Source organism: Streptomyces sp. NPDC087845, assembly GCF_044742755.1.
Classification (GTDB): domain Bacteria; phylum Actinomycetota; class Actinomycetes; order Streptomycetales; family Streptomycetaceae; genus Streptomyces.
Window position 1 is genome coordinate 609,886 of record NZ_JBIUVC010000003.1, and the last position, 49,725, is coordinate 659,610.

40 protein-coding genes and 2 pseudogenes (1 of these 42 only partly in view) are annotated in these 49,725 nt (G+C 69.6%); 24 read left to right on the forward strand and 18 right to left on the reverse strand.

Annotated features, from left to right (window positions below):
* Both ACIOMQ_RS11755 and ACIOMQ_RS11760 read left to right on the forward strand, forming a co-directional pair.
* Nucleotides 1–260 carry the final stretch of a cytochrome P450 gene (locus ACIOMQ_RS11755; protein WP_402188786.1) on the forward strand. Its footprint begins 946 nt before the window's first position, so only the last 260 of its 1,206 coding nucleotides appear in the window; the start codon falls outside the window, past its left edge; its stop codon occupies nt 258–260.
* Between the two features lie 11 nt (nt 261–271).
* Nucleotides 272–496 carry a ferredoxin gene (locus ACIOMQ_RS11760; RefSeq protein WP_402188788.1) on the forward strand — a complete coding sequence of 75 codons (225 nt, stop codon included), beginning with the start codon at nt 272–274 and terminating at the stop codon, nt 494–496.
* A gap of 73 nt (nt 497–569) precedes the next feature.
* Here ACIOMQ_RS11760 and ACIOMQ_RS11765 read toward each other — a convergent pair whose 3' ends face one another.
* Nucleotides 570–1,160, reverse strand: a complete 591-nt coding sequence (locus tag ACIOMQ_RS11765) for a TetR/AcrR family transcriptional regulator (RefSeq protein ID WP_389803079.1) — start codon at nt 1,158–1,160, stop codon at nt 570–572.
* A 139-nt stretch (nt 1,161–1,299) separates the two neighbouring features.
* On the opposite strand from ACIOMQ_RS11765, the gene ACIOMQ_RS11770 reads away from it, so the two are divergent.
* Nucleotides 1,300–2,778: an MFS transporter gene (locus ACIOMQ_RS11770; RefSeq protein ID WP_401986431.1), complete on the forward strand. Its 1,479-nt coding sequence runs from the start codon at nt 1,300–1,302 to the stop codon at nt 2,776–2,778.
* Nucleotides 2,779–2,890: 112 nt separating this feature from the next.
* Here the strand turns inward: ACIOMQ_RS11770 and ACIOMQ_RS11775 are convergent, their stop codons facing one another.
* Nucleotides 2,891–3,127, reverse strand: coding sequence for a hypothetical protein (locus tag ACIOMQ_RS11775; RefSeq protein ID WP_402188790.1), 237 nt, complete (start codon nt 3,125–3,127; stop codon nt 2,891–2,893).
* 45 nt (nt 3,128–3,172) lie between these two features.
* On the opposite strand from ACIOMQ_RS11775, the gene ACIOMQ_RS11780 reads away from it, so the two are divergent.
* Complete coding sequence (locus ACIOMQ_RS11780; protein ID WP_402188793.1) at nt 3,173–3,451, forward strand: class II aldolase/adducin family protein; 279 nt, start codon at nt 3,173–3,175, stop codon at nt 3,449–3,451.
* A 232-nt stretch (nt 3,452–3,683) separates the two neighbouring features.
* On the opposite strand, the gene ACIOMQ_RS11785 is transcribed toward ACIOMQ_RS11780, so the two are convergent.
* Entirely contained in the window at nt 3,684–4,991 is a 1,308-nt protein-coding gene (locus tag ACIOMQ_RS11785; RefSeq protein ID WP_362202248.1) for an LCP family protein, read from the reverse strand.
* 342 nt (nt 4,992–5,333) lie between these two features.
* Nucleotides 5,334–5,633: a Sec-independent protein translocase subunit TatA gene (gene tatA, locus ACIOMQ_RS11790; RefSeq protein ID WP_362202251.1), complete on the reverse strand. Its 300-nt coding sequence runs from the start codon at nt 5,631–5,633 to the stop codon at nt 5,334–5,336.
* Between the two features lie 151 nt (nt 5,634–5,784).
* Between tatA and ACIOMQ_RS11795 the strand changes: the two genes are divergently transcribed.
* The gene (locus ACIOMQ_RS11795; RefSeq protein WP_362202033.1) at nt 5,785–7,302 is read left to right on the forward strand and encodes an LCP family protein; all 1,518 of its coding nucleotides are present in this window, start codon (nt 5,785–5,787) and stop codon (nt 7,300–7,302) included.
* A 73-nt stretch (nt 7,303–7,375) separates the two neighbouring features.
* On the opposite strand, the gene ACIOMQ_RS11800 is transcribed toward ACIOMQ_RS11795, so the two are convergent.
* Complete coding sequence (locus ACIOMQ_RS11800) at nt 7,376–8,281, reverse strand: lysophospholipid acyltransferase family protein (RefSeq protein ID WP_402188795.1); 906 nt, start codon at nt 8,279–8,281, stop codon at nt 7,376–7,378.
* Complete coding sequence (locus ACIOMQ_RS11805) at nt 8,278–8,532, reverse strand: hypothetical protein (RefSeq protein ID WP_362202039.1); 255 nt, start codon at nt 8,530–8,532, stop codon at nt 8,278–8,280. Before ACIOMQ_RS11805 ends, ACIOMQ_RS11800 begins: the two co-directional genes overlap by 4 nt.
* Before the next feature lie 1,098 nt (nt 8,533–9,630).
* Here ACIOMQ_RS11805 and ACIOMQ_RS11810 point away from each other — a divergent pair.
* A complete protein-coding gene (locus ACIOMQ_RS11810) occupies nt 9,631–10,323 on the forward strand; it encodes a hypothetical protein (RefSeq protein ID WP_402188797.1) in 693 nt (230 codons plus the stop codon).
* A 44-nt stretch (nt 10,324–10,367) separates the two neighbouring features.
* On the opposite strand, the pseudogene ACIOMQ_RS11815 reads toward ACIOMQ_RS11810, so the two are convergent.
* Both ACIOMQ_RS11815 and ACIOMQ_RS11820 read right to left on the reverse strand, forming a co-directional pair.
* Nucleotides 10,368–10,610 (reverse strand): annotated as a pseudogene (locus ACIOMQ_RS11815) (hypothetical protein); the annotation flags it as partial.
* A gap of 181 nt (nt 10,611–10,791) precedes the next feature.
* Nucleotides 10,792–11,580: an HAD family hydrolase gene (locus ACIOMQ_RS11820; RefSeq protein ID WP_362202045.1), complete on the reverse strand. Its 789-nt coding sequence runs from the start codon at nt 11,578–11,580 to the stop codon at nt 10,792–10,794.
* Between the two features lie 175 nt (nt 11,581–11,755).
* On the opposite strand from ACIOMQ_RS11820, the gene ACIOMQ_RS11825 reads away from it, so the two are divergent.
* On the forward strand, nt 11,756–12,151 hold the full coding sequence (locus ACIOMQ_RS11825; RefSeq protein ID WP_401263589.1) for a molybdopterin-binding protein: 396 nt from the start codon (nt 11,756–11,758) through the stop codon (nt 12,149–12,151).
* 267 nt (nt 12,152–12,418) lie between these two features.
* Here ACIOMQ_RS11825 and ACIOMQ_RS11830 read toward each other — a convergent pair whose 3' ends face one another.
* The 4 genes from ACIOMQ_RS11830 to ACIOMQ_RS11845 form a co-directional block, all read right to left on the reverse strand.
* Nucleotides 12,419–12,862, reverse strand: coding sequence for an HAD-IA family hydrolase (locus ACIOMQ_RS11830; protein WP_402188855.1), 444 nt, complete (start codon nt 12,860–12,862; stop codon nt 12,419–12,421).
* Between the two features lie 12 nt (nt 12,863–12,874).
* Nucleotides 12,875–13,054 (reverse strand): hypothetical protein, encoded by a 180-nt coding sequence (locus tag ACIOMQ_RS11835; RefSeq protein ID WP_402188799.1) that lies wholly within the window; start codon nt 13,052–13,054, stop codon nt 12,875–12,877.
* A 33-nt stretch (nt 13,055–13,087) separates the two neighbouring features.
* Nucleotides 13,088–13,831 carry an LLM class flavin-dependent oxidoreductase gene (locus ACIOMQ_RS11840; RefSeq protein ID WP_401263587.1) on the reverse strand — a complete coding sequence of 248 codons (744 nt, stop codon included), beginning with the start codon at nt 13,829–13,831 and terminating at the stop codon, nt 13,088–13,090.
* Nucleotides 13,832–13,902: 71 nt separating this feature from the next.
* The gene (locus tag ACIOMQ_RS11845) at nt 13,903–14,373 is read right to left on the reverse strand and encodes a molybdopterin-dependent oxidoreductase (RefSeq protein WP_362202056.1); all 471 of its coding nucleotides are present in this window, start codon (nt 14,371–14,373) and stop codon (nt 13,903–13,905) included.
* 138 nt (nt 14,374–14,511) lie between these two features.
* Here ACIOMQ_RS11845 and ACIOMQ_RS11850 point away from each other — a divergent pair, with 138 nt between their 5' ends.
* The 16 genes and pseudogenes from ACIOMQ_RS11850 (at nt 14,512) to ACIOMQ_RS11925 (ending at nt 39,257) form a co-directional block, all read left to right on the forward strand.
* A complete protein-coding gene (locus tag ACIOMQ_RS11850; protein ID WP_401936190.1) occupies nt 14,512–14,898 on the forward strand; it encodes a molybdopterin-binding protein in 387 nt (128 codons plus the stop codon).
* 35 nt (nt 14,899–14,933) lie between these two features.
* On the forward strand, nt 14,934–15,755 hold the full coding sequence (modA, locus tag ACIOMQ_RS11855) for a molybdate ABC transporter substrate-binding protein (protein WP_402188801.1): 822 nt from the start codon (nt 14,934–14,936) through the stop codon (nt 15,753–15,755).
* Complete coding sequence (gene modB / locus ACIOMQ_RS11860) at nt 15,752–16,612, forward strand: molybdate ABC transporter permease subunit (protein WP_401758073.1); 861 nt, start codon at nt 15,752–15,754, stop codon at nt 16,610–16,612. Before modA ends, modB begins: the two co-directional genes overlap by 4 nt.
* Complete coding sequence (locus tag ACIOMQ_RS11865; RefSeq protein ID WP_362202069.1) at nt 16,609–17,685, forward strand: ABC transporter ATP-binding protein; 1,077 nt, start codon at nt 16,609–16,611, stop codon at nt 17,683–17,685. The genes modB and ACIOMQ_RS11865 overlap by 4 nt, the downstream gene beginning before the upstream one ends.
* A gap of 297 nt (nt 17,686–17,982) precedes the next feature.
* Nucleotides 17,983–18,807, forward strand: a complete 825-nt coding sequence (locus ACIOMQ_RS11870; protein ID WP_362202072.1) for a hypothetical protein — start codon at nt 17,983–17,985, stop codon at nt 18,805–18,807.
* Complete coding sequence (locus ACIOMQ_RS11875) at nt 18,804–21,899, forward strand: hypothetical protein (RefSeq protein ID WP_402188804.1); 3,096 nt, start codon at nt 18,804–18,806, stop codon at nt 21,897–21,899. Before ACIOMQ_RS11870 ends, ACIOMQ_RS11875 begins: the two co-directional genes overlap by 4 nt.
* On the forward strand, nt 21,892–26,715 hold the full coding sequence (locus ACIOMQ_RS11880) for a hypothetical protein (protein WP_402188807.1): 4,824 nt from the start codon (nt 21,892–21,894) through the stop codon (nt 26,713–26,715). Before ACIOMQ_RS11875 ends, ACIOMQ_RS11880 begins: the two co-directional genes overlap by 8 nt.
* A 185-nt stretch (nt 26,716–26,900) precedes the next feature.
* A pseudogene (locus tag ACIOMQ_RS11885) lies at nt 26,901–27,083 on the forward strand (CbrC family protein); the annotation flags it as partial.
* Nucleotides 27,084–27,290: 207 nt separating this feature from the next.
* Entirely contained in the window at nt 27,291–28,706 is a 1,416-nt protein-coding gene (locus ACIOMQ_RS11890) for a serine hydrolase domain-containing protein (RefSeq protein ID WP_402188809.1), read from the forward strand.
* Entirely contained in the window at nt 28,703–29,740 is a 1,038-nt protein-coding gene (locus tag ACIOMQ_RS11895; RefSeq protein ID WP_402188811.1) for a dipeptidase, read from the forward strand. The genes ACIOMQ_RS11890 and ACIOMQ_RS11895 overlap by 4 nt, the downstream gene beginning before the upstream one ends.
* Nucleotides 29,741–29,860: 120 nt before the next feature.
* Nucleotides 29,861–31,978, forward strand: a complete 2,118-nt coding sequence (locus tag ACIOMQ_RS11900; RefSeq protein WP_362202087.1) for an ABC transporter ATP-binding protein — start codon at nt 29,861–29,863, stop codon at nt 31,976–31,978.
* 67 nt (nt 31,979–32,045) lie between these two features.
* Nucleotides 32,046–32,996 carry an ABC transporter permease gene (locus ACIOMQ_RS11905; RefSeq protein WP_362202090.1) on the forward strand — a complete coding sequence of 317 codons (951 nt, stop codon included), beginning with the start codon at nt 32,046–32,048 and terminating at the stop codon, nt 32,994–32,996.
* The gene (locus ACIOMQ_RS11910; protein ID WP_401263580.1) at nt 32,993–33,928 is read left to right on the forward strand and encodes an ABC transporter permease; all 936 of its coding nucleotides are present in this window, start codon (nt 32,993–32,995) and stop codon (nt 33,926–33,928) included. Before ACIOMQ_RS11905 ends, ACIOMQ_RS11910 begins: the two co-directional genes overlap by 4 nt.
* A gap of 62 nt (nt 33,929–33,990) precedes the next feature.
* A complete protein-coding gene (locus tag ACIOMQ_RS11915; protein ID WP_402188813.1) occupies nt 33,991–35,853 on the forward strand; it encodes an ABC transporter substrate-binding protein in 1,863 nt (620 codons plus the stop codon).
* 30 nt (nt 35,854–35,883) lie between these two features.
* A complete protein-coding gene (locus tag ACIOMQ_RS11920; RefSeq protein ID WP_401263578.1) occupies nt 35,884–37,170 on the forward strand; it encodes an erythromycin esterase family protein in 1,287 nt (428 codons plus the stop codon).
* Nucleotides 37,167–39,257 carry a prolyl oligopeptidase family serine peptidase gene (locus tag ACIOMQ_RS11925; RefSeq protein ID WP_362202102.1) on the forward strand — a complete coding sequence of 697 codons (2,091 nt, stop codon included), beginning with the start codon at nt 37,167–37,169 and terminating at the stop codon, nt 39,255–39,257. Before ACIOMQ_RS11920 ends, ACIOMQ_RS11925 begins: the two co-directional genes overlap by 4 nt.
* 22 nt (nt 39,258–39,279) lie before the next feature.
* Here the strand turns inward: ACIOMQ_RS11925 and ACIOMQ_RS11930 are convergent, their stop codons facing one another.
* The 4 genes from ACIOMQ_RS11930 to ACIOMQ_RS11945 form a co-directional block, all read right to left on the reverse strand.
* Nucleotides 39,280–40,950 carry a helix-turn-helix domain-containing protein gene (locus tag ACIOMQ_RS11930; RefSeq protein WP_362202105.1) on the reverse strand — a complete coding sequence of 557 codons (1,671 nt, stop codon included), beginning with the start codon at nt 40,948–40,950 and terminating at the stop codon, nt 39,280–39,282.
* A 106-nt stretch (nt 40,951–41,056) separates the two neighbouring features.
* Nucleotides 41,057–42,163, reverse strand: a complete 1,107-nt coding sequence (menC, locus tag ACIOMQ_RS11935; protein ID WP_362202108.1) for an o-succinylbenzoate synthase — start codon at nt 42,161–42,163, stop codon at nt 41,057–41,059.
* The gene (locus ACIOMQ_RS11940; protein WP_401263577.1) at nt 42,160–43,116 is read right to left on the reverse strand and encodes a GNAT family N-acetyltransferase; all 957 of its coding nucleotides are present in this window, start codon (nt 43,114–43,116) and stop codon (nt 42,160–42,162) included. The genes menC and ACIOMQ_RS11940 overlap by 4 nt, the downstream gene beginning before the upstream one ends.
* A gap of 13 nt (nt 43,117–43,129) precedes the next feature.
* Entirely contained in the window at nt 43,130–44,326 is a 1,197-nt protein-coding gene (locus ACIOMQ_RS11945; protein ID WP_401986683.1) for a M20 family metallopeptidase, read from the reverse strand.
* Between the two features lie 1,068 nt (nt 44,327–45,394).
* Here ACIOMQ_RS11945 and ACIOMQ_RS11950 point away from each other — a divergent pair.
* Complete coding sequence (locus ACIOMQ_RS11950; protein ID WP_401936168.1) at nt 45,395–45,520, forward strand: hypothetical protein; 126 nt, start codon at nt 45,395–45,397, stop codon at nt 45,518–45,520.
* Nucleotides 45,521–45,639: 119 nt separating this feature from the next.
* Here ACIOMQ_RS11950 and ACIOMQ_RS11955 read toward each other — a convergent pair whose 3' ends face one another.
* Together ACIOMQ_RS11955 and ACIOMQ_RS11960 are read right to left on the reverse strand one after the other, a co-directional pair.
* Complete coding sequence (locus tag ACIOMQ_RS11955) at nt 45,640–45,843, reverse strand: hypothetical protein (protein WP_401936165.1); 204 nt, start codon at nt 45,841–45,843, stop codon at nt 45,640–45,642.
* 618 nt (nt 45,844–46,461) lie between these two features.
* On the reverse strand, nt 46,462–49,725 hold a 3,264-nt coding region (locus tag ACIOMQ_RS11960; protein WP_402188816.1), incomplete at its 5' end, for an RHS repeat-associated core domain-containing protein.

Sequence of the window (49,725 nt, forward strand, 5' to 3'; positions counted from 1 at the left end):
CCGGGAATCGTGACGCCTCGGTCTTCGCGGACGCCGACTCCCTCCGCTTCGACCGGAAGACCAATCCACATCTGGCATTCGGGCATGGTGTGCACCACTGCCTGGGTGCCCCGCTCGCCAGGATGGAGCTGCACGTGGCGATCAAAGCGGTCCTCGACCGATTCCCCGGGCTACGGCTGGCCGTCGACCCCCGCGAAGTGCGTTGGAAGTCCGGCTCGTTGGCGCACGGGGTGGCGGAGCTGCCGGTGATCTGGGAATGAGCGGGTCCGGCGTGGCGAAGTGGCGTATCGAGGTGGACGACGAACTCTGCTTCGGTTCCGGGGTGTGCACCGGATGCGCTCCCCAGGTGTTCGATCTGGTCGACGGGGTCTCCACCCCGGTCGCCCCCGTGGTGGAGGCCGGTCCCGAGGTGCTGATCGCGGCCGAGTCGTGCCCGGTCGAGGCCATCAGGGTGACCGACACGGCCACGGGCGAGGTGCTCGCGCCGACCGATTGACGGCGGCGACGGCGACGGCCCGGCGTGTGTTCCGTGCGGAACGGGGCACACGCCGGGCCCCGTTCGCCGGCCCTCAGGCGCGGGAGAGCAGCCCCTTCATGGCGATGCCGAGCAGCCGCTCGATCTGCTCCGCGGGTGCGGGCGACTGCTCGGTCGCCCAGGCGATGGCGTTGACGAGCTTGAGCGCGGACGTGATGTCGTACTCCGCGGCGATCTCTCCGGACTGCTGCGCCCGGACGAACAGTCCGTGGCCGGCCTCGGTGATCCGCGTGTGGCGCGCGGCGCTCAGCGACGGCCCGTCGTCGATTTCGATGGCCAGCTGCTCCGCCGCGAGTCCGCGGTACGTCCGGGAGTGCTCGATGACCGCGCGGAGCCATTCCTCCAGCGCTCCACCGGGCGAGGGGCTGTCGAGCAGCGCCTTCGCCTGCTCGCACAGCGCGTCCACCCGGTCCCGGAAGACCGCGTCCAGCAGCGCCTCCCTGGTCGGGAAGTGCCGGTAGAGCGTCGCCGACCCCACCCCGGCACGCTTGGCGATGTCGTCGAACGGGGCATCCGCGCCGTTCTCGGCGAATGCCTCCCCCGCGGCTTCGAGCAGACGGAAGTAATTCCTGCGCGCATCGGCCCGCAGAGGCTTGGCCGGTCCAGTGGTGGCCGTGCGTCCCATGGGCTCTCCTTGATAAACGGACTGTGTCCCCGTATCGTACCGCCCATAAGCGGGGGCACTCCCCGTTTCTTTCGGGCGGGGCATCGCGGCGCGGTGCCCGCACACGATCGCAGCTCTTGCTGAGGGGTTGGCGTACGACATGTCCACATCCGAAACGACCCCGGTCGACACGGGGCAGACACGATCCGGGGCCCTGCCCGGCCAGGGGCTCGGGATCACCCTGGCCGTGATCGTCACCTGCCAGCTCATGGTCGCCATCGACGGCACCGTGATGAACGTGGCTCTGCCGTCGTTGCGGGAGAGCCTGAACTTCTCGGCGACGAGCCTCTCGTGGGTTCCGACCGCCTACACCCTGGCTTTCGGTGGACTGCTGCTGCTCGGCGGCCGGGCGGGCGACGTCCTCGGCCGACGGCGGGTGTTCGTCGCCGGTGTCCTGGTCTTCACCCTGGCCTCCCTGCTGGGCGGCCTCGCGCCCACGGCGGGCTGGCTCATCGCGGCCCGCGTCCTCCAGGGCGCCGGCGCGGCCATGTGCGCCCCCAGCACACTCGCCCTCCTCACCACGAACTTCACCGAGGGCGCCCAGCGCAACCGCGCGCTCGGCGTGTTCTCCACGGTCGCGGGGCTCGGGCTGGCCATCGGCCTCATCCTCGGGGGCGTGCTGACCGAGTGGGCCTCATGGCGCTGGGCCCTCCTCATCAACGTCCCCTTCGGCATCGCCATCGCCGTGCTGGCTCCGAAGTACGTCAAGGAGCCGCCCCGGCAGTCCGGCCGGTTCGACACGAGCGGCACCCTGCTGTCGGCCGCCGGGATGGGGCTCCTCGTCTACGGCCTGATCCGGGTCGCCGAGGTCGGCTGGGGCAGCACCCTCGCGGTGTCCCTCGCCGCCGCCGGTGTCGTCCTGCTCGCGGTCTTCGTCCTCGTCGAGCGGGGCGCCCAGCAGCCGATCATGCCGCTGCGCCTGTTCGCCGACCGCACCCGGGCCAGCGCCTACCTCAACATGCTGCTTCTCGTGGCGACGATGACCAGCATGTTCTTCTTCCTGGTCCAGTTCATGGGAGACATCCTGGACTTCAGCCCCATGATTTCCGGGGTCGCCTTCCTGCCGATGGCGGGCGCCCTGTTCGTCTCGGGCCGGACCGCCCCCAAGCTGCTGCCGAAGTTCGGCGCCAAGAAGGTCATGATCGGCGGCGCGGTCGCCATCGTCGCCGGAGTCGCCTGGCTGGCCACCATCTCGGCCGACACCTCGTACGCCGCCGGAGTCCTGGGCCCGCTGATCCTGTTCGGCACCGGCATCGGCTTCAGCTTCATGCCCCTGAACATGACCATCCTCGGTGGCGTACCGCCGCGTGACGTGGGCGCCGCTTCGGGCCTGCTCCAGGCGATGCAGCAGGTCGGCGGCTCGGTGGGCCTGGCGGTGCTGGTGACCGTCTTCGGCTCGGTGAGCCGCGACTCCGCCGAGAAGCCGCGGGGCGTCGGCCGGAGCCTGGAGGCCCACGCGCACATCGCCGAGGCCGACGGCATGTCGAGCGCCTTCGCCGCCGGAACGGTCTTCGCCGTGCTGGCTCTGCTCGTCGCGGCCTTCGCCATCCGTATCCCCAAGCCGAAGGCCGCCGCCTGACCGCCCGGCACCACCGCACATGAAGACCGCCCCGCACCACCGCACATGAAAGAGGCAGACCCGAGTGGGGTCTGCCTCTTCCGCGTACCGGCTGCCGTTGCGGAGCGGCCCGCTACGAGTGCGTGCCCGTGGCGCCAGGGCCGGATCCGGTCTCCCCCGCGAGCGGCGCCTCTGCCGCGGGTACGGTCACGGCGGACAGCAGCGGGGCGAGGTAGCGGCGCCCTAGCTGCCCGGGCGGCAGTCGGTCCGGTTCCACGTAGCTCTGGGCGAGTTCGCCCTCCCGGACGGCGATGAGCACCCGGGCGAGCTCCTCGGCGTCCACGGTGAGGGCGAGGCCCGCGCCGCGCACGCATTCGGTCAGGGCGCGGGCGATCTGCGTGCGCAGCCGCGCGTCGTGGCCGCCGCGCCTTCCCGTTCCCTGCGTGGCAAGGCCTTCTCCAGTTCCCTGCATGGCAAGGCCTTCTCCGGCCTCGGCATCCGGCTCGATCCGATCACCCAGGACGCCTGCGCGTTCTTCGAGGACCACGGCCTGTACAGCGACTACCGGGGCGTGGTCGACGAGGTCGAGGAGGGCAAGCGGATCGGTGAGGCCCTGGGCGGGAACAAGGCCGTCAGCCTGCAGAACCACGGTCTGCTGACCGTCGGCCGCTCGGTCGCCGAGGCCGTGTGGTGATTCATCACCATGGAACGCTCCTGCCAGGCCCAGCTGCTGGCGATGGCGGCCGGTACGCCGAAGCTCATCGACCGGCCCGGACCGCGCACCCATGGGTTCGGCAGCAGAGCAGCGGCGTCCTTTCGCGGGGCCGAATGCGGCGGCCGTCCGCCCGCGAGGTATCCGTCATTCGCCGTTCTGCTGCGCGCCGCGGGAGCATGGCGCTGCTCGCACGCCCGGGCTGCCCGTCGGTTCAGCGCACGCCGTCGAAATTCTCGCCGACGGTCAGCGTCACGACCCCCGGAGCGGCCGCGGGGTCCTGGGTCGCTCGCACTTCCGGCAGCCGGGAGGCCAGTGCCTTCGCCTGCTGGTCGAGTCCCTGCGGGAAAGCGACCGACGTCTTTCCCTTGCCGCTGGGGGCGTTGCCCGTGCCGACGACGGTGTATCCCGCCGTGCGCAGCGCTTCCGCGGCCTTCGCGGCCTCCCCCGGCTTCCCCGTCCCGTTGAGTACGCGCACACGGATCGTGGAGGCGTAGACGGGGTTCTTGCTGCGGGCCTCCAGTGCCTTCTTGTCAACTTCCTTGTCCGCGGCCAACGAAGTGAAGAGGTCCGCCGCCTGGGGGTACTGCCACACCACGTTGGCCTTGTCGGTGGGCACGTCCGCCTCACGCCCGTAGTTCGGCACGGTCAGGAAGGCCAGCCGGTCGCTCGGGATGCCCTTGAGTTCGGAGGCGAGCCCGGTGAGCGGGTTGATCCCCGCCAGTTTCTTGTCCGTGGTGAGTGATTTGGTCGCCGAGTCGAGGAAGCCGTACAGGGCGGTCGGGCTGGTCAGTTTCTTCTGGGCCTTGGCCGCCAGGGCCTCCATGAATTCCTGCTGCCGGCCTATCCGGCCGAGGTCGGAGCCGTCTCCCACGCTGTAGCGGGTCCTGACGTACCCGAGGGCCTTCTCGTCCCTGACGGTCTGACATCCCGCTTCCATGTCGAGATGGGCCTTCTTGTCGTGGATCGCCGTCTCCGGACAGACTTCTATGCCGTCCAGAGCGTTCACCATGCCCTTGAAACCCTGGAAATCGATCGACATGAAGTGATCGATGCGCAGGCCGGTGTTCTTCTCGACGGTTCGGATGGTGCAGGCCGCGGCCCCGGCGACCTCACCGCTCGTTCCGCCGATGGCGAAGGCCTCGTTGATCTTGAAGTGGTGCGGTGTGGACCTGGTGCCGTTGCCCCGGTCGCAGGCCGGTATGCCGACCCATGAATCGCGCGGGAGGGATACGACGGTGGCCCACTCCCGGTTGGCTGCCACATGCATCACCATCAGGGTGTCCGACTGCATCGTGGTCAGGCCCTTGCCGTATTTGCCGTTGTCGCCGGCGCGCGAGTCCGAGCCCACCACCAGGATGTTCTTGGAACCGGGACTCATATTGGCAGGCCGGTCGCCACCGAGCTTGTCGTCGATGTCGGCGGAGTGGATGTTCCCGTCGAGGCTCTGATAGATCCAGGCGCCGGCGCCGCCGGCCGCCAGGAGCAGCACGGCCAGCGCTGCTCCGCCGCGGACGAACAGCTTGCCCCGTCTCGTGAGCCGCCCCCCTGGCTTCTCTCCGGCCCTGCCCCTCGCGCCGCCTCGCGGCTTCCTGCGTTCCTTGCTCACGCCGACCCTCCGCACCCGGCCCTTCGACCGCGCGCCCGCCCACTCCTTCGTGCCCCGCACCTTGCGGTGGACGAACCCTACCTACCCGAAGAGAACAAGGGCTCGGGCGATGCAGACGCCGCGGTCGGCGGCGATGCGGCGGGACCGGACGCGCACCCCGGCCGTTCGCGCGGAACTCCCGGTCGACGAGGAGCTGTTCGTCACCGCCGCCCTCGTCCGTGACGTCCCCCCGAAGTGCCGCACGACCCCGGCACGTCAGCGGGGCTCGGCGCCGTAGTCCGCCACCGGGCGGCCCGACGCGGCGTCACCCGGGGCCGACCGGATGATCCGGGGTGCCGTCCGCTCGGGGTCATCGGGCTCGGAAGCGGCCGGAGCGGCGGCAGAGGCCGGCTGGGACTCGCCCTCCTCCTTCATGGCCTTGGTCTCGCTCTTCAGGATGCGGAGCGATTTACCCAGTGCCCGTGCGGTGTCCGGCAGCTTCTTCGATCCGAACAGCAGGACGATCACGAGCCCCAAGATCAGCAGATGCCAAGGCTCCAGCGCGTTGCGGAACACTCCGCCCACCCACCCTTCCTTCTTTTCGATGGACCACGCCGGGCGCCGTCCACACAGAAACACTTGCTACATTGCGCAACTGTACAACCGTCATGGTGGGGGCGGTCCCGATCACCTCCTTCCCCGTGACCGGAACCGATGGGGTGAGCGAATGACAGGCAGCCGCCAGGTATCCCGGCGCCGCGCACGTGCCGCGGCCGGGCGCGACCGACGGCGCAGGCGAAGCCGGACCCGGACCGGCCTCACCCTCGGGGTTTCGCTGCTCGTCCTGCTCACGGCCGGAGCGGGCTGGCTCTACGCGCGGCTCAACGGGAACATCAGCACGTTCAGCGCGGACGGAGTGTCCGGCGACCGGCCGCCCGCCTCCACCAACGGCTCGAACGTGCTGGTGATCGGCTCGGACGGGAGAACCGGCGGCAACAGCGAGCTGGGCGGCGGCGACAAGAACGACATCGGCCGCTCCGACACCGCGTTCCTGCTGCACACCTACGCCGATCAGCGGCACGCCGTCGCCGTCTCGATCCCCCGCGACACCCTGGTCGACATCCCGCCCTGCAAACTGCCCGACGGCAGTTGGTCCAGGCCGCGGACCGATGCCATGTTCAACGCGGCCTATTCGGTGGGCGAGACCGCCCGGGGCAACCCCGCCTGCACCCAGAACACCGTCGAGAAGCTGACCGGGCTGCGCGTCGACCACACCGTCGTCATCGACTTCAAGGGCTTCGCGGCGATGACCGAGGCCGTCGGCGGCGTCCAGGTCTGCCTCCCCCAGGACGTCTACCAGGGAGATCTCAACCCCCATCGCCCCACCCGCGGCGAGCGGATCTTCGCCAAGGGCCCGCAGACCGTCTCCGGCCAACGGGCGCTCGACTACGTACGCATCCGGCACGGCATCGGCGACGGCTCCGACATAGGCCGGATACAACGCCAACAAGCCTTTGTCGCCAGCCTGTTGAAACAGGTGAAGAGCGACGGACTCACACCTACCAGACTGCTGCCGCTCGCGGACGCGGCCACCAGGTCGATGACCGTCGATCCCGGACTCGGCTCCGCCGGCAAACTGGTCTCCTTCGCGATGTCGATGAAGGACATCGACCTGCACAACACCAAGTTCGTGACCCTGCCCTGGAGATATCAGGGTGCGCGCGTGGCGATCGTCCATCCCGACGCCGACGCCCTGTGGGCGGCGCTGCGGGCCGACCGCACCCTCGACGGGCAGGACGCCGGCGCACGGCACGGCACGGCGGCCCCCTCCACGTCGTCCTCGTCGTCGCCGAGCGCCGCCGGGCAGGTCTCCGGCGCCGGTGTCTCCGTGGCCGTGTACAACGGCACCACCGTCACCGGCCTCGCCGCCCGTGCCGCCCGGACGCTCGGCGAGCACGGCTTCACCGTCACCCGCACCGCGACGGCGACGGACCGGCCCCTGGCCGGGACCGTGATCGAGTACGGCCCCGGCCAGAAGGACGGGGCCGAGAAGGCCGCCCGGCTCTTCCCCGGCGCGCAGCTCACCGCGACGGCCGCGACGGGCATCGAGGTCGTCGTCGGCACGACGTACGCGGCCGAACCGGAGACCACCGCCTCGCCTCCACCGGCTGCCGTCCCCTCGCAGGTGGCCGACGGCGCCCGCTCCGCCGACGACAACCCCTGCTCCAACCTCTCGTACGGATGACGTACGGCGCTGAACGATCCCGGCGGCGTCTCCGCGCTGAACGGTCCCGGCGGCGCCTCGGCAGTGAGAGGAGTCAGGCATGGGCGGGCGCCCTGGATCCCGACACGGCCCGTTGGGCCTCGGCCGCCAGTGAGCGCCGGTCGCCGCCGGTCAGCGGACGGTGCGTGGTGACCCGGGCCGACAGCTCCCCGGCACCGACAACCCGGCGCAGGGACGTGGCGAACCCCTCGTCCCCGAGGAAGCCCGCGACCGTGCTGGGCACTCCGTGCTGGAAGTAGTCGATCGTCACCGGACGGACCGGGGCACCCGCGTCGACGGCCGCCTGGAAGGTCGCACGCCGGAACGTACCGCCGGGAACGGAACACCAGGTGGTCCCCTGCGGGAACACCATCACGGACTGCCCGGTGCGCAGCGTCCGCGCCAGTTCGGCAACGGTGTACGGCAGCTCACGCAGGCCCTCCCGGTCGATGAAGCGCGTACCGATGCGCCGGGCCAGCGTCCCTATGACGGGCCATGTGCCGACCTCGCGCTTGGCGAGCAGGGTCACGGGCTCGACCGCCAGCAGGACGATCACATCGAGCCAGGAGATGTGGTTGGCCACGACCAGGGTCCCGGTCGGCCCGGGTACGGTCAGCGGCCGACGGCCCTGCTCCGGACCCACGTCCTCCCCCGAACCCAGGTCCGGGCCCTGCTCCGGACCCGCGTCCAGCCCCGGACTCCCGTCCGGCTTCGGGCTCCCGTCCTGCTCCAGGTCCAAGCCCAGATCCAGGTCCAGCCGTATCCCGAGGGCGGTGAGAATGGCGCGGGCCTCGGCGCGCAGGGTCCGGGGGTCGGCCAGCCGGTCTCCCCTCGCCACGCTGTGAAGGAGCGTGCGGGCGACGGACGCGTATCGGCGGATCGTCTCGGGCAGCGGCACACCGGCTGCCGGGGTCTTCGCGCAGGCCGGTGTGCAGACCGGCTCCACCGTCCAGGGGTTCACCGTGTCGCCCCGACGAAGTGGCGGCGGTCGCGGCCGTTCAACAGGTCCGTCGCCGGCAGGACGAAGAGGGCGGCGACGCCGGCCTCGATCAGCGGGGAGCGCGTCCCGGAGAGCAGGCGCACGTCGTACTCGCGGTCCGAGCGGGGCCGTTCGGGACGCGTCGACGGCAGGAATCCGTGGATATCGATGATGACGACGTGGTGCGTCGTGGCGTAGGTGCTGGTGACCGCTGCCGTGGTCGTCGAGAGCATGAGGTGCCGTTCTCCCTTCGGTGGGCGGACTGCGCCGGTCTGCTCACACAGCCCGATTCGCTTGTTCGGCGGAGAGGTTGCCCCCTCACGGGTCACGGGGAAGGGGCGGGCGGAACACGGACGCCGGTGTCGGGCACGGTGTTTTCCTTTCGTCGCCGATCGGAGTAACCGGAGCAGTCGGAGTATTGGCGCGCCGGGTGAATACCGCGCGAATCGAGGTGGAAGACCGGCCCTCGGGTGGCCGCCGTCGGGCCCGGCCGTACGACAGCGTCGACGGGGTGCGGGAGTTCGGCGGCGTCTCGCCGGCAGCGCGGTCATGCCCGGTTCGACGCGCTGCGACTTGGACGTGGTGGTGTCGGCGGGCGCCAGGGTGCCACCTCTCCGCGCCGAGGGGCCGGCAACTCAATCGCGGCACGGAGACGGCCGGAACGGTACGCCGCCGACCGGGGCTGCACGGAGCTGTCGGAGCCGATCCGACCGGGGCTGTACGGAGCCGAGCCGACCGGAGCTGTACGGAGGCCGGGGACGCGGTGTTCGCCGGTGGACACCACCGGCATCGCCCCCGCCGCTCCAACCCCCCGCCTGCCCGAGGTCGCGCGGCCCGCACCGGCGAACGGTCCCCGGCGCGGTGGGCGGGTGGCCCGCCGTGCCGCAGCACGGTGGTCCCGGCCGATCGGTACAGCCCGTCGGACCCGGGTTCCGGGGTGCTCCTCGTCGGTGACGTGCTCACCCCCACGTCGTCTCCGGCGTGTCGTCGCCGGAGCCCTCCCACAGGGCGATATGGGTCACGAAAAGTCCACGCGGCACCGCACCAGGTGCCGCCTATCCGGGTCCAGTCAATGAACGACACACCGCTTCCGGAGTGAACGGACATCCAAGGGTCACCCCAACAGGCGAACGCCTGATCAATTCGGCCACATACAACGACATTGATGATCCGTCAGAACGCACCCGAATGGCATACGAGTGACAGCCGCTCCGGTCGAGGTCGCTGCATCAGCTGTTCGATATGCCCCGAAATGACAGTTGTGGAGACCCTACGTACGTTCAATCACGGGTCTGCTCCTCAGCCGACCCCTCTGAGACAGGAGAAGCGACATGACCAAACGTGCCACCGTTCTCACAGCCACCGTCGCGGCCGCCGCGGCCCTGGCTGCCACCAGCAGCACCTTCACCTCGGCCGCCACCACCGAGCCGCCCGAGGCTGCCCCGGTCGTCCAGCGGGCCGCCGCCGCCCCTGCCCCCGCACCCGCCGCGGTCCCCAAGGACAAGGGTGACTCCGGAAGGAGCAACGAAGGCCGGGGTAACGGCGAAGGCCGAGGCAACAACGAAGGCCAAGGCAACGGCGAAGGCCGAGGCAACAACGAAGGCCGAGGCAATCAGGGCCGGGGCGACGAAGGCCGAGGCGGCGACGAGGGCCGAGGCGGCGACGAAGGCCGGGGCGACCGGGGCCGTGGCGACGACGACCGGGGCCGGGGCTACGGGGGACGGGACTACGACGAGGGCAGGATCCACATCAACGAGCGCACATACTCCGCCACCCCCAGCGGCTGCATCACCGTGGCCAGTGGCCTCGGCTCCACCAGCTTCAACATCTTCAACGACAGCCGACGGACCGTCGAGGTCTTCAGCGGAGCCACCTGCGACAACGGCGCCCCCATCGCCAGCGTCGGCCCCCGCGGCGCCACACAGGGCGTGTTCCCGAACCGCGTCGAAGGAGGCGTGTTCGTGAGCAACGGAGTAGGGGGCAGCTTCCGAGTGATCGAGAACGACTTCTACGACGAGTGGTGACCGGAGCGCCCGCGCGACGTGACGTGGTGCCCCGGCCCGCCGGAATCGGGCCCGGGGCACCCGCCCGTGTACGCATGGCGGCCGTCGGGAGCGAGGGCGATCCCCATGCCTCCCCCGCGGCACTCGCCGTACGTGGGTTCTCCGATGCCCTCCGTCTCGTACGGGATGCGCGCGGTCCTCGTCCGCCTGTCCGTGTCCACGACGGCAACGCCCTCGGCGGTGGCGACCCGGGCCCGTCCATCGCCGCCGACGACGAGCCCGTACGGGGCGGTGCCCACCTCGACCGTGTCGAAGGCGCCCCGGCCCGGGTGCGAGAGACGGTCACTTCGTGGTTGGCCGTACGCAACGGCACGGCCGGCACCGTCGGCGAACCGGGCATGCCCTGAGGCCCGCGGTCACATCGCCCGGAGAGTGGGCCCGGTCACCCGGTGAGACCGGTGCGCCGCTTCAGGGTGTCGTCGCCCGGATTCAGGGGGTCGTTGCCCGGACGTCGGCCCGGGCCGCCTCGGCCAACAGGGAAATCTCGGCCGCGACTGCCTCCGGGTCGGCCGCGATGGTGACCTGGGCAACGTCGTCCAGACCCGGGTGCGAGCCGACGCGCACGGCCCGCTCCGCGTTCCGCAGGAGATCGAAGTCGTTGATGTCGTTGCCGAATGCGACGTACTCGCCGGTCCCCATCCACGTCAGGGCTTCCCACTTCGTCGTCGAACCCGGCGCGAAGTCGATGATCGCCTCGTCGAGGTGGTGGTTGACCGTCAGCCCCAGCCGGCGGCCCACTTCGGCGAGTTCCGCCATGTCCGACGCTCCGACGACAAGGAACTTCACGACCTGGGGAAGCTCGGCGAGGTCCACCATTCTCGCGAGGTTGCCCTGATCGACACGGCCCCGGATCGGGTGGTCCACGGGTCCGGTGTAGGCGTAGTCCCAGGGCCCGTCCGCGAGGTAGGTCGCTTCGTACTGCCCGACCGCTTCCATCAGTGCGTCGAATCCGGCGGGATCGAATGCGGCACGGGCCCGAACCTGGCTGTCGACCGAGACGAGGCTCCCGTTCCCGCCGATCAGTGCGGCGGACGGGAAGGCTCCGTCGAGTACCGGCAAGAGGTCCCGGACAGGCCGGGCAGATGCGAAGACCACGTCGTAGCCGACGCGCTCGCACGCGCCGATCGCCGCGAGAATCCGGTCATCGATCGTCCGTCCGTCGAAGCAGAGCGTGCCGTCGATGTCGAAAACCAAGGTGCGGGCGCGAAGTTTGAACATCATCGGATTCTATCCGGCCGGCCGGCGGCGGTGAGGGGAGCCCGGTGACTACGCGGGGCACCTCTGATCGCCCGGACGGCTCCGGCCCCGCGCTCCGCCTCCGGGCGCCGGAACCTGCTCGACCGGACCGGTGCGGTGGGCCTGCGTGTCCGTGGATGGGCCTATCTTGGCGCGTATGCAGTTCTACACAATCGGCCAGGCCGCCCGGCTCCTCGGTGTGAGCCCCGACACCGCACGGCGCTGGGCCGACGCCGGCCGAGTGGCCACCCATCGGGACGAGGGCGGGCGGCGGCTCATCGAGGGGAAGGACCTTGCCGTCTTCTCCGTGGAGCTGGCCAAGACCGGTGGCGGCGAGGAGGACACTTCGTACACCTCGGTTCGCAATGCCTTCCCCGGGATCGTCACCGCGGTGAAGCTCGGTGATGTCGCTGCCCAGGTGGAGATCCAGGCCGGCCCGCACCGGCTGGTGTCACTGCTGACGCGGGAGGCCGTGGAGGAGCTGGGGCTGGAGGTGGGAATGGAGGCCACCGCCCGGGTGAAGTCGACGAATGTGCACATCGACCGCGTCTGATCGAGGAACGGTGGCCTCCCCGCCGGTCAGCCGCTGACCGAGCTCGGCCCCGACCGGGTCGTCCTGGCCGGACCTCGTCGGGCGAACGGAATTCCCGACCCGGCCCACTGGGCCCGAGTTCTGGAACCGGGGTCGGTGTCTCGTCCCCTGCTGTGACGAGACGGGGGCAGGGCGAGGGGATGGTCGGATGCCCTTTCTGTTTTCCTGACCATCCGCCGGACGGCCCGCTTCATGAAAGCGCGAGGCCAAAAGGCCAACGGCGCAAGATCACGAAGTACGACTGCTGGCCGGCAGCCAGGTGTCGACGGTTGCCGCGGGCTCGTCGAGTCCAGTGAAGACCTGGCCGTTCATGCCCATGGCTTGCGCTGCGCGTACGTTCTCATCACGGTCGTCGACGAAGAGGAAGTCGGCGGGGGCGGCCCGCATAGCGACGACGCAGTGGCAGAACGCCGCCGGGTCCGGCTTCGCCGCGTTGATCTTTCCGGAGAACGCGACGTGGTCCAGGTCGCGCAGCCAGGGCTGCGCGGCGCGGAAGGCGTCCGCGTGGTCAGAGGGAAGGTTGGACAGCAGGGCGACCTCGGCGACGTCACGCAGGGACCGCACGTAGGCGACCATACGGCCGTCGACGCGTGACCAGCTGTCGATGGCAGCGAGCCGCAGCTCCTCGACCGTGTCGGCGTCGGCGTCGGCGGTGTGGGAGAGCCACCGCAGTACGGCCGCCCATTACTCGGACGCGGACCACTGCCCGGCATCGTAGGGCCGGCGGCAGGCCCAGTAAGCCTCGGCGAAGGCGTCTGCGGGTGCGTTGCACCGGGCGGCCATCTCCGCCAGGGCGCCGGGGCGTTGGTGGCGGGCGATGACCCCGAAGAGGTCGAACAGCACGATGCGTCGGTCGGTGGACATGGTGGGTCTTCCTCCGGGTCCAAGGGTTTGGGTTCAGTGGCGGGGGGCCAGGGCGCGGGCGAGCGAGTCGAGGGCGGCCAGGGCGTCGGGGCCGGTGGGAGTGAGGACGACGCTGGTGGCGCCTGCCGCGTGGCGGGCGTTGATTGCTGCGCGTGCCCGGTCGGGGGTGCCGGCGATGCTCAGCTCGCGGATCCAGGCGGCCGGCATGGTCCGGGCGGACTGCTGGGCGTCGGCGCAGGCGGCGTGGTGTGCGCGCAGCTCGGTGGCGAAGGGAAGGGGGTCGATGTGCGCGGCCCAGTCCGGTTCGCCGATGGCGCTGAGGCCCTCGCGGACGCGGTTGAGGGCGGCGTCCTCGTCGTCGTCGACGGCTGCGGCGTCGTAGGTGACGATTTCGAGGCCGCCGGCGTCCGAAGCGTTGCCCATGTGTCGCGGTGAGGAGGCAATGCAGGCAGGGCCGGCGGGCTCGGCCAGGAGGAGTCCGTCGGCCACCTCGCCCGCGGCCGCCTGCGATTTGGGGCCGCGGACGCCGAGGATGACCGGCGGGACGATGTCGGGGGTCTCGGTGAGGACGACGCCTTCGCAGCGCACGTACCGGCCGTCCGTCGGGCCGGGCTCGCCGCACATGAGCAGGCGAAGCGCGGTCGTGTATTCCTTGAGCAGGGTCAGGGGGCTGGCGGGCCGGGCCTCGGCTTGGCGCGTCCAGTCAGGCATGCCGTGGCCGATGCCGGCGATCAGTCGGCCGGGGTAGAGGGGCTTTGCCGGGTGTGTGCTGGACAATCAGGACGCCCGCCGGTTCCGCCCGGCTCGCGGGCCGCCCTTCGCCGCTGCCGTACGGGTATGGCCCGGTGTCACGCCCACGAGGTGTAACCGCCGTCCACGCGAATCGCGTTGATGCCGCTGACATGCCGGGCCCCGCAGCGGTCCTGGGGCAGGACGAGTTGGGCGCCGGCGCGGTCGAGGAACGTGCCGTCGATCGTGGCGGCGAGCAGTACGGGCGCATGGCCGAAGTCGGGGTCGATCTCCGCCCAGGACAGCAGGGCGTGGTGGCCGTCCGCACCGGACACCGCGATCAGGAAACGCAGGCGGTCCTTGCGGCGTGCGGGGTCGAAGGCGGGACCGGCCGCCGACAGGACGTCGTGCAGGAGCGGTCCGGTGAAGCGGTGGTGCTGGATGCCGCTGGTGGCGCACTCGAAGCTGACGTCGGCCTCGCACTGCGGCCAGGCGAGCAGGTCGGGCACCGTCAGGCGGGCCGGACGGATCAGATCGCCGGTGAGGGCGAGTCCCGCCACCGTGTCCGCCACTGCGGGGGACCGAGTCACGGACCACCACCTCCCGGATGTCCGTACCCGGATACCTATCCTGTGCAAACGCACATGCAAACCAGACAGATCAGTGATCCGGCTCATGCGAAGCGACAGAAGACTTTCCCCTTGCATCTGCGGCAGTATGATCTGCGCATGCACACCTACCGGATCGGAGACGCGGCCGCCTTGCTCGGCGTCAGTTCCGACACCGTGAGGCGTCTGGTCGACGGCGGGAAACTCACCGCCGAACGCGACGAGATGGGCCGCCGGATCATCCCCGGGCCGGCCCTCGCGGCCTACGCACGGCAGTTGCACCGTACGGAGCGGGATTCCACCGGTTCCTCGGCCCGCAACCGCTTCTCCGGCATCGTCACCGATGTGATCCTCGGAGACGTGTCGGCGCAGGTGGAGATCCAGGCCGGGCCGTTCCGGGTGGTGGCGATGGTCAGCCGCGAGTCGGCTGAGGAACTGAAGCTGGAGCCCGGTGTTCCGGCGGTTGCCGTGATCAAGTCGACCAACGTGGTCGTCGACAGACCGTAGATGTGTCCGTCAGGACCAGAAGGAGTGGACCCGTGATGACCCGTACCGCGCGCCGGACCCGCCGGACCCTGCAGGTGGCCGGTGCAGGCACCGCCGCGCTGCTGGCCCTGAGCGCCTGCTCTTCCTCCGACTCGGGTTCCCCCGCGAAGTCCGACTTCCCATCCTCCTCGTCGCCGAAGCTGTCCGGCACAGTGACCGTCTTCGCCGCCGCGTCCCTCAAGGAGAGCTTCACGACCCTGGGCAAGGAGTTCGAGAAGCAACACCCGGGCACGAAGGTGACGTTCAGCTTCGGCGGCAGCGACTCTCTCGCCGCGAGCATCACCGGCGGCGCGCCCGCCGACGTGTTCGCCGCGGCCAGCCCCAAGACGATGAAGATCGTCACCGACGCGGGCGACGCCTCCGGCACGCCCGCCACCTTCGTCCGCAACCAGTTGGAGATCGCCACCCTGCCGGGCAACCCCGACAAGATCTCCTCCCTCAAGGACCTCACCAGGTCGAGCCTGAAGGTCGTGCTCTGCGCCAAGGAGGTGCCGTGCGGCGCCGCCGCCCAGAAGGCCCTCGACGCCAGCAGTCTCAAGCTCACCCCGGTGTCGTACGAGCAGGACGTCAAGAGCGCCCTCACCAAGGTCGAGCTGAAGGAGGCCGACGCGGCGGTCGTGTACAAGACCGACGTGAAGGCGGCCGGTGACAAGGTGGAGGGTGTGGAGTTCCCCGAGTCGGCCAACGCCGTCAACGACTACCCGATCACCCTGCTCAAGGACGCCCCCAACGCCGATGCCTCCAAGGCGTTCATCGCGCTGGTGCAGTCCGCCGAGGGCCAGAAGGTCCTGACCGGGGCCGGGTTCCTGAAGCCGTGACCTCGACCGCCAGGCCCGACGCCGCGACCAGGACCCGCCCGGGTGGGCCGCGGCGCCGGCGTGTCCGGACGGGTGGCGGCCGCGGCGTACCGCTGCCTCTGCTGGTGCCCGCGCTGATCGGTGTGGCGTTCCTGACCGTGCCGCTGATCGCGCTGCTCGTACGGGCCCCGTGGCGCAGCATGCCCGAACAGCTGACCAGCGCCGAGGTGTGGCAGGCGCTCCAGTTGTCCCTGGTCTGCGCCACGGCGGCGACCGCGGTGAGCCTGGTCGTCGGGGTGCCGCTGGCCTGGCTGCTGGCCCGGGTCGAGTTCCCCGGACGCGGCCTCGTCCGCGCTCTCGTCACGCTCCCGCTCGTCCTGCCGCCGGTCGTGGGCGGCGTGGCGCTGCTGACGGCGCTCGGCCGCAACGGCATCGTCGGGAAGTGGCTGGACTCGTGGTTCGGCCTCACATTGCCGTTCACCACGGCGGGGGTCGTGGTCGCCGAGGCGTTCGTGGCGATGCCGTTCCTCGTCATCAGCGTCGAGGGCACCCTGAGGGCCGCCGACCCGCGCTACGAGGAGGCGGCGACCACCCTGGGCGCGTCCCGCTTCACCGCGTTCCGCCGGGTCACGCTCCCGCTGATCGCTCCGGGCATCGCGGCCGGCGCGGTCCTGGCGTGGGCCCGCGCGCTCGGCGAGTTCGGCGCGACCATCACCTTCGCCGGCAACTTTCCCGGCCGTACCCAGACCATGCCCCTCGCCGTCTACCTCGCCCTGCAGAGCGACCCGGAGGCGGCGATCGCCCTCAGCCTGGTGCTGCTGGCCGTGTCCATCGCGGTGCTGGCCGGGCTGCGCGACCGCTGGATGACCGCCGGATGACCGAGACCCACGACGACCGCACCGGTACCGCCCCGGACGGGCTCGACGCCCGCCTCGTGGTGGACCGCGGTGCCTTCCGCCTCGACGTGGCGCTCGCCGTCGCGCCCGGTGAGGTGGTCGCCCTGCTCGGCCCGAACGGCGCCGGCAAGACCACAGCCCTGCGCGCGCTCGCCGGCCTGACACCGCTCACCGGCGGTCACCTGCGACTGGACGGCGCGACGCTGGAGCGTACACCGCCGGAGTCCCGCCCGGTCGGCGTCGTCTTCCAGGACTACCTGCTCTTCCCCCACCTGACCGCCCTGGACAACGTGGCGTTCGGGCCGCGCTGCCAGGGGGCGACCAAGGCGGAGGCACGTGCGCGGGCCGCCAAGTGGCTCGACCGCCTGGGCCTCGCGGACCACACCGGCGCCAAGCCCCGCCGGCTCTCCGGCGGCCAGGCGCAGCGTGTCGCCCTCGCCCGCGCCCTCGCCACCCGCCCGCGCCTGCTCCTCCTCGACGAGCCCCTCGCCGCCCTCGACGCCCGTACCCGCCTGGAGGTCCGCACCCAACTCCGGCGCCACCTGGCCGAGTTCGAAGCAGTCGCCGTACTCGTCACACACGACCCGCTCGACGCCATGGTCCTCGCCGACCGCCTGGTCGTCGTCGAGCACGGCGAAGTCGTCCAGGAGGGCAGCCCGTCCGACATCGCCCGTCACCCCCGTACGGACTACATCGCGCAGCTCGTCGGCCTCAATCTCTACCGGGGCCGCGCCGAGGGCCACACGGTCCGCCTCGACGCCGGCCCCGCCATCACCACCACGGAGGTCCTGTCCGGACCGGTCTTCGTGGCGTTCCCCCCGAGTGCTGTCACCCTCTGCCGCAGTCGGCCCACGGGCTCCAGCGCCCGCAACCTCTGGCGCTGCGAGGTCGCCGGTCTGGAGACCCACGGCGACCAGATCCGCGCCGCCCTCACCGGCGATGTCCCCCTCGCCGCCGACCTGACCACGGTCGCCGCCGCCGAACTCGATCTGCACCCGGGTGCGGAGGTCTGGGCAACGGTGAAGGCGGCGCAGACCCACGCCTATCCCGTCTGAGGACGCCCTTTCCAGTCCGGGGACGCCCTTCCTCGTCTGAGGACATGCAGAGACCGGTGGGCGTCCACGGCCTGGCGATCTCCCACGAGCCGTCCGGAACGATCCGACTCCACGTACCTCGCCCCATGACCAGCCCAACAAGCGAACCCCACACAGGACACCGTCCTCTTGAGGTCCGATGTCCCTCCCGCTACCGGGTGGACACGACATCCCACCGGTTCGACCAGTCCAGCTGTGCCATGCTGAAGTCCATATCAAGTCGCTTGTTTCGGCGAGGATTTGACGGACGGGGAGAAGATGGTCGACATCGTTGCTGTCCACGGCATCAACATGCATCGCTCACAGCGCGCAACGATGAAGGAGAGCTGGCACGCAGCGATGGCGGATGGCCTGGCGAACATTCGAAGCCGGCACGCCGGGGCACTGTCCCTCGAGTGCGCCTTCTACGGCCATGAGTACAACGACGGCAAGGCCGGCGGCGAGCCCGAATACGCTGCCATCGACCTTGCACCCGGCCTTGAGGAGGAACTGCTGATCGCCATCGGTTCCGCGCTCGACGAGGACGCGGGCGACAGCAGCCAGGAAACGAAGCTCTACTTGCCCGGGGCAGTGCAGCGCGCCTTGGCGGGGATTCAGCGCAGCAATCTGCTCGACGGACGGGACAGCCGTGCGATCGCGTTCGTGAAACAGGTCAACCGCTACTTGACGAACCCGGATTTCCGCAAGCTCGTTCATCTTGAGATGTCGACGGCGATGGAGCAGTCGCCGCGTGTGGTCATCGGTCACTCGCTGGGCAGCGTGATCGCCTACGAGTGGCTGCGGGAGAACAGGCCGGAAAACCCGCCCGCACTGATCACCCTGGGATCGCCCCTCGGGTTGGAGCCCGTCCGGCGGCGCCTGGACCGACGCCACGGGCCTCTGGGCTGGCCGGGTCAGGTCCGTTCGTGGACGAACATCGCCGCGGGGCACGACGCGGTGGCCATGGTGAAGAAGCTGGGCCCGTTGTACTCGTCCAAGGTCCGCGATCTGCCCTGCGACAACCCACGCAGGTCGGCCCACTCGGCGCTGGTCTACCTGGCCAATGTCCGCACCTCCCGGGCCATCGAGATGGCACTGGCATGAGACCACGAGGCATCTTCTGCCTCTCGGGGGTCGGCAAGCACGACGACGGCGTCTGTGCGAGGCAGGGTCTCGGCGATCTCGACAGCGTGCCGATGGAGCTCAGAACCATGCGGCAGTCTCTCGCCTCGCTCGGGCTCGAAGAACACCTTCCGTTCACCTCCGAGGAACGCAGGCACGACGCACTCGCGCGGGACCTGCGCAACTGTGCCGTCCCTGGCGACGCCGAGACCCTTGTCATCTACTGCACCGGACACGGCATGCTCGAAGGCGGCAGCTTCAGCCTGCTGTTGCCGGACGGGGATGCGTTCGATCCCGACCGTATGATCAAGCCACTCGAGAACGAGGCCTGGAAGAACCTTCAAGAGGTCGTTCTCATCCTCGACGCCTGTTCGGCCGAGCCCGGTCTGGACGCGGCCCTGCTCCAGGCACGGAAGGTGAACACCCGGACCTCGACAAAGGGGTTCTGGGGGATCGGCGCAAGCCGTCGCCTGGAGAAAGCCAGGCAGGGATCGTTCGCGGCCGCCTTCGCCAAGGCCGTCGGCCGAGCCGCGCAACCGTCCTGGACCAAGCCCCACATCGATCCCGGCGCCATCGCGCGCGAGGTCGACCGGGCGCTCGGACCCGATCAATCCGTCTGGCTCGCCGACGGTCACCCCGCCCGGCGGTGCCGGGCGCTGCCCAATCCGCGTCATCAGAGTCCTTCAGCGCCGAAGGGCTTGCCGCTTCCGGCCGACTGGGCGGCCAGTGCACGGGGAGTCGCGGCCGCAGGCCTGCCCGGCTTCTTCTTCGAGGGCCGTACCGCCCTGCTCCGCGAACTGCGCGAGCACCTGATGGGTGAGGGCGGCAAGCCCATCGTCGTCACCGGGAGCTCAGGGGCGGGAAGAAGTGCACTACTCGGGCACCTCGTCCTGACAACTCACGAGGACGGGCGTCGGTCGATGCCGAGCGAAGTCACACTCGCCTGGCCGGCGCTGCCGGTGTCTGTGGTCGCAGGCAGGGGAGATCCGTCCCGGGTGACCGCCATGCTGCTCCGGGAGCTCACCGGTTCGAACAGCGCACGGGAACTCGTCGACGTTCTGCGGTCGGCACCCAAGCCCCTGGCCCTCGTCCTGGACGACCTGGACGAGGCCACCGAGCCGGAGACGTGGTCGCAGTTCTTCGGAACCCTCCGGTCGGTACCGGGAGTTCGTCTCGTCGTCGGCCTGCCCTCCTCGTCGGGGATCTCCGTCGGGGACTCCTCCCGGGTCCTCGACCTCGATGATCTCGTGGACGAGTGCGCCGACGACGCACGGGAGTATCTCCGCCGCCAGGTCCGGCTCGCCGTTCCGGGCGCCGGAGAACCACAGATCCGCCGAACCGTGGATGCACTCGCCGCACGAACGGCGGCGGAGTGGGCGGTAGCCGTCACCGTGAGCGCCCTGCCGCGCGCCTCGGCTGGGGAGAGTTCGGTCGGCAGCTACCTCGACCAGGCCACCAAGGCACTGGACGCGACCGCGCACCGGGTGTGCCGGGAGCGCGTCGGCGCCGTACTGGGCGAGAAGGCTCGGGGCATCGTATCGGCGCTCTCGGCGCTGTGCGGATACGCGGACACCGTCGCCCTGCCCGCGACGGAGTGGGCCGCCGCGGCTTCGGCTCCGGGTGCGCCGCGCGTCGGCGTGGAGGACGTCGCCACCGCCGCAGCTCTGATGCGCTCGCTCGTCGAACGCCGCCCCGCCGCGGACGGGTCGGTTCGTTGGCGCGCCCGCTTCGGCCATCCGGCGGGCGGCGGCTACCCGAAGCCCGAGGACTTCCTGCGGCGCTTGCCCCAGGTCGCCGACTGGCGCACGACGGACTGGCGGGCGGTCGACGCAGGCGTCCTGATGCTTGTGTCGCGTGCGGCCGCGCTGGGCCTGCTGCCCAGCAGCCTGCTCGACGATCCGGCGTTTCTGCTGGATGCTCCGCCGGCCGTGGTGTCCCGGGCGCTGCAGCAGCTCCATGCCGCAGGGGATCGCGCCCTCCGGTCCCGCATGTGGTCACTCGTGCCTCGCAACGTCTCCGACGTCGACCGCGCCCTGATGTTGCGCATCGGAGCGGAACGCTTCTCGGTCATGCCCCTCGTGACCGCGTTCCGGACGTCGCGCCGTGCGGGCGTCGGAAATCACCGGGAGCCTTCTGCGGACATCGACTGGGTACAGCCGGACAACGCTCGTGCGACCCGGGTCACACACATGACGTCCACGCCTGCGGGCCCGCTCGCCGCGATCGTCACTGTCCAGGACGACGATTCGCTCTCCTTCTGGGCTCCGTCGGACGGCACCAGCCTGCGCGCGGCGGTCTCTGTGCCGGGAACCCCACGCGATGTGACGGTGGCGGTGGTCCAGGGCAGAGCCATCGCACTCGTGTCGACCTGGCAACGCGGGATCTGGCTGGTGCCGTGCCATGAGGACGCGCCGCCGACAGCGCTGCCGGAACTCGTGCCACCCCATGGCGAGGGCGGCAACCGGACCCGACCGGTTCCCTTGCTCCTGTCACTGCACCCTGGCGGCCATGTGGTCGTCACGTCGGGACCGGCCGTGTGGGTCGGCAGGCTGGGCACCGGGGACCCCGTACGCAAGCTGGCCACCGTGGACTCGGAACTGCTCTCCGTCCGGGCGGCGGGACCGGTCTCCGCACCTGTCGTGTGGTTGTTGCCTGCATCTGGCCACATCCGCTCTCTGCGGCTGGGCGAGGTACGCGGCGGGTCCGTGTCGCCGTTCCCCGTCCCGAACCGGCCTCTGGCCCTCGCGGTGTCCGAAGCCGGCGACCAGGCTCTGATCCGCGATGCCTCCGGCGATCTCCACCTGCGCGGCCCGGGCCGGCAGAGCACGGCGCTCACGAAAACCCGCCGTTCCGAGACACGGGCCGCCGCGCTCGACGATTCGACGGTAGTCGTCGGCGGATCGACCGGCCGCTCCGGCTGGCTTGAGATCCACGATCTTTCCTGCCCCACGGTCCCCGCGCGGCTTCCGCTCGACGAGGCTGCGGTCGATGTCGCCCTGCACGGAAGGAATCGGTTGCTCGTGGCTCGAACGTGCGGACTGCTGTCCATGAAGCTGGTAGCGGGACATGGCTGACAACATCGACGGCCCTGTGTCCGGGGCACCCGAACGGGACGGGCTGACGACGGGCCTCGTCCTCGCCAGGGCCTTGCTGTCCGACCCCGAACGAGCGGGAGAGGTGGCCTGGCAGCACCTGGCTCACTTCCACGCCACCGTCATCCGGCCGCTGCTCAAGGGCTCAACCGCGCCCAGCGCCGACCTGCAGCAGGTCCTGCTCTGGTGCGGAGCACTTGACGGTGCCGCGGTGCTGATGGAGCTGGCCGAGGCGGCGATGGAGACCGGAGCCGTGTCCGACGACGTGATCCTGGACCTGATCACACTGGCCGGCCTGGTCGCCGGGACGGAGCCGGCGGGGGCCCTGCCGAGCCCCTCCCCGGCAGACGTACTGGTCAGCGGCCCCAGCGGTGAGTACGTCGTCCTGGCAGCCGACGACCAGGGCGACCCGCGCCGGCGTTCGGCCATAGGGGAAACGGAACGGTCGGCAGCCGAAGCCGCGGTCGACACCGTCCTGTCCGCCTTCCCGAGCAAGGATCCGGCGGCAGCGTCCTGGCCCTTCCGCCCCTACGTCTGCTGGCCGCCCGCAGTGGCCCTCTCGGCAGCAGCCGTCGACCTGCCGCTGGCGCTGTGGCTGCTCGACGAGATTTTCGGGCTGGGCGCTCCGCCGTTTCTCAGCGCCGGCAGCTTCGACGGTGCGGAGTTTCAGCCCCTCCCCCCCTCGCAGCTCGCCCCGCGCATCGACGCAGCTCGAGCTGTGCGCAGAAACCTGCTCGTTCCCACGGCAACGGGCTGGCAGCTCGTCCCCGCCGACGGCTCGCCGCCCCAGGACGTCCGCGAGCCACGGACGCTGGACCGCGCCGCGTCGATGGTGTGGGGCGAAAAGTGGTCGCAGAAGAAGCGCAACGCACACAAGCAGGAACTCGACCTGCTGGGATGGCACTTCGTCGATTGGAGCCGGGTACCCGAGGACCAACCCGTCCCGGACCGCAGGGTCAGCCAGGTGTGGCAGTTGGAGAGGTACTTCCTCGGCAAGAGCAGTCCCGGGTCGGTCGCGATGCTCGGCGGCACCAGGCACAGCGGCAGGAGCGCCATCATGCGACAGCTCGCCGCCGTCCTGGCCCATCGCAAACGGCCGTGGCTCGTCCAAGTCGTCACCGGACCCACCCGCGAGCTTCCCGACCGTCACGTCGCACTGCGGATCGCCACCCATGCCGTGGCCGCGGCGGACCACCCCACGAATCACACCGGTCGACGGCTGCTCGTTTTCGAGGATCTGCAGCCGACAGGTGACGGCAATGCCTCCGAAGTGCTTCGCTTCGTGGCGGAACAACTCCGGATCACGGTCCTGGGGGTGCTGGAATACGCCGAGAACTCGTCCGTCGACTGGGACACCGACAACACATACGTGGCTGCGGCGGTTGTCGGCCTCGATGCGCGAAGGCGGTTCGTGGAGGATCTCGCCATAGCCGACAGCACGCTCGATACCGACCCGGCGCTCGCCGCTCTGAACTCCGGTGCCCCGGTCGACCTTCGCACGCTCACCAGACTGATGGCGGGCGACACCGACACCGCCTCCGGTCGACCGGCCCGCTTTCGGGAGTTGTGGGAAGAAGAGCGCGCGGCGCTGGTCTTCACCGCGGCGGTCAGTCTGGCGTCCGGGGAGGTCGCCGAGGAGCGGCTCGAGGCGATCAGCGACGAGGATCGTCGCGTCTTCGGCGTCGGGCTTGGGCGAGCTCCGGGCACTGTGCGGATCACCAGTGCGAACGACTGTGTCGCACTGCTCGATCTGCAAGCGGCTGGGGACGGGCTCGCGAAGCCGGCGGGACCGCGCTGGAAAACCGTCAACGCCATGGTCACCAGGCAGCTCGGGCCCGATCTGAACCGTTTGTTGCGGGACGGCGAACCGCTGGCCGTCGACCGATTGCTCGGCGTCCGGCTGTTTCGCCAAAGCGTCTGCGGCTCTTTGTTGGAGGCGGCAGACAAGGACGGATCGCTGAAGGAATGGGCAGCTACCGCTCCTCTCCTCAGTGTCGCGCGCATGGCCGCACTCAGCGATCTCATGCCCGACCGTGCGGCGGAGGACGTTGTCACGCAGATGGTCAGCAGGGCCTGTCGTGGGGGAGAGCAGCTGCCCCCTGACCAGCTTCTGACCCTTATGCGCGCCTGCCAGCAGATCGAGTACCTGCTGCCGGGTGATGTCATCGACGAACTTTCGGTCTGGCTCATCGACAAGGTCGACGAGGTGTTCGCCCGTGCTGAGGGACGCCCGGACGAGCGTTTCGCGATGCTCTTCGCGCTGGACCGGCTGAACCGCGACGACGCCGCCGGCCTGGTGGCCGAGCGAGCCCTCGACGTACTGGCCGGCTTGGCCGTCCGTGTGGAGGACTACCGGCTGGTGCGGAGAGTGGATCAGCTGTATCGCCGAGCGGCCCGGAAGACGTGGCACGAAGCGCCCTTCTTTCCCGTGGACCAGGAAGATCCCGTGCAGCAGCTGCTCGAACGCAAGCCGGACCCCACGGACGGCATGGGCGTGCTGTTCGAGGCCATGAACCTGAGACTCAGCCTCGTCGACCGCGACTGGGAAATCACCTTTCCGGCGTACAGGACCGCTCTGAATCAAGCGTTTCGATCCACCACCGCGTCAGAGCTCGCGCTGGGGATTCAGGGGATCCGCTCTCCCATCCCTCAGTTCGGCACATGGTTGCTCAAGGAATGGAAGGAATTCCCTGAGCGCGTGCGAGATCTCCTGACGCGTAAGGCGGGCGCCACCGACACCGCCGCACTGCTCAATGCCGTGGCCAGAGCAAACGTGTACACAGCGTTCAGGATCCTCAACGACGGCGCCTCCGGCCAGTTGGTCCGCGTGCTCGCCCGGCAGGCCGGCGAAGCAAAGGACGCCAAAGGCATCGGACAGCTCCTCTCCGCCGCCCGGTCGATCGAAGACCTCTTCGAGGAAGGCGGCAGCAGCTTCTCGAAGCACATGGCCGAGGCGCTCGGTGCCGATCGAGTCATCGAGTTGCTCAACTACGACCCACGCACCTCGGTCCGCGACCACGTCATCAAGGGTGTGTGGGACGCGCAGGCGAGCTATCGGCATGAGGTGCTGGGCGATGCACTGTCCGTCGTCGTCGGTGCCGTGCGCCAGGGACGCAAACACTGGGGCCCCGAGATCGCGTTGCGGCTCCTGAACGAGCCGGAACTCGGCCCCGAGGCGATCTCCGAGCTACAGAGCCGGCTCCGCAGCCGGCAGCTGCTGTCAGGGATGACATCGGCCCCCACCGCGTATGCCCGCGCCGTATTCCACCGGCTGGGCCGGGTGCTCCACCCGGACATCCCGGCCCTCTTCCTGCAGCAGTGGGATCTGGTGCCCTTTGTCGAGGGTCTCGTCACGTCGAGCCCGACAGCCGCCCTGGAGGTGTGCGTCGAGGTCGCGCGCACCCTGACCGACGCCGACGTGCCGGCTGCCGGCCGGACGATCGCCGATGCGACCGGAGGCGTGGAGCAGTGGACTCGCCGCTTGCTCAGGGTGAGTAACGAGGAGGCGTTCGTTCAGGCAGTCCGTCACCTCACAGCCCTCGACCCGGCCACTGCTGGCGCTACGCTCGACGAGTTGCGGCAGAGGCGCAGCCACGTCACGATCGGGGGCCGTGCCGCGGATGTCCTGATGGCACGGTTGCGTCGTGCGCTCCTGGGCGATCCGACCTGTGCGCCGGCGATGCTGCGCGCCGTCCACGAAGTGCGTCCGCAGCTCGCAAAGGAGCTGCTGGCCGACGTATCGGCCGACCAACACGCCAATTTCGTGTTCCGCGGTGAGATCCAGCAGATTCAGAACCCGGTTGCCCAGTCGACCGCTGCACGCGATCTGGTAACGGTCGGCGTCACGCGCGAGTCCGGGCGCTCTTGGATCGAGCCGGTGTACAACGCCCGGATCCAGGGATTGCACCGCTTCAGCAACCCCCGAGCGGTGACGGCACTGTTGCGCATGATTTCCGCCTGGGACGCGGGATGGGGTTCGGCTGCGGCGCGAGAAGTGAACATCACGCGTATCAACAACAGATTGGCGTTCGCTGCGATCACCGATATGGCCGATGCCGTCGAACTGGCGCGCACGATGGCGGCCCTGGACAACGCGGCCGGTGCCAAACAGCTTCTCGATGCGCTGCTCGACCTCGACATCACGCGGCTCGCGGAGCGCCTCGATGTCGCATCACTCTGTGCGCTGGTGGATGTCCTCGGCGAGATGGTCCCCGATGCGGTGCCGCGGCTTTCACGGGGGCTCGCCGCAGCACTCCAGTCCCTCGTCGGCCACCTTGTCGTCAGCGATGAACGTGTCCGCTGGCTCCAGGTGGGACGGGCATGCCGGATCCTGGATCAGGTCGGAGCGCCCCCGACGTCCGTCGGCGAGCCACGGACAGCGCCCAATGCGGCCTATGCGCCGGTCGTCGCCTGGGCGGCGACCGGGCTGAAGCAGCCCGGCTGGGGGGCCGACGCACTCGGCCGGGCGGCGTCGCGCTTGACCTCCCTGCAGTCGGTTCCGGACGTTACGGATCGAGCGTGTCTGCTTTCGGCGACTGGCAAGGGCTGCGCGCCCGAGCTGCGGGAGAGTCACACCGACTGGGACGTTGGGAAAGCCCCTTTCTGGCTGTTGCGGATCCTGTATGCGGAGGAAGCCACGGATCCTTACCTGACCCCGATTCTCTCGGCGTGTGAGTCCACCATCCGCGAGCGTGCAAGTGGAGACACCAACCGGTCCAATTGGGACGCCGGCCGATTGCGGCTGATGCTCAACGCCCGCAGCTTCCTTTGGAGCCGGTCGGAGAGCCGGACCGTATAGGCGATTCCGCCAGATGCACCCGAGTGCAGCCTGGAGCATCGGGACAGCCCTGAGGACCTGTGGGAAGGTGCTGGTCACAGCCATTCGTTGAGGACTGCGACCAGCACGGTCGCCTCGTGGCGGACGGCGAGCTCGGCCCATCTCGTGGCCACGGCCCGGTGGCGTGACGCTCCTGCCCCTGGTGCATCGCGGACGGTAGCGCCGCTGAACGGTTCACCGGCGAATTCACCGACTCCTACGGACGCGAAGACGTCAGCGAGGAGATCCTGCACGAGGTCACCCGCCGCACTCCCGGTTTCCGTGCCTGGCTGGATCCGCACCGGCTCGTCCACTGCCACGACGTGGCCGCCTTCATCAGCGAGGCCGGATACAGCGAACTGGCAGCCCACCCCGAGGCACTCGACCGGCTTCGGCGAGGCCCCCGCATGAACGGCCGGCACGACGCAGACCAACGTGAGCAGTCCGCCCGGTTCGGCCAGTCGCACCAATGCCCGGGCCGCATGTGGTGGGAGTGGACGAAGAGGGCGGTTTCCGCAGGTCCTAAGCTCCTGCGCAGTCGAGCAGGGAGGGTTGCCGTGCAGAAGCTGGACGGGTCGGATCAGCTGAACAAGCTGGAGGAGGTCGGTGCCTGGTTGCGCCGCCGGTTGCCGGATCTGCTCGTCGAGAGCCAGGTGCCCGGAGCAGCCGTGGCGGTCCGAGCCGGTGATGAATGGGTCGAATCCGCGGCCGGTGTGCTGAGCACGGCCACAGGGGTCGACGCCACGGTGGACTCCCTCTTCCAGATCGGGTCGATCACCAAGGTGATGACCGCGACGCTGGTCATGCAGTTGGCCGACGAGGGACGACTGGATCTGGACGCTCCCGTACGGGCCGTCCTGCCGGAGTTCCGGATCGCCGACGAGGAGGCGGCGCGCGGGATCACCACGCGGCATCTGCTGAGTCACGTCGCGGGTTTCGAGGGGGACATCTTCACCGACACCGGCAAGGGTGACGACTGCCTGGAGAAGTACCTGGGCGTCCTGCGGGACGTGCCGCAGCTCTTCGAGCCGGGCGCGATGTTCTCGTACAACAACGCCGGGTACTGCGTGCTCGGGCGGATCGTCGAGGTGCTGCGCGAGGAGCCGTTCGACGTCTGCGCCCGGCGGCACCTGTTCACTCCGCTGGGTATGAGTCACACCGCGAGTGACCCCTACGAGGCGATCGTCCACCGCACGGCAGTCGGTCACATCGAAACGGTGGCGGGGGCGCCGCTCAAGCCGACGCCGGTGTGGGCCCTGGCACGCTCGAACGCACCGGCCGGATCGATGCTGGCGATGCGTGTGCGCGATCTGCTGGCCTTCGCCCGGATGCACCTCGCCGGGGGCCGGGGTCCCGACGGGGTGACCGTGCTCGGCCCGGAGACCGTCCAGGCCATGCAGCGGCCGCAGGTCACGCTGCCCGACATCGACCAGGGCGCCGCCTGGGGGCTCGGCTGGGAACTCTTCGACCTGTCGTCGGGCGGCACGGTCATCGGACACGATGGGAACACCATCGGTCAGTCGGCGTTCCTGCGCCTGGTGCCGGAGCGGGATGTCGCGGTGGCGATCGTCACCAACGGCGGCCTGTCACGGCGCGTGTACACGGAGATCGCGGGCCGGGTCCTCGGTGAACTCGCCGGGGTCGGTCTGCCCGCCTCGCCGGTGCCGGACGTGGGCACTCCCGTTGCGGAGACGTCCCGGTACGTCGGTACGTACACGTCCAGCACCGCCGAGACCACGGTGAGCCGGGACACCGCCGGGCGGCTGTGGCTGGAGCGCACTCCCCGGGGAGCCGTCGCCGAACTGGACGAGGCGCCGTACCGCACGGAACTGGTCGGCAGGCGCGGTGACACCTTGATCCCGGTCGAGCCGGAGCGCGGGGTCCACGCGCCGCTCGCCTTCCTCGGTGACGACGGGCAGGGACACGCGCTGTATCTGCACACCGGCCGGGCCGAGCGGCGGGCACAGCGATGAACGAGATGCACCGACGCGCGATCGTGGCAGACCTGCACAACGACCTGCTGTGTGCGGTGGTCGCCCGGCCGGTGGACCACTGGGCGGAGTTCTTCCGGGAGCGCTGGCTGCCGCAGTTGCTCGCCGGCGGGGTGAACCTTCAGGCGCTGCCGGTGTTCGTCGAAGATCCGTACCGGCCGGAGGGGGCGCTTCGCCGCACGCTGCGCATGATCGAGGCGGCGCACCGGCTCGCGGCCGGCAACGCCGATGCCGTCACGCTGTGCACGGACGGCGCCCAGATCGACCAGACGCTGGCCGAGGGCCGGATCGCCCTGGTGCTGGCACTGGAGAGCGCACCCGGCGTGGGCGAGGACGTGGAGCTGCTGGAGACCCTGTTCCGGCTGGGGGTCAGGATCGCGTCCCTGGCCCACTTCGGTCGCACCTCCCTGGCCGACGGCAGCGGCGAGGACGCGACGGGCGGCCGGCTGACCCGCTCCGGGGTCGCGGCGCTGGCCGAGATGGAGCGCCTCGGCATGCTCTACGACATCAGTCATCTCGGCGCGTCCGGGGTCGAGCACGTCCTGGAGCTGTCCTCACGGCCGTTGATCGCCACGCACTCCAGCGCACGGGCGCTCTTCGACCACCACCGCAACCTTGACGACGAGCAGATCCGGGGCGTCGCCGCGGGCGGCGGAGTGGTGTGCGTGAACTTCTTCGCTCCGTACCTGCACGAGAGCGACTACTCGATCGGCCGGCTGATCGACCACATCGAGCACATTGCCGGGGTGGCCGGCATCGAGCACGTCGGGCTGGGTCCCGACTTCATCAAGGAAGTACTTGCCGACACCACTCCCCCGTGCTGCGAGTTGGCCTTCGTCGAGGGAGTGCCGGCCAACGCCTATCTGCCCGGGCTTGCGGGTCCGGCCGGGCTGCCGCTGGTCACCGATGCGCTGCAACAGCGGGGGTGGCCGGAGCGCGACATCGTCGCGGTCCTGGGAGAGAACGTACGGCGCCTGCTGCGGAACGAACTGGGCCGGCCCGCGTCCGCCGGCTGAGCGCCGTGCGCGGCAGGGGATTCCTTTTGTGCGATCGGAACGACGCACACCTGAATGTTCAGTGAACCCGACGAACGACGCCTGAAGTATGTGTCTCAAAATCGTCGGATGGTCGAGGAGATGGAGAGCCATATCGTGCGCGCGAGCGATGGTTTTGAGAACGCACGTGAGCCCGCGGACGGCAGCCGGGTGCTGACGATCCGCAATCTGTCGGTCGAGATCCGCCGGGGCGACCGGATCGTCCACCCGGTCTCGGGCGTCAGTCTGGCGCTCGATCGCGGGGAGACCCTGGGGATCGTCGGGGAGACCGGATCCGGCAAGTCCATGACCGGCCTGGCCGTGATGGGCATGCTGCCGGCCGGTGGCCGGGTGACCGGCGGCTCGATCGACTTCGGCGGTACGGAGCTCGTCGGACTCCCCGCGGACCGGTACCGGGCCCTCCGTGGCAACGACATCGCGATGGTGTTCCAGGATTCGATGACGGCCTTGAACCCCACCCGCCGCATCGGCGAACAGGTCGCCGAACCGGTGCGGTTGCACCAGGGCGCGTCGAAGCAGGCCGCGCGCGCACGTGCCGCGGAGCTGCTCGACCTGGTCGGGATACCGAAGCCCCTTGAGCGGTTGGACGACCATCCGCACCAGCTCTCGGGCGGCATGCGGCAACGCGTGATGATCGCGATGGCACTGGCGTGCGAGCCGCGGGTCGTCATCGCGGACGAGCCGACCACCGCGCTCGACGTCTCCATCCAGGCGGAGATCCTCGATCTCCTGGACGACCTCAGGTCCCGGCTGGGCATGTCGATGATCCTCATCACCCACGACATGGGAGTGATCGCCCGGCACGCCGACCGGGTGGGCGTGATGTACGCCGGGCGCGTGGCCGAGACCGGGCCGACACCAGCTCTTTTCAGCCATACCCGGCACCGCTACACCCATGCGCTGCTGTCCTCGATCCCCTCGCTCACCCAGGACCGGCGCGAGCAGCTCTTCAGCATTCCCGGCACACCGCCCGATCTGGCCGCCTCCCCCGCGGGCTGTCCTTTCGCACCACGCTGCGCGGCCGCGACGGACCGCTGCCACGAGGAGCGGCCGCCGCTCTCGGTGGAGGAGGACGGGCACACCCACGCGTGCTGGCACCCGGTCGCCACGGCAGCAGTCCGTACCGGCTCAGGGGCATCGGCCGTCGCACGGCCCGCCGTCTCCCCCGAGGCCCCTGCCGCACGCGAGACGACGCCGCGGCTGCGGGTCGTCGATCTCCGACTTGAGTACCCGGTGGGCGGACGGGGCCTCCTCGGGCGGCGGCGCACGGTCAAGGCGGTCTCCGGAGTGAGCTTCGACGTGGCGCCCGGTGAGACGTTCGGCCTGGTCGGGGAGTCAGGGTGCGGCAAGTCCTCGCTGGGCCGCATGCTCGTGGCCCTGAACCGGCCCACGTCGGGCGAGGTGATCTTCGACGGCGCGTCGGTGACCGGTATGAGTGCCCGCGAACTCGCGCCGCGCCGGGCCCAGTTGCAGATGATGTTCCAGGACTCGAACTCCTCTCTCGACCCCCGGATGCGCATCGGCGCGATCCTGCGCGAGCCCCTCGCGATCCAGGGCATCGGCAGGCGCGCCGCCCGGACCGCCCGGGCCCGCGAGCTCCTCGGGGACGTGGGGCTGCCGCCGGGCGTCCTGGAGCGCTACCCCCACGAACTCTCCGGGGGACAGCGCCAACGGGTGGGGCTGGCCCGCGCGCTGGCCCTGGACCCGAAGGTGCTGGTCGCCGACGAGCCGGTCAGCGCGCTGGACGTCTCCATCCGTTCCCAGGTCCTCAATCTGATGCACCGCGTCCAACGTGAACGCGAACTGAGCAGTGTCGTGATCTCCCACGATCTCGCGGTCGTGCGGTACCTGGCCGACCGCGTCGGAGTCATGTACCTGGGCAAGTTGATGGAGACCGGCACCACCGAGGAGGTGTACGGGTCCACCGCGCACCCGTACACCGCGGGGCTGCTCGCGGCGGTTCCCGAGGCGGACCCCGCCGCGCCGCGCCCCCGGTCGGGCACGCGCGTGCGCGGCGAACTGCCCAGTCCCATCGATCCGCCCAGCGGCTGCCGTTTCCGCACCCGATGTCCACTGGCGACCGAGGTGTGCGCGGCGACGGAGCCCGCCCTCGCGACCCTCACCGGCACGCACAAGGTCGCCTGCCACCACCCCCTGCGCTCGCCGGCCGCACAGCCCGAGGAGCTCTCCGCACGATGAACCGTCACTCACCATTCCCCTGCACGTCAGGGACCCCACTGATCTCCCGGAGAGGAGATGGTCACGCATGAGCTGGTACGTGGTCCGACGGCTGGCGATCTCCTTCGTCGTCCTGCTGGGCATCTCCGCGGTGGTGTTCTTCATGCTGCACGTGGTCTCGGACGACCCGGGCCGCGTGGTCCTGGGACAGCGCGCATCCCCCCAGGCCGTGGCCGACTTCAACCGGGAGCACGGGTTCGACCGGCCGCTCGTCGAGCAGTACCTCAGCTATCTGGGCCAGCTCGCCCACGGTGACCTGGGCAGGTCCTACAAGCTCAACGAGAACGTGGGGGCGGTACTGCAGCAGAACGCCGGCCGCAGCGCGATGCTGTCGCTCGCCGGCCTGGTCCTCGCGCTGCTGATCGCCGTCCCGCTCGGCATCCTCCAGGCGGTCCGCCGCAACAGTCTCGTCGACCGCGCCACCACGGCGGCCTCCTATGTGCTCTACGCGACTCCGTCGTTCCTGCTGGGCCTGATCCTGATCGCCGTGTTCAGCCAGTCCCTGCCGTTCTTCCCTGCCGAGGCGTCCCAGTCGCACTCCTCGTGGGTGGTCCTCACCGATCCCCGCGCCATGGCCCTGCCCGTCATCACGCTCGCCATCACCAGCGTCGCGATCTTCTCCCAGTACCAGCGCTCGTCGGCTCTCGACCAGCTCGGCCAGGACTACATCCGGGTCGCCCGGGCCAAAGGGCTCCCGGAGCGGAGCGTCCTGACGCGCCACCTGCTGCGCAACGCCTGTCTGCCGCTGATCACGCTGGTCGGCACGCTCATCCCCAGCCTCCTGGCAGGCAACCTGATCGTCGAGTCGCTCTTCAACTACCCCGGCCTCGGCCTGCTGTTCCTCAACAGCCTGCAGCACGAGGACTACCCGGTGCTCCTCGCCTACACCCTGATCGGCGGCGCCCTCACCGTGGCCGGCAACTTCGTCGCCGACATCGCGGTCGCCGCCGCCGACAGACGAATCGAGTTGAACAAATGACCTCACGACACACGGACACAGCGGGGGCCCTGGAGGCGGACGCCACGGCGCCGTCGGCAGCCGACCCGGTCGAACCGGCCGACGTGCGCGAGCGGTTCACTCTGAAACCGGCGCTGCGCGCACTGCGGCACCACCCGCTGGGCCTCGCCGGCGGACTGCTTCTGATACTCGTCGTCGGGTTCTGTTTCCTCGGCCCCCTGCTCTACCAGACCAACCAGACCGATGTGGATCTGGTGAACGCGGCTCTGCCGCCCAGCACCGAGCATCCGCTCGGGACGGACCTCAACGGGTTCGACGTGCTCGGCCGCCTCATGGCGGGCGGCAGGGTGTCCTTGCAGATCGGGCTGCTCGCCGCGCTGTTCGCCACCACGATCGGTACGGTCTACGGCGCCGTCGCCGGACTCGCCGGCGGGGTCGTCGACGGGTTCCTGATGCGGGTGGTCGACACCCTGCTGTCGGTCCCCTTCCTCTTCTTCGTCCTGATCCTCTCGGTGCGCTTCCACCCGAACGCCGTGTCGCTGAGCCTGGTCATCGGCGGGTTCTCCTGGCTGGTCTCCGCCCGGCTCGTCCGCGGCGAGGTCCTGACCCTGCGGGTACGGGAGTTCGTGCTGGCGGCCCGGGTGATGGGGGCCTCCCGCCCACGGCTCATCCTCACCCACCTGATTCCGAACGCGCTCAGCGTGATCATCGTCGTCATCACCTTCCAGGTAGCCGACGCGATCCTCGTCGTCGCCGCTCTGGGCTTCCTGGGCTTCGGCCTGACATACCCGACCGCGGACTGGGGCAGCCAGCTCGCCAACGGCGCGACGTTCATCTCCGCCGACTACTGGTGGCTGGTGTATCCCGTCGGCATCTGCGTCATCGTCACGGTGCTGGGGCTCAACCTGCTGGCGGACGCGCTCCGCGACGCGGTCGGTCACCGGGCCGGCTGAGGCCGCTCGCCACAACCGTCACCTCCTCACCCTCTTCCACCACACCTCGCAGGGAGCCATCCATGACACACGTGCCCGGCAAGGCGCGAGGACGCCGCTTCGCGGTGCTCGCCGCCGTGCTCGCCGTACTGGCCACGGCGTGCACCGGCGGCGGCGACCTGGCCAAGGATCTGCAGGGCGGTTACAAGATCCTGCCGAAGGAGTCCGGGAAGCCCAAGGACGGCGGCACGGCCACGGTCGCGCTGACTCCAGGGCTCAGCCCCAACTACATCTATCCGTATCCGCCGGTGTCCGCCAACGGCACCGTCATCGCCCGGGGGCTCCTGTGGCGCTCCCTCTACCGCCCCAGTGGTGAGGGCGACCAGATCGCGGACGCCGCACTGAGCCTGGCAGAGCCGCCCCGCTACAGCACCGACCGCAAGACCGTGAGCATCAAGATGAAGCACTACTCATGGTCCAACGGCAGGCCGGTCACCGCCGACGACGTCGTCTTCTCCCTGGCCCTGCTGAAGGCCGCGCTCAAGGAGAGCCCGGCCAACTGGAGCTTCTACACCCCGGGGCAGTTTCCCGACGGCATCACCGCGAAGGCCACCGCGCCGGACGAGCTCACCCTCAGGTCCACGACCGCGTACAACCCGTCCTACCTGATGTCGATGCTGACCCTGCTGTACGTGATGCCCTCCAAGGAGTGGAACATCGCCCGCACCTCAGGGCCGCACCTGGACTACACGCGGCCGAAGAACGCCAGGGCCATCTACACCTACCTCACCAAGCAGTCGGAGTCCCAGGCCACCTTCGCCGACAACCCGCTCTGGCAGGTGGTCAACGGCCCGTACCGTCTCAAGAGCTTCGACCCCACGACCGGCTCGTTCTCCCTGGTCCCCAACACGTCCTACAGCGGCCCGGGCGGCTCACGGCTCGACCGGGTCGACTTCAAGTCGTTCACCTCCGCCCCGGCGGTCCTCAACCAGTTCAAGGCCGGCAACCTGACCGTCGGAACGCTGGACTCCAGCTTCATCATGCAGATCAACGCGCTGAAGAAGAAGGGCTACCACGTCTACGGCGCCCCGGCGCCCGCCCGGTTCGACCCGCTGGTCCTGAACTTCGAGGACACCACCCACCACTTCGACAAGGTGATCGCGCAGCCGTACGTCCGCCAGGCCCTGCAACACCTGATCGACCAGCAGGGCTACATCAGAAGCCGGGGCGTGTACAACGGTGCCGCCTCCCCCAACTACACCACCGCGGGCAGCGACTCCCCCTACCCGCCCGCGTTCGGCGACAAGGCGCCCTACCCGTACGACCCGGCCGCCGCCAAGAACCTGCTCGCCGACCACGGCTGGAAGGTCGAGCCGGGCGGCACCACCACCTGCCGACGCCCGGGTACCGGGGCCGGCGAGTGCGGGGCGGGCATCCCGCGCGGGCAGACGATCGAGTTCTCCCTCGCCTCCGCGAACACCCCGGCGTACGTCGGCGCCCGGGACACCGCCTTCGCATCGGAGGCCAAGAAGCTGGGCCTCAAGGTCACGCTCGTGAGCAAGTCGCTCAACTACCTGTACACCAACTACGGCAACTCCTTCGCGCCCGCCAACAAGAACAAGTGGGCGGCACAGGACTACGGACCGCTGTACCTGGCGGCCGGATACCCGAGCAGCAACACCGTGTTCAACGCGGAAGGCAGCTTCAATCTCGGCGGGTACCGCGACGCCGAGGCGGACAAGCTGATCGACGCGTCGACGTTCGGAGCGGATTCCAAGGCCCTGTCCGCCGAGGTGACCCACCTCGGCAAGGACCTGCCGGTGCTCTACTTCCCGACTCCGCACACCCTTGTCGTGTGGAAGAACAGCCTCTCCGGGCCGCCGTCGTCGTTCAGCTCACTGCTCAGCTTCCTGTATACGCCGGAACTCTGGTACTTCCACAACTGAATGCCGCGCGCGGGAAGGTGGTGAGCCGTCATGGACACGTTCCACGACAGGTCTGCGGTCATGGCTGCGCTGCGTCAACTGATCGGCGGAGCACGGGTGGTGGCGCTCGGCGAGGGCGCGCACAACATCACGGAGTTCTACGGGCTCAGGGACCTGCTGTTCCGGTTCCTGGTCCGGGAGTGCGGGTTCACCGGGCTGGTCCTGGAGTCCGGTTTCGCCGAGGGGCTGGCCGTCGACGAGTGGATCGACGGCGGGCCGGGACGGGTCGGGACCGTCGCCCGGGACGGCGTCACCTACCGCTTCGGCGAGTGCGAGCCGATGCGGAGGCAACTGCGCTGGATGCGCCGGCACAACTCCGGCGGGTCGGCGAAGGTCGCCTTCTACGGAATGGACCTGCCCGGCTCGTCCACCTCCCCCGGCCCGGCGGTCCGTGCCTGCCTCGACCGGCTGCCCGCACACCCGGGCGACGAGGAGTTGCTGCGGCTGAGCGATCTGGGCGACCGGTCGCAGGCGGCGGTCCGTTACGCGGCGATGTCCTCCTCGGACCGTGCCCGGCTGCTCGACGGCCTTCGCGAACTGGCCGAGCGCGCACTCCGCTCCCGCCGGCACAGCGGCCCGGACGACGAGGACGCCGAGATCGCCCTGTGGTGCGCGGCCTCGCTCGAAGCCTTCGTCGCCGAGGCCGACGAGGACGGGACCTCCCCGGAGGGTCCCTATCCGCGGGAGGCGTTCATGGCACGCAGCGTGGAGTGGATCCTGCGCCGGGAGCGGCGCATCGTGGTGAGCGCCCACAACGCACACGTCCGCCGTACACCGCTGCACGGTCGGCCGACGCTGGGCGGTCTGCTCTCCTCCGAGCTGGGAGCGGACCTCGTCGTCATCGGGATGACGTACGGCTCCGGGCCCGAAGTCACCTTCACCCAGCGGTCGTCGCGTCCGTTCGACTGCGACGTCACGCTCGGGGCGCGGACCCTGACGCCGGAGTCCGTCGAATCGCGGCTCGACCGTCTCGGCCCGGAGGTGACCCTCCTCGATCCGCGCCGCGCGCCCGCCGGGTTCTTCGACGGCGTCGAGGGGACGCTCGCCGGTGGGGAGCTCGACCCCGTCGACGACTTCCCGGCCGCCTACGACGCACTGCTCCACGTCCGGCAGGTGAACCGGATCCCCGGGGCGTTCGAGCGGCTGCGTGCCGAGTTCGCCGCGGCCGCGCGAGCGGGCTTCGAGGCGGCCCCGGATGCAGATGCACCAGCAGATCAGTCCATGCGTCCCGCAGACCTTGACGGTCTCCGGGACACCGAGGAGTCGGAGTCACAGTGAACAGCAGCCCTCCGCCGTATCCGCCCGCGCGGACCGTCGACGCCTTCGAGGACGTCGCGGGCGTCCGGGTGCCGGACCCGTACCGGTGGCTGGAGCCGGAGACCGACGAGGTACGGCGGTGGCAGCGCCGGCAGGCCGAACTCGCCACTTCGACCGCCTACGACGGGCAGGACCCTGCGGCCGTACGGAAGCTGATCGAGACCTACGATGCCGGGTCCCGCCCGGCACTGCCGAGGTTCGCGGCGGGCCGCTGGTTCCGCGCCGTGACCGCACCCGGTGCGGCGGCGCCCGGCGTGGTCGTCGCCGACCGGCCGTTCGGCGCGGGCCGACCGGTGGTCGACCTGACCGCGTTCGGCGACGGGCAGAACCCCGCGTTCCTGTCGTGGCTCGCGCCGTCGCCGAACGGTCGCGTCCTGGCCCTGGGCGTCTGCACCGACGGCAGCGAGCACAACACGGTCCGGCTCATCGAGGTGGACTCGGGGCGCGTACTGGACGGCGCGCCGCGGCAGGTCCTGCACAGCGCGTGGGCCGGTGGCGTGTCGTGGCTGCCCGACAGCAGCGGCTTCTTCTTCCTCGCCCTGACCGGTTCGCCGCATGAGTTCCGGCAGGCCGTGTACCGTCACCGGCTCGCCACGCGGGACAGCGCGGGCAGCACCGCGGTGGAACCGGTCCCGGTCGGTGAGGGCTCCCGGGAGTACACACTCGTGCAGTTCTCGGCCGACGGCCGCTGGGCCGTCGCAAGTCACCGGGTGGGCAGTCCTGTTCCGGTCGCCGTACGCGATCTGTCCCGGCCCGACACCCCCTGGCGTCCCTTCGTCACCGACTGCGCCGGGACCGTCGCCGGACACATCGTCGGCGACCGCTACATCGCGGTGACCGATGTAGCGGCACCACGCGGGCGCGTGGTTGCGCTCCCGCTGGACGCCGCCGACCCCAACGACCCGGCCTCGTGGACGGAGTTGGTGCCGGAGGGCGAGACGGTGCTGCGGTCCTTGTCTCCGGTCGGTGACCATCTGTACCTCAGTGAGTTCGACCAGACGTGCGCCCGGGTACGGATCCTCGACCGCTCCGGCGCCGTCACCGGGGAGGTTCCGCTGCCCGGGCAGGGGGCGCTCTCCGCACCGTTCTTCGCCCTGACCGGCCTGGCCGTGGGCTCTCCCCCGGACGACTTCGTCTTCGCCTTCTCCACCCCGACCAGCTCCTGGGGCGTCTATCGGCACCGTCCGGGAGAGGCGGACATCGAGACGCTGTCGGCCCCGGCGGTCACCCTCGACGCCGACGTGACGTTCGAGCGGGCCGTCGCACTCGACGGCGTGGAGATCCCTTACCACGTGGTGCGACCGGCGGGCAGCGACCCGACGCAGCCCGCGCCCACGCTGATCTCCGCGTACGGAGCGGCGAACGTGCCTCTGCTGCCGCAGTACCAGCCCGAGATGGCCGCCTTCGTCGCGGCCGGCGGCGTGCTCGTACAGGCGCATCTGCGCGGGGGCGGCGAGTTCGGCCGCGACTGGTACCTGGCCGCGCACCGGGAACGCAAGCACGTGCGCGACCGCGACCTCATCGCCGTCGCCGAGCACCTCATCGCCACAGGGCTCACCACACCCGAGCGGCTCGCGCTGACCGGAGGCTCCGACGGCGGCCTCATGTGCGGGGTCGCCCTCACGACGCGCCCCGAGCTGTGGTGTGCCGTGCTGCCGATGGCGCCGCTCCTCGACCTCATCGGGGGCACCCGCGATCCCTATCTGGACTTCGTCATCCGCAAGGCGTGGGCGGATCCGGACGATCCTGCGGAAGTACGGCGGCTGTTGCGGCTCTCGCCCTACCAGTTGGTCGGGCCCGGCGTCTTCCCGGCGGTCTATCTTCAGGCCGGGGCGACCGATCCGCGGTGTCCTCCCTGGCATGCGCGCAAGTTCGCCGCCCGCCTGCAGGCGGCACAGGAAGGGGACGCGCCGATCCTCCTGCACGTCTTCGACAACGCCGGGCATGGCGCGGCGACGTCGTACGAGGTCGCGACCGCACAGGACGCCGAGTGGCTGGCCTTTCTGATCAGGACACTCGGTCTGGGCCGTCAGGAAGCTTCCGGATGAGCGGGCGGGACGGCCTGTCCGCTCATCCGCCGTCCGGGGCGGACCTGAGCGACATCAGGTGCAGCTGCAGCATGGCCGAGAGACGTGCGGACGGATCATTGAGGTCGATCCGGCCGACCTCCGCCGCGCGCCGAAGCCGGTAGCGGAACGTGTTGGGGTGCACGAACATCGCGGCGGCGGCCGTGGCGACATCGCCGAAGGCGTCGAGCCAACTCCGCAGGGTCTCGGCCAGGTTGGTCTCGTGGATCTCGTCGTAGGCGATGACACGTGCGACGACGCCGCTGGGCAGGTCCCCGCGCGGGACGAGGTCGGCGAGCTCCAGCAGCAGTGCCTCGACGTGGACGTCGTCCAGGCGGGCGACCGGCTGCCCGGCGGTTCCCGACCGCAGGACGCGCGACGCCCGCTCGGCTCCGGTACGCGACCGGGCCAGCGCCGCACTGTCCTCGGCGTACGGCCCTACGCCGATCACGGGGCGCAGCCGGGAGCCCACGCGGGCCAGGAACTCGGTGGCGATGCGGGCCGCCCGTTCCTCGGCGTCGTGCCGGTTCTGCGGAAGAAGGGGCAGGATGCCGTACGCGATGTCGCCGATCAGCGCCGCGGTGGCGCGCGGGTGCACCGCGGCCAGATGCATGGCGAACGCGTCGGCGAGGCGTTTGCGTTCGGTGGCGGTACGGGCGGGCAGCCGGTGTTCGTTCGCCGCGTCGACGACGGTGAGTGCGAGAACGACGGCGGGCTCGTCCTTCAGGCCGAGGCGGCGGATCGCCTCGGGTGATCCAGGGCCGCTCTCCAGTGCGGTGGCCAGCAGCTCCGCGCGCTGCCGCCTTTCCATGTCCGCGTCCGCGCGCTGCCACACCATGTGCATCGCGACCAGCTTGGATGCCTCGTAGAGCGCTTCGCTGCGGTCCTCGCTCAGCGGCTCGGCGACGACCACCCAGATCGCGCCGAGGATCTCGTCCCCGGCGCGCACGGCGATCGCCGCGCGCGGCAGTTCGGGCGGCTGTGTCGTGTCGCCCGACCCGGGGAGGGACGCGACGAAGACGGGACGGTCGCTGCGGTAGATCGCCTGGAACACCCCGCGTTCCTCAAGGATGCGCGTGTAGTGCTCGGGGACCTGCCGGCCCAGGATCGTCTGGACCCGCGAGGTGTCGATGTCCTCCTGCCGGCTGGAGAAAGCCAGCAGGCGCGAGTTGCGGTCCTCGATGGTGACGGGCGCGTCCAGCAGCGCGGCAATCGCGTTGGCGACCGCGAAGAGGTCACCGGACTCGATCCGGCCGGCCGTGTGACCATCCATGTCGTGCCGGTTGCTGTCGGTCGTCAGCGTCCGGAGCATCCCCGCCAGGTGCGTCCAGGAGGCGCCGCGGGCGAAGGAGAGCACGGCCACGCCCGACGCCTCGGCCGCGTCGGTCAGCGCCTCGTCGGCGGTGAGGGGCGCGCGTACCACCAGGGCGGCGGCGCCGCGCTGCCCCAGGCGGGTGACGACTCGGGCGATGTCGGAGAGGTCGTGCAGGGCTACGCCCAGTACCAGTGCGTTGTCCGGGAGTTCCGGCTCGTCGAGTGGGTCGTGGATGACGACGCCGCCGATGCCGTCGGCACGTTCCACGTCACCGCAGACCACGTCGAGCAGGGTGGAACCGAGTTCCTCCAGGACACGCGCGAGGCTCGCTCGCGGAAGGCTGGTCACGGGAATGAGCACGGGGCCGAAACTAGCCCGGCCCACCGGCATCGGAATTGGTCGCGCATGACGTAATGATGCCAGCCCGTTCGTCCACACGGACGAACGGGCCGGCGCGGTGAGGGCCTCAGGGGACGGGCACCCAGGTCGTCGAGTCCGTCACCTCGTCCAGAATCTCCGGGACGGGGGTGACGCCGAGGCCCGGCCCGGTCGGCACGGCGAGATGTCCGTCCACGAGGTGGAACGGTGCGGTGATGTCGGTCCGGTAGTAGCGGTCGGAGGCCGAGGTGTCGCCGGGCAGCACGAACCCGGGCAGTGCGGCAAGCGCCACGTTGGCGGCGCGGCCCAGTCCCGTCTCGAGCATGCCGCCGCACCAGACGGGGATGCCGTGCGCCGCGCAGACGTCGTGGATCCGCCGCGCCTCCAGATAGCCGCCGACGCGGCCCGGCTTGATGTTGACCACGTGGCAGGCGCCGAGCGCGAGCGCGTCGGCGGCGGCGCGGGCGGAGACGATCGACTCGTCGAGGCAGATCGGGGTGGTGATGCGCTTCGCGAGTTCCGCGTGGCCGAGGAGGTCGTCCTCCGCGAGAGGCTGCTCCAGCATCAGGAGGGCGAACGGGTCGAGCCGGGCCAGATGGCGGGCGTCGCCGCGGCGATAGGCGGCGTTGGCGTCCACCTGCAGCAGGATGTCGCCGAACCGTTCGCGGACGGCGCGCACCGGCTCGATGTCCCAGCCGGGTTCGATCTTCAGCTTGATCCGCAGATAGCCGGCGTCCAGATATCCGGCGACGGCGTCGAGGAGCGCGGGGATCGACTCCGTGATCCCCACCGACACCCCGCACGGCACTCTGTCGCGGACCGCGCCGAGGGCGTGTGCGAGGGGCACTCCCCGGGCCCGCAGGTCCGCGTCCAGCACCGCCGTCTCCAGGGCGGCCTTGGCCATGCGGTGCCCCTTGAACGCGGCCAGAGCCGGGGCGACCCGGTGGGCGTCGAGGTCGGCCACCCCGGCGAGCGCCGGGACCAGGAAGCGGCTGAGGACGTCCGCGGCGGCATGCGTGTACTGCGACGAGTACTGAGGAGCGGTGCCCGCGCCGCACTCGCCCCAGCCCTCGGCCTCGTCGGTGACGACGCGCACCAGAAGGGCCTCCCGCACGGTCTCGGTGCCGAACGAGGTGCGGAACGGGGATACGAGGGGTGCCTTGATGGTGCGCAGTTCGACTCCGGTGACCTTCACGCTGTCTCCTGTGACGCTTCGTTGTGGTGTGTTCCGTGCCGGTACGTGCCGCCGGCAACCTGCGTCGGGCATCCGCGGTCCACGACGTACCAGCCCGCCGGGTCGAAGCCGCGCACCCGCGCGCCGTCGGCGAGCAGTCCGCCCAGCACGTCCCGTACCGCCGTGCGCCAGCTCACGGCGCACGCCGGGTCGCTCTCGCGCAGTGCCTCGATGTCTTCGGGTACGGCCACCAGTACGGTGCCTGCGTTGCCGCCGGTGCGCCCCACCGACGGCGCGCCCGTGGCGGAGACTCCGAGGGCGACGCTCGCTCCGCGCGACCGGGCGACTTCCGCGTCGGCCGGTCTGGGCCGCCCGGCGCAGACCGACGCGGCGTCCGGAGACGCCAGACGCCACCGCACCAGGATCCGGTCGCTGTCGTCGCTGCGGTTGATCCCGTCGTCGATGGGGCCGTAGAAGTCCGGCAGGTACTCGGCAGGCTCGGCAGCCAGCTTGGCGATGTTGAAGTACGCGTTGCGGCGCACCAAGGGGTCGTACGTCCAGCAGATCTCGCCCACACCCCGCGCCAGCGTCCAGGCCCGCTGGTGCAGTTTCAGGGCGAATCCGACGTTGCGCCGCCGCACGTGGGGCAGCACCCCTGCGATGTGGCTGTGCAGGGCCGCGCGCGCCGGCGGGGAGAAGAACCCGAAGCAGGAGCCGACCAGTTCGTCCCCCACGAAGGCGCCGCTGACGTAACTGCCCGCCTTCGCCAGCGCACGCAGCAGGTCGGCGGTCACCACCGGACTGTTCTCGCCGGTGCGCCAGATCTGCTCGTACAGGCGCCGAGCGGCCTCAAGCTCACTGACACTGTCCAGGGAACGGATGTCGATGCCCGCGACGCGCGCGGCGGTCTCAGCCGCGGCGTACGCGGCGTCGACGGGCGGGGATTCGGTGCGGTCGCGCAGGAGATCGGTCACGCAGGTCATGGTTTCAACCCCGTTCTTCGCGCAGCTGGTTCGAGGGCACAGGATGCGGGCTCCCGCTTCGTCCGGGCGGACAGCCGTCCTGCGGTGCCAGGAGGTCGGCCACCAACGCGGTGAGCAGTCGGGTCCGCCGCGGCAGCTCCGCGACGAGCAGATGTTCGTCGTCGGCATGCGCGCCGCCGCCCACCGCTCCCAGGCCGTCGAGGGTGGGGGTGCCGACTCCCGCGGCGAGATTTCCGTCGGAGGCGCCGCCGACGGCCACCTGTGTGAGCGGGCCGAGCCCGAGGTCCGTCGCGAGCCGGCAGGCCCGCGCAAAAAGATCCTTCGATGCGGCGGCCTGCAAGGGCGGCCGGTTCGGACCACCTGTGACCTCCACGGCTGCGCCGGCCAGCCGGGCCCGCAGCTCGCGCATCGCTCGGTCCACCCGGTGCTGCTCTGCCGCGTCCCGTATGCGGACGTCGACGTCGAAGCGTGCCGAGGCGGGGACGGTGTTGCTCGTGGTGCCCGCCTCCAGGCGGGTCGGCGTGACAGTCGTCCCGTGTGCCGCATCGCCCAGTGCGGCCACGGCCAGGATCTGGTGAGCGGCCTCGATCGTCGCGTTCACGCCACGCTCCGGCTCAAGGCCGGAGTGGGCGGCACGTCCTCGAACCAGCACCTCGTAGCGCGACACCCCTTTTCGTTCCGTCTTCAGTGCCCCACCCGGTCCGGCGGCCTCCAGTACGAGGGCGGCAGCGTGGGAGCGGGCCTCGCCCTCGATGAGCTCCCGGGACGAGGGCGAACCCGGCTCCTCGTCACCGGTGATGAGAAGGGTGACACCGTCCAGGGGATGCGCGGCCCCGGGTCCGGACACACTCGTCCGTGCCCCCGTGCCGATCAGGTCCGCCAAGGCGTGGAACGCCATCACCAGGCCGGCCTTCATGTCGAAGCAACCGGGTCCGCGCAGCACTCCGTCGCGAACCTCGAACGGATGGCTCTTCAACGACCCGACCGGCCACACCGTGTCGTGATGCCCGATGAGCAGCACGCGCGGGGTCCGGCCGAAGCGCCACCGCACATGCGTGCATCCGTCGATGACTACCCGCTCCGCCTCGGCCCCGAGGTGACCGGCGCCGATCCGGGCCACCAGCTCGGCGCTGCGGGCGACCGCGGCCAGGTCGTCCGAGGGGGACTCGCAGCGCACCAGCCGCTCGACGTCTGCGATCATCGCGGCCGCACGCTCTCGTTCCCGGCTCTCCGGCCGGGCACCCTCCTCCTGCCCAGTGGTTCGATTCACCACGGCGCGGTGTTCTGTCACGGCGGACACCTCCAGTCGACGCATCTGCCCAGCATCGTGAGTTGCGCCGCGGTGGGATCTGTCCGGTCGGCCAATATCGATGTGCTCGATTGGGGTGGGGCGATGAACCGGGCCTCCGGTGCAGTGACCCGGCTCAGGCCGTACCGCCCCTTGCCGCGGGGACGGCAAACCGTCCGACCTGCGGTCCAAAGCTCCTGACGACTCATCAGAATGAGCGTCAAGATGCCTCGGAGAGCGTCATTTCAGCGCCACGACATCGCCGGTAACCCCCACGGCGCACATACCGCACACCACCCGAACCTGCAGGTCAGACACAGTGTGACCGCTCCCGAGAAGCGACCTGCATGTACCCGGAGCGTCAAACGAGCGTCACGGCCGAGACGGGTCGGCCCTGGTCGACGGGTGTCGACGGCAGTCCCGCACACGGCCGGAAACAAGGACGGCAGATGTGTGGAATCACCGGTCGGTGCTCACCCCCGGGCGCCGGCCACCGTCGAAGCGTGCCCGCACTGCGGGGTCGTCAAGCAGTCGGCACGGGTGGCTCGGTGCGTACAGACGTGTCCTCGTGACGCAGTGGCTCGCCGCAGGTACGGGACCCGGGGCTGCGTCCGGTAGAAAACACCCGCACGAAGATGCCTTCCTCACCCACCACCCATCGTCGTCCACGACGTCGTCTGCCGCGGCGTCGACCTGCAGCCTCCGGCCACACTCACGGTGGCCGGCTCTGGCTTGCGAACCTGTTCGCCGAGCCGACCAACCTCGACGGTCGCCGGCCTGGAGCATTTCAGCGGTGCCCAGTTGCACGTGAGCCGGAACGCGGGTGCCCGGGCCCACCGGCACGCGTGGGCATGCCTCCCGGCACCGCTGCCGTACGACTCGCCTCGAAAGAGCTGAAAGACGAGAGCGAGAGCGAGGGGAGTGCCCCCAGGGGGTCGACAACCCGGCGTCTCTGCTCCGGGAGCTCATCGAGCTGGGCTGATGACGCGGCACACCGACACTGCGATCGACCTGCCCGACGCCTACCGCCTGGCCTTCGGCATCAAACGCGCGGCAGCGTCCCCGCCGGCCGACGGCTCCGCGGAGACGTACCACGGGACGTGGTGAGTCCCTTGCGCCACAGGGCGATCTCTTCCCCCACAGGGGGGCGGGCCCGCGGTCTACCAGGGGTGATTACGAGGCTTGCGCAGCCTGAATCCATTGCGGCTCTTCACCCGAGGACGGCTTCAGCCACGGGCGGAGCTCACCCCCTCGTCCGGCACCGACTCGTACACGAAGCGCGCATCCAACGCCGCCAGCGGAGCGGACAGCTCCGCTTGGGCCTCATCGGTCAGTGTGCCCATGGCAATCTGCAGCTGATCACATGCATCCAGATCATTGATGTAAGCGCTGATCGGGTATTGCCCCGGTAGTTGCCAGTCGGACTCCATCCTGTGCACAAGGTTTTCCCAGGACGAGAACAGATTCTTGAAAGAATAGACCGGATACCCCGTACAGTCGCCCCGATGCGATAAATGAGGCGATCAATTCAGCGGCACCCACGGTCACTCTCTAATTTTTCGATGAGTGTTTTGATTTTATCCGCCCGGCTTCTTGGACAGAGGGGGCTTGTCCTGCCGGATTTCACGAGCGGCTCACGAGAAGAGTGATGTTTCGGTGATAGACACTTCTGGAAATACCTGCAATCTGAGCTCTCCTGCGGTGTCTCTAGTTTCGAATTCCACGACGAGTTGAGTCGCGCCGCCTCCCTCCTGGACACGGAGTAGAATCGCTCCTTCTCTGAACAGATTCAACTTGACCTTGCCGAGTGGTGTGCACCAGCGTACATTTACCGACTGTCCGACCGCGTCGTACGACAATGTCAAGTCTTCGCCTGTGACATCAACGAGATTTACGGTCCTCTGAGTCTCACCAGTGATCTCTGGCTCGACCCCCAATGCGTTGACGATTTCCTGGGGGTCAGGTGTGACGAATTCAGATGGCAACGAATTTTCTCCTGGATTTCGCGCGCGATTACCTGATCGAACCGCAAGTGGTCGACGGATCTCTCAACTACGGAATATTATCGTCGATAGCCTGTACCCACCATCGGGCATGATCTGCCAGGTGCTCTCCACACCGAGCATTCCATGTGGGCCATATAGGACAGATTTCGTTTTACCGAAATTCCCCCATTCGTTGGTGAAATGTTCTGAGAATCCATTGCCGGTTGCCTCCTTCAAGTGTTCGGTCACGAATTGACGAGAGGCCGGGGTGTCATGGAACCCTATACTCTTGAGTTGATTGGCATTTTGTATCGCCCTCGGAGTGTTGTGAGGATCCGGCTTCACGTCCTTATTGAACAGGTAATCCAACTTTCTCGGGTTGACTTCGGGGCAGGGGGCAAGTCCAAAAGGATCTGCCCCTGTGTGAGGATTTTCGACGTAGGCACCCGAGTTGGGTGACGGTGCGATACCCAGAGGGTCGACAGAGAGGTATCGGGCGGTTTCCGGGTCGTAGTGGCGGTGAAAGTTGTAGTGGAGGCCGGTTTCCGGATCGAAGTACTGGCCGGGGAAGCGAAGCGGTGTGTAGGCGATGCTGGTGGCGGACCAGGTGGTGGTGCCCCACAAGGTGCTGCGGGTATACCAGGCAAGACTGCCCGACTCGTCGATGAGCTCGGTCGGGGTGCCGATGAGATCGGTGACTACGGCGAAGAATCGCTCGTCGATGGTGTCTTGCAGGGCGCTGGCCGAGAGGATGCGTTCCGTCTGGGTGAGGGGGCGGAGCCCGTCGTGGTCCCAGGTGAGGGCAACCGGGTTGGCCAGAGCTTCGGCGGAGGTTATCTGTTCGCACAGAGTGGTTCCGTCCCAGGTGAATGAGACTTCCTCTATCACTGCGTCGCCTTGGGCTTGCAGACGTTGCTTGGCCATGCGGCGGCCGAGAGGGTCGTAGAGATAACGCCAGTGCGCCCCGTCGGGAGTGGTGACCGAAGTGAGTCGGTCCTCGGAGTCCCAGGTGTAGCGCCAGGTTTCCGGTGCTCGAGAGAGGCGGGTCTTCTGACGGAGGACAATCCGGCCCTGGGCGTCGTGCTCGTAGCGGACGCGGCCGGCGCGGGTGAGCCGTGTGCCTGTGTAGGTACGTTCGCCCGTGGCCTCGTGACCGGGGTGACCTACAGGCCACGCTGCCTGTGTCTGGTTGCCCGCCTGGTCATAAGCGTAGGTCTCGGTCCAGTGCGTGCCGTCGACCGCGGTCACCCGGCCGATGGCGTCCAGCTCGAAGTGGCGGGTTCCGGAAACGCTGTCGTGGATTCCGATGAGGTTGCCGTCTGCGCGGTAGGTGTAGGCGCGGTGCTTCAGGCTCTGCCCCCGGGCCCATACCTGCTCGCTGGCGAGACGGCCCGCCGTGTCGAATTCGTGGGTGAGGCTGATCGACTGCCCGATGTGCCGGGCGCTCTCCTGTCCGGCGGCGTTCCGTGTGAACGCAACGGTTCGGCCGGAACTGCTGAGGCTGCTGCACCGCCCGGCAGCATCGTAGTCCGAGGTGCTTGTCATGCCGGATGGGGTTGTTCGGGAAATCCGTCGCCCCAACGTGTCATAGCCGTAAGTCAGTGTGCGTCCGTTTACGGTCTCGGACCTGAGCCTCCCGTGCCGGTCGTGCAGGCGGGTGAGGGCCGCGTCAGGGCCGACGGCGCAGGCTAGTTGGTCGAAGATGTCGTATTCGAAGGTGGTGACCTCGCCGTCCGCATGCTTGCGCAGCAGTTGTCCGATTTCGTTGCGCTCGTAACGGATGCTCTGGCCGAGCCCATTGGTGCGAGTGGTCAGGCGTCCGGCCTCGTCGTGACCATATGCGAGTGTGCGGCCGTCGAAGTCGGTCTCCGCTGTGAGACGACCGTTGGGATCGTAGGTGTAACTCCATTTCAAGCCGTGCGGGTTGCTTACCTCAGTCAGTCGCAGATTGGTGTCGTGGGTGAAGTCGTAGCGAGCTCCGTCCGGGCCTGTGCGTGCTGCAAGGAGGTCGAAGTCGGTGTACTCGAAACGGCTGACCGTACCCATGGCATTGGTATGGGACAGGCAATTGCCTTCGCCGTCATGCGTCCAGGATTCCTCGCTGCCGTCCGGCTCGGTACGCCGAGCCAGACGACCCTCGACTGTCCATTGGTATCGGCTGGTTGTGCCGAGGGCATCGGTGACAGCAACCGGTCGGCCGAAGGCGTCCCGTTCGAAGCGAGTCGTCGAGCCCAGTGGATCGGTAGTCCCGGTGGGCAGACCAGCTCTGTCGTACCGTGCCTCGGAATGATGCCCGAGGGCGTCCGTCACAGATATGACGTTCCCGGCCTCGTCGTACGTGTAGGTCGTTGTCGCGCCGGAGGCATCGGTGACCGACGTGCGGTTGCCTCGCTCGTCGTAGGTCTGCCGGGTGATCGTCCCGTCCGCGCGCTTGATTCGCACCGGTAGGCCGAGGGCGTTGTAGTCGGCGGTCAGTTCCCGCCCGTCCGGGCGGACTACCGAGGTGGGGCAGCCGTGCTCGTCGTATGTGGAGCGGCTGACATGCCCCAGTGGGTCCGTGACGGACAGGAGCCGGTGGTAGCGGTCGTACTCGAAGCGGGTGACGGCCCCCAGAGCGTCGATTTCAGCTACCACTTGGGAGCGGTCGTTGATCACGTATCGCTTGGTGTAGCCGAGGCCGTCGGTCATGGACGTCATGCGCAGGCGGGTGGCGGGGTCGGTGTCGTCCCAGGTGAAGTGGGCTTCGAGGTGTCCGTTGGTGCCGGTCTGGTACACGCAGCGGTCGTGCTCGTCGTAGACGTACTCGTACCGGCTGCCGTTGGTGTCCGTCCACGACGTGATGCGGCCCAGCTCGTCGCAGCCGAAGCGCAAGGGCTTGCCTGAGGAGTTGGTGACAGCGGTGAGGTGGCCGTCGGTGTAGCCGTAGCGGAGGATCTCCTGGTCGGTACCGTCCGGTGCGGCGCCTGCCAGGTGCAGGGCGGTAACCCTGCCTTCGTTCGTGGTGAGCTTCAGGTGGTAGCCGCCGTGGTGCACGATCGACGTCGGGGCACCTGTCTCGTCGTACTCGAAGGTGATCCAGCGGCCGTTGCGGTCGTCGATCTGAGCCAGGAGCGCCAGCTCCCCCTTGAGGTGGTCGACGAAGTGCCGGACCCTGCCGGTTTCCGGGTCGGTGACGGTGTAGCCGTCGTCCACCCGGTCCAGGGGCCAGCGCCGGCCGTACGTGGGCATGACGGGAACGCCTGGCGCGGGATGCGGATAGGCCAGCAGGCTGCCCTCGTCGCAGCTGAACACCACGCCTTCCGCGTCGATCTCCAGGCGCTGGTCGAC

What these genes read in the sequence shown, in the direction of transcription:
- ACIOMQ_RS11895 (WP_402188811.1), top strand. Translation starts at nt 28,703, where the DNA reads ATGAACGAGATGCACCGACGCGCGATCGTGGCAGACCTGCACAACGAC.
- ACIOMQ_RS11950 (WP_401936168.1), top strand. Translation starts at nt 45,395, where the DNA reads ATGACGCGGCACACCGACACTGCGATCGACCTGCCCGACGCCTACCGC.
- ACIOMQ_RS11900 (WP_362202087.1), top strand. Translation starts at nt 29,861, where the DNA reads ATGGAGAGCCATATCGTGCGCGCGAGCGATGGTTTTGAGAACGCACGT.
- ACIOMQ_RS11945 (WP_401986683.1), bottom strand. Translation starts at nt 44,326, where the DNA reads ATGATCGCAGACGTCGAGCGGCTGGTGCGCTGCGAGTCCCCCTCGGAC.
- ACIOMQ_RS11850 (WP_401936190.1), top strand. Translation starts at nt 14,512, where the DNA reads ATGCACACCTACCGGATCGGAGACGCGGCCGCCTTGCTCGGCGTCAGT.
- ACIOMQ_RS11955 (WP_401936165.1), bottom strand. Translation starts at nt 45,843, where the DNA reads ATGGAGTCCGACTGGCAACTACCGGGGCAATACCCGATCAGCGCTTAC.
- ACIOMQ_RS11875 (WP_402188804.1), top strand. Translation starts at nt 18,804, where the DNA reads ATGAGACCACGAGGCATCTTCTGCCTCTCGGGGGTCGGCAAGCACGAC.
- ACIOMQ_RS11865 (WP_362202069.1), top strand. Translation starts at nt 16,609, where the DNA reads ATGACCGAGACCCACGACGACCGCACCGGTACCGCCCCGGACGGGCTC.
- ACIOMQ_RS11825 (WP_401263589.1), top strand. Translation starts at nt 11,756, where the DNA reads ATGCAGTTCTACACAATCGGCCAGGCCGCCCGGCTCCTCGGTGTGAGC.
- ACIOMQ_RS11810 (WP_402188797.1), top strand. Translation starts at nt 9,631, where the DNA reads ATGACCAAACGTGCCACCGTTCTCACAGCCACCGTCGCGGCCGCCGCG.
- ACIOMQ_RS11920 (WP_401263578.1), top strand. Translation starts at nt 35,884, where the DNA reads ATGGACACGTTCCACGACAGGTCTGCGGTCATGGCTGCGCTGCGTCAA.
- ACIOMQ_RS11880 (WP_402188807.1), top strand. Translation starts at nt 21,892, where the DNA reads ATGGCTGACAACATCGACGGCCCTGTGTCCGGGGCACCCGAACGGGAC.
- ACIOMQ_RS11915 (WP_402188813.1), top strand. Translation starts at nt 33,991, where the DNA reads ATGACACACGTGCCCGGCAAGGCGCGAGGACGCCGCTTCGCGGTGCTC.
- ACIOMQ_RS11905 (WP_362202090.1), top strand. Translation starts at nt 32,046, where the DNA reads ATGAGCTGGTACGTGGTCCGACGGCTGGCGATCTCCTTCGTCGTCCTG.
- modA (WP_402188801.1), top strand. Translation starts at nt 14,934, where the DNA reads ATGACCCGTACCGCGCGCCGGACCCGCCGGACCCTGCAGGTGGCCGGT.
- ACIOMQ_RS11910 (WP_401263580.1), top strand. Translation starts at nt 32,993, where the DNA reads ATGACCTCACGACACACGGACACAGCGGGGGCCCTGGAGGCGGACGCC.
- ACIOMQ_RS11765 (WP_389803079.1), bottom strand. Translation starts at nt 1,160, where the DNA reads ATGGGACGCACGGCCACCACTGGACCGGCCAAGCCTCTGCGGGCCGAT.
- ACIOMQ_RS11805 (WP_362202039.1), bottom strand. Translation starts at nt 8,532, where the DNA reads ATGCTCTCGACGACCACGGCAGCGGTCACCAGCACCTACGCCACGACG.
- ACIOMQ_RS11870 (WP_362202072.1), top strand. Translation starts at nt 17,983, where the DNA reads ATGGTCGACATCGTTGCTGTCCACGGCATCAACATGCATCGCTCACAG.
- ACIOMQ_RS11835 (WP_402188799.1), bottom strand. Translation starts at nt 13,054, where the DNA reads ATGTCCACCGACCGACGCATCGTGCTGTTCGACCTCTTCGGGGTCATC.
- ACIOMQ_RS11795 (WP_362202033.1), top strand. Translation starts at nt 5,785, where the DNA reads ATGACAGGCAGCCGCCAGGTATCCCGGCGCCGCGCACGTGCCGCGGCC.
- ACIOMQ_RS11770 (WP_401986431.1), top strand. Translation starts at nt 1,300, where the DNA reads ATGTCCACATCCGAAACGACCCCGGTCGACACGGGGCAGACACGATCC.
- ACIOMQ_RS11820 (WP_362202045.1), bottom strand. Translation starts at nt 11,580, where the DNA reads ATGTTCAAACTTCGCGCCCGCACCTTGGTTTTCGACATCGACGGCACG.